The 56,037-nt window shown below is 65.0% G+C and carries 51 protein-coding genes and 1 riboswitch (2 of these 52 cut by a window edge); of the genes, 17 read left to right on the top strand and 34 right to left on the bottom strand.

Translation table 11 applies throughout. The annotated features are described in order from the left end of the window. From malQ to IAE34_RS01015, 5 genes are all read right to left on the bottom strand, one after another. Nucleotides 1-1,981: the 5' portion of a 4-alpha-glucanotransferase gene (gene malQ / locus IAE34_RS01035; protein WP_200137006.1), read on the bottom strand. The gene continues 89 nt to the left of window position 1, outside the view; 1,981 of the gene's 2,070 nt are visible here — the first part of the coding sequence; the start codon lies at nt 1,979-1,981; its stop codon lies off the left edge, out of view. Beyond that, entirely contained in the window at nt 1,978-3,720 is a 1,743-nt protein-coding gene (gene treZ, locus IAE34_RS01030) for a malto-oligosyltrehalose trehalohydrolase (protein ID WP_200137005.1), read from the bottom strand. The genes malQ and treZ overlap by 4 nt, the downstream gene beginning before the upstream one ends. A gap of 15 nt (nt 3,721-3,735) precedes the next feature. Continuing rightward, a complete protein-coding gene (glgA, locus tag IAE34_RS01025; protein ID WP_200137004.1) occupies nt 3,736-5,295 on the bottom strand; it encodes a glycogen synthase GlgA in 1,560 nt (519 codons plus the stop codon). A 529-nt stretch (nt 5,296-5,824) separates the two neighbouring features. Further along, on the bottom strand, nt 5,825-6,280 hold the full coding sequence (locus IAE34_RS01020) for an SgcJ/EcaC family oxidoreductase (protein ID WP_200137003.1): 456 nt from the start codon (nt 6,278-6,280) through the stop codon (nt 5,825-5,827). Nucleotides 6,281-6,370: 90 nt separating this feature from the next. Further along, on the bottom strand, nt 6,371-6,541 hold the full coding sequence (locus tag IAE34_RS01015) for a DUF6026 family protein (RefSeq protein WP_233630897.1): 171 nt from the start codon (nt 6,539-6,541) through the stop codon (nt 6,371-6,373). Between the two features lie 177 nt (nt 6,542-6,718). On the opposite strand from IAE34_RS01015, the gene gnd reads away from it, so the two are divergent. Both gnd and zwf read left to right on the top strand, forming a co-directional pair. Further along, the gene (gene gnd, locus IAE34_RS01010) at nt 6,719-7,726 is read left to right on the top strand and encodes a phosphogluconate dehydrogenase (NAD(+)-dependent, decarboxylating) (RefSeq protein WP_267908819.1); all 1,008 of its coding nucleotides are present in this window, start codon (nt 6,719-6,721) and stop codon (nt 7,724-7,726) included. Continuing rightward, nucleotides 7,723-9,216, top strand: coding sequence for a glucose-6-phosphate dehydrogenase (zwf, locus tag IAE34_RS01005; protein WP_200137001.1), 1,494 nt, complete (start codon nt 7,723-7,725; stop codon nt 9,214-9,216). Before gnd ends, zwf begins: the two co-directional genes overlap by 4 nt. A gap of 42 nt (nt 9,217-9,258) precedes the next feature. Here zwf and yghU read toward each other — a convergent pair whose 3' ends face one another. The 6 genes from yghU to ribBA all read right to left on the bottom strand — a co-directional run bounded on the left by yghU (nt 9,259) and on the right by ribBA (nt 15,511). After that, entirely contained in the window at nt 9,259-10,098 is an 840-nt protein-coding gene (gene yghU, locus IAE34_RS01000) for a glutathione-dependent disulfide-bond oxidoreductase (RefSeq protein WP_200137000.1), read from the bottom strand. Nucleotides 10,099-10,275: 177 nt separating this feature from the next. Beyond that, complete coding sequence (locus tag IAE34_RS00995; RefSeq protein WP_200136999.1) at nt 10,276-11,424, bottom strand: ABC transporter ATP-binding protein; 1,149 nt, start codon at nt 11,422-11,424, stop codon at nt 10,276-10,278. A gap of 18 nt (nt 11,425-11,442) precedes the next feature. Continuing rightward, nucleotides 11,443-12,252 carry an ABC transporter permease gene (locus tag IAE34_RS00990; RefSeq protein ID WP_200136998.1) on the bottom strand — a complete coding sequence of 270 codons (810 nt, stop codon included), beginning with the start codon at nt 12,250-12,252 and terminating at the stop codon, nt 11,443-11,445. A 6-nt stretch (nt 12,253-12,258) separates the two neighbouring features. Then, on the bottom strand, nt 12,259-13,170 hold the full coding sequence (locus IAE34_RS00985) for an ABC transporter permease (protein ID WP_200136997.1): 912 nt from the start codon (nt 13,168-13,170) through the stop codon (nt 12,259-12,261). Next, complete coding sequence (locus IAE34_RS00980; RefSeq protein WP_200136996.1) at nt 13,167-14,192, bottom strand: ABC transporter substrate-binding protein; 1,026 nt, start codon at nt 14,190-14,192, stop codon at nt 13,167-13,169. The genes IAE34_RS00985 and IAE34_RS00980 overlap by 4 nt, the downstream gene beginning before the upstream one ends. 200 nt (nt 14,193-14,392) lie before the next feature. Beyond that, the gene (ribBA, locus tag IAE34_RS00975) at nt 14,393-15,511 is read right to left on the bottom strand and encodes a bifunctional 3,4-dihydroxy-2-butanone-4-phosphate synthase/GTP cyclohydrolase II (RefSeq protein WP_200136995.1); all 1,119 of its coding nucleotides are present in this window, start codon (nt 15,509-15,511) and stop codon (nt 14,393-14,395) included. A gap of 77 nt (nt 15,512-15,588) precedes the next feature. On the opposite strand from ribBA, the gene IAE34_RS00970 reads away from it, so the two are divergent. Continuing rightward, nucleotides 15,589-15,882 (top strand): DUF1330 domain-containing protein, encoded by a 294-nt coding sequence (locus IAE34_RS00970; RefSeq protein WP_200136994.1) that lies wholly within the window; start codon nt 15,589-15,591, stop codon nt 15,880-15,882. On the opposite strand, the gene IAE34_RS00965 is transcribed toward IAE34_RS00970, so the two are convergent. From IAE34_RS00965 to IAE34_RS00955, 3 genes are all read right to left on the bottom strand, one after another. Next, nucleotides 15,857-17,320 carry a purine-cytosine permease family protein gene (locus tag IAE34_RS00965; protein ID WP_200136993.1) on the bottom strand — a complete coding sequence of 488 codons (1,464 nt, stop codon included), beginning with the start codon at nt 17,318-17,320 and terminating at the stop codon, nt 15,857-15,859. The two genes, IAE34_RS00970 and IAE34_RS00965, sit on opposite strands and share 26 nt — an antisense overlap. A gap of 344 nt (nt 17,321-17,664) precedes the next feature. Continuing rightward, nucleotides 17,665-18,822 carry an MFS transporter gene (locus IAE34_RS00960; RefSeq protein WP_200136992.1) on the bottom strand — a complete coding sequence of 386 codons (1,158 nt, stop codon included), beginning with the start codon at nt 18,820-18,822 and terminating at the stop codon, nt 17,665-17,667. Nucleotide 18,823: 1 nt separating this feature from the next. Next, nucleotides 18,824-19,627: an alpha/beta fold hydrolase gene (locus tag IAE34_RS00955; protein ID WP_200136991.1), complete on the bottom strand. Its 804-nt coding sequence runs from the start codon at nt 19,625-19,627 to the stop codon at nt 18,824-18,826. Nucleotides 19,628-19,749: 122 nt separating this feature from the next. Between IAE34_RS00955 and IAE34_RS00950 the strand changes: the two genes are divergently transcribed. The 6 genes from IAE34_RS00950 to IAE34_RS00925 all read left to right on the top strand — a co-directional run bounded on the left by IAE34_RS00950 (nt 19,750) and on the right by IAE34_RS00925 (nt 25,720). Further along, nucleotides 19,750-20,256, top strand: coding sequence for a MarR family winged helix-turn-helix transcriptional regulator (locus IAE34_RS00950; RefSeq protein WP_200136990.1), 507 nt, complete (start codon nt 19,750-19,752; stop codon nt 20,254-20,256). Between the two features lie 25 nt (nt 20,257-20,281). Continuing rightward, nucleotides 20,282-21,220, top strand: coding sequence for a LysR family transcriptional regulator (locus IAE34_RS00945; RefSeq protein ID WP_200136989.1), 939 nt, complete (start codon nt 20,282-20,284; stop codon nt 21,218-21,220). A 240-nt stretch (nt 21,221-21,460) separates the two neighbouring features. Continuing rightward, entirely contained in the window at nt 21,461-22,393 is a 933-nt protein-coding gene (locus IAE34_RS00940; protein ID WP_200136988.1) for a TauD/TfdA family dioxygenase, read from the top strand. Then, nucleotides 22,390-23,874: an AMP-binding protein gene (locus IAE34_RS00935; protein ID WP_200136987.1), complete on the top strand. Its 1,485-nt coding sequence runs from the start codon at nt 22,390-22,392 to the stop codon at nt 23,872-23,874. The genes IAE34_RS00940 and IAE34_RS00935 overlap by 4 nt, the downstream gene beginning before the upstream one ends. 15 nt (nt 23,875-23,889) lie before the next feature. After that, entirely contained in the window at nt 23,890-24,483 is a 594-nt protein-coding gene (locus tag IAE34_RS00930) for a thermostable hemolysin (protein ID WP_200136986.1), read from the top strand. A gap of 46 nt (nt 24,484-24,529) precedes the next feature. Further along, complete coding sequence (locus IAE34_RS00925; RefSeq protein ID WP_200136985.1) at nt 24,530-25,720, top strand: multidrug effflux MFS transporter; 1,191 nt, start codon at nt 24,530-24,532, stop codon at nt 25,718-25,720. 23 nt (nt 25,721-25,743) lie between these two features. Here the strand turns inward: IAE34_RS00925 and IAE34_RS00920 are convergent, their stop codons facing one another. From IAE34_RS00920 to IAE34_RS00870, 11 genes are all read right to left on the bottom strand, one after another. Further along, nucleotides 25,744-26,244, bottom strand: coding sequence for a GNAT family N-acetyltransferase (locus IAE34_RS00920; RefSeq protein WP_200136984.1), 501 nt, complete (start codon nt 26,242-26,244; stop codon nt 25,744-25,746). A 70-nt stretch (nt 26,245-26,314) separates the two neighbouring features. Beyond that, nucleotides 26,315-26,899 (bottom strand): nucleotidyltransferase family protein, encoded by a 585-nt coding sequence (locus tag IAE34_RS00915; RefSeq protein WP_200136983.1) that lies wholly within the window; start codon nt 26,897-26,899, stop codon nt 26,315-26,317. Next, nucleotides 26,896-27,918, bottom strand: coding sequence for an XdhC family protein (locus IAE34_RS00910; protein ID WP_200136982.1), 1,023 nt, complete (start codon nt 27,916-27,918; stop codon nt 26,896-26,898). Before IAE34_RS00910 ends, IAE34_RS00915 begins: the two co-directional genes overlap by 4 nt. Nucleotides 27,919-27,991: 73 nt before the next feature. Further along, entirely contained in the window at nt 27,992-29,332 is a 1,341-nt protein-coding gene (locus tag IAE34_RS00905; RefSeq protein WP_200136981.1) for a c-type cytochrome, read from the bottom strand. A gap of 14 nt (nt 29,333-29,346) precedes the next feature. After that, entirely contained in the window at nt 29,347-31,608 is a 2,262-nt protein-coding gene (locus IAE34_RS00900) for a xanthine dehydrogenase family protein molybdopterin-binding subunit (RefSeq protein ID WP_200136980.1), read from the bottom strand. Further along, nucleotides 31,608-32,075: a (2Fe-2S)-binding protein gene (locus IAE34_RS00895; RefSeq protein ID WP_200136979.1), complete on the bottom strand. Its 468-nt coding sequence runs from the start codon at nt 32,073-32,075 to the stop codon at nt 31,608-31,610. The genes IAE34_RS00900 and IAE34_RS00895 overlap by 1 nt, the downstream gene beginning before the upstream one ends. Nucleotides 32,076-32,296: 221 nt before the next feature. Beyond that, on the bottom strand, nt 32,297-33,016 hold the full coding sequence (locus tag IAE34_RS00890; RefSeq protein ID WP_200136978.1) for a TorF family putative porin: 720 nt from the start codon (nt 33,014-33,016) through the stop codon (nt 32,297-32,299). 131 nt (nt 33,017-33,147) lie between these two features. Then, complete coding sequence (locus IAE34_RS00885) at nt 33,148-33,648, bottom strand: hypothetical protein (RefSeq protein WP_200136977.1); 501 nt, start codon at nt 33,646-33,648, stop codon at nt 33,148-33,150. A gap of 34 nt (nt 33,649-33,682) precedes the next feature. Next, complete coding sequence (gene uvsE, locus IAE34_RS00880; RefSeq protein WP_200136976.1) at nt 33,683-34,756, bottom strand: UV DNA damage repair endonuclease UvsE; 1,074 nt, start codon at nt 34,754-34,756, stop codon at nt 33,683-33,685. A gap of 75 nt (nt 34,757-34,831) precedes the next feature. Continuing rightward, complete coding sequence (locus IAE34_RS00875) at nt 34,832-36,406, bottom strand: sensor domain-containing diguanylate cyclase (protein WP_200136975.1); 1,575 nt, start codon at nt 36,404-36,406, stop codon at nt 34,832-34,834. 100 nt (nt 36,407-36,506) lie between these two features. Then, nucleotides 36,507-36,986: a hypothetical protein gene (locus tag IAE34_RS00870; RefSeq protein WP_200136974.1), complete on the bottom strand. Its 480-nt coding sequence runs from the start codon at nt 36,984-36,986 to the stop codon at nt 36,507-36,509. Nucleotides 36,987-37,158: 172 nt separating this feature from the next. On the opposite strand from IAE34_RS00870, the gene IAE34_RS00865 reads away from it, so the two are divergent. Then, the gene (locus IAE34_RS00865) at nt 37,159-37,497 is read left to right on the top strand and encodes a hypothetical protein (RefSeq protein ID WP_200136973.1); all 339 of its coding nucleotides are present in this window, start codon (nt 37,159-37,161) and stop codon (nt 37,495-37,497) included. Nucleotides 37,498-37,516: 19 nt separating this feature from the next. Here IAE34_RS00865 and IAE34_RS00860 read toward each other — a convergent pair whose 3' ends face one another. The 3 genes from IAE34_RS00860 to IAE34_RS00850 form a co-directional block, all read right to left on the bottom strand. After that, nucleotides 37,517-37,672, bottom strand: a complete 156-nt coding sequence (locus tag IAE34_RS00860) for a hypothetical protein (protein WP_200136972.1) — start codon at nt 37,670-37,672, stop codon at nt 37,517-37,519. 58 nt (nt 37,673-37,730) lie between these two features. Then, a complete protein-coding gene (locus IAE34_RS00855; RefSeq protein WP_200136971.1) occupies nt 37,731-38,888 on the bottom strand; it encodes a DUF1624 domain-containing protein in 1,158 nt (385 codons plus the stop codon). Nucleotides 38,889-38,977: 89 nt separating this feature from the next. After that, a complete protein-coding gene (locus IAE34_RS00850) occupies nt 38,978-41,110 on the bottom strand; it encodes a TonB-dependent receptor (protein WP_200136970.1) in 2,133 nt (710 codons plus the stop codon). Between the two features lie 110 nt (nt 41,111-41,220). Beyond that, a riboswitch (cobalamin riboswitch) is annotated at nt 41,221-41,423 on the bottom strand. A gap of 156 nt (nt 41,424-41,579) precedes the next feature. Between IAE34_RS00850 and IAE34_RS00845 the strand changes: the two genes are divergently transcribed. Further along, the gene (locus IAE34_RS00845) at nt 41,580-42,326 is read left to right on the top strand and encodes an outer membrane beta-barrel protein (RefSeq protein WP_200136969.1); all 747 of its coding nucleotides are present in this window, start codon (nt 41,580-41,582) and stop codon (nt 42,324-42,326) included. A 90-nt stretch (nt 42,327-42,416) separates the two neighbouring features. Here the strand turns inward: IAE34_RS00845 and IAE34_RS00840 are convergent, their stop codons facing one another. From IAE34_RS00840 to IAE34_RS00830, 3 genes are all read right to left on the bottom strand, one after another. After that, on the bottom strand, nt 42,417-42,986 hold the full coding sequence (locus IAE34_RS00840) for a GNAT family N-acetyltransferase (protein ID WP_200136968.1): 570 nt from the start codon (nt 42,984-42,986) through the stop codon (nt 42,417-42,419). Nucleotides 42,987-43,079: 93 nt separating this feature from the next. Further along, nucleotides 43,080-44,468: a sensor histidine kinase gene (locus tag IAE34_RS00835; RefSeq protein WP_200136967.1), complete on the bottom strand. Its 1,389-nt coding sequence runs from the start codon at nt 44,466-44,468 to the stop codon at nt 43,080-43,082. After that, the gene (locus IAE34_RS00830; protein ID WP_200136966.1) at nt 44,446-45,126 is read right to left on the bottom strand and encodes a response regulator transcription factor; all 681 of its coding nucleotides are present in this window, start codon (nt 45,124-45,126) and stop codon (nt 44,446-44,448) included. Before IAE34_RS00830 ends, IAE34_RS00835 begins: the two co-directional genes overlap by 23 nt. A gap of 333 nt (nt 45,127-45,459) precedes the next feature. Between IAE34_RS00830 and IAE34_RS00825 the strand changes: the two genes are divergently transcribed. Together IAE34_RS00825 and IAE34_RS00820 are read left to right on the top strand one after the other, a co-directional pair. Continuing rightward, nucleotides 45,460-46,134: a histidine phosphatase family protein gene (locus IAE34_RS00825; protein ID WP_200136965.1), complete on the top strand. Its 675-nt coding sequence runs from the start codon at nt 45,460-45,462 to the stop codon at nt 46,132-46,134. Between the two features lie 330 nt (nt 46,135-46,464). Next, nucleotides 46,465-47,940, top strand: a complete 1,476-nt coding sequence (locus IAE34_RS00820; protein ID WP_200136964.1) for an ArnT family glycosyltransferase — start codon at nt 46,465-46,467, stop codon at nt 47,938-47,940. A 97-nt stretch (nt 47,941-48,037) separates the two neighbouring features. On the opposite strand, the gene IAE34_RS00815 is transcribed toward IAE34_RS00820, so the two are convergent. Then, nucleotides 48,038-49,450 carry an aminotransferase-like domain-containing protein gene (locus IAE34_RS00815; RefSeq protein WP_200136963.1) on the bottom strand — a complete coding sequence of 471 codons (1,413 nt, stop codon included), beginning with the start codon at nt 49,448-49,450 and terminating at the stop codon, nt 48,038-48,040. Between the two features lie 332 nt (nt 49,451-49,782). Between IAE34_RS00815 and IAE34_RS00810 the strand changes: the two genes are divergently transcribed. Continuing rightward, entirely contained in the window at nt 49,783-51,192 is a 1,410-nt protein-coding gene (locus tag IAE34_RS00810; RefSeq protein ID WP_200136962.1) for an amino acid permease, read from the top strand. Between the two features lie 60 nt (nt 51,193-51,252). Here IAE34_RS00810 and IAE34_RS00805 read toward each other — a convergent pair whose 3' ends face one another. Further along, nucleotides 51,253-51,987: a FecR family protein gene (locus IAE34_RS00805; RefSeq protein WP_200136961.1), complete on the bottom strand. Its 735-nt coding sequence runs from the start codon at nt 51,985-51,987 to the stop codon at nt 51,253-51,255. Nucleotides 51,988-52,152: 165 nt separating this feature from the next. On the opposite strand from IAE34_RS00805, the gene tam reads away from it, so the two are divergent. Further along, on the top strand, nt 52,153-52,929 hold the full coding sequence (gene tam, locus IAE34_RS00800; RefSeq protein WP_200136960.1) for a trans-aconitate 2-methyltransferase: 777 nt from the start codon (nt 52,153-52,155) through the stop codon (nt 52,927-52,929). Nucleotides 52,930-52,943: 14 nt separating this feature from the next. Here tam and IAE34_RS00795 read toward each other — a convergent pair whose 3' ends face one another. Then, nucleotides 52,944-53,813 carry a LysR substrate-binding domain-containing protein gene (locus tag IAE34_RS00795; RefSeq protein ID WP_200136959.1) on the bottom strand — a complete coding sequence of 290 codons (870 nt, stop codon included), beginning with the start codon at nt 53,811-53,813 and terminating at the stop codon, nt 52,944-52,946. A gap of 200 nt (nt 53,814-54,013) precedes the next feature. On the opposite strand from IAE34_RS00795, the gene IAE34_RS00790 reads away from it, so the two are divergent. Beyond that, nucleotides 54,014-55,405 carry an FAD-dependent oxidoreductase gene (locus IAE34_RS00790; protein WP_200136958.1) on the top strand — a complete coding sequence of 464 codons (1,392 nt, stop codon included), beginning with the start codon at nt 54,014-54,016 and terminating at the stop codon, nt 55,403-55,405. 96 nt (nt 55,406-55,501) lie between these two features. Further along, nucleotides 55,502-56,037, top strand: partial view of a YebC/PmpR family DNA-binding transcriptional regulator gene (locus tag IAE34_RS00785; RefSeq protein ID WP_200136957.1) — the 5' portion only. The gene runs 175 nt beyond the window's last position; 536 of the gene's 711 nt are visible here — the first part of the coding sequence; it begins with the start codon at nt 55,502-55,504; its stop codon lies beyond the right edge, outside the window.

The raw sequence follows: 56,037 nt of genomic DNA, 5'->3' as shown, positions 1-56,037 counted from the left end.
CCGGCTGCTCGAAGCGACGTTGCCAGTTGGGATGACCCTGCGTGGTGCCGGGCAAGTTGGGCTGCTCTTCGAGGCCGAGCAGGTCTTCGAGCGGGACCAGTACCAGCGGGGCGCGGGTATGGCCGACATAGCGGATGGCAGCGTCGATCAAGGCGTCGTTATCCTTCAGAGGACCGTAATGGGATTCCAGCGTACGTCGCAAACCATGGATTTCCTGCTCCCGATCCTGCCGCCAGCGCTCCTCGGTGGCGGTATCGATCAGTTTCAGGCGGTGATTCCAGTCGATATCACGGGCTTTGAGCCAGCCGGCCAACGGCGCCAGGTCATGGGTGCCGGTGGTGGCCAGCGCCGTGTCGGGCCAGTCCATCAAGGGTTTGAAATGACCGGTCGAGCTTTGTTCGAACGGCAGCACGCGCATGCCCAGTACGGCCTTGTCCGCCAGGCGCTCGCGCAAGCCTTCGGGCACCGTGCCCAGGTCTTCGCCGAGAATGATCGCCTGGTTGCGCACCGATTCCAGTGCGAGCAAACGCAGCATGTCATCGAACGGGTAGTCGACGTAGGCACCTTCCTTGGGTGAAGCGCCGCGCGGGATCAGCCACAGCCGACGCAGACCCATCACATGGTCGATGCGCAGGCCCCCGGCATGGGCCATGTTGGCACGCAGCATTTCGATGAACGCGCGAAAACCGTTGCGCTTGAGGCCTTCAGGGGAGAAGCCGCTGATTCCCCAGTCCTGCCCGGAACGGTTGAGAATGTCGGGCGGTGCGCCCACGGTCAGTTCGGCGAGCAGTTCGTCCTGACGGCTCCAGGCCTGGCTGCCACCGCCGTCGGCACCCACCGCCAGGTCGGCGATCAGGCCGATGCGCATGCCGCTGCCACGCGCCGCCTCCTGGGCCCGTTGCAGGCTGCGCTCGGTGAGCCACTGGCAGAACGCGTGGAACTCCACGCGCGCCGGATAGGCTGCCGCCATGGCCTGGACTTCGGCAGCGTCAGGGCTGATCCAGGCATCGGGCCACTGCCGCCAGTCGGCGCCGAGCCCTTGCTCGACGGCCTCGGCCTGCAGCACTTCGAAGCGGCAGTGTTGCTCCAGGGTTTCGCCAGCCGTTTCGCGGAAACTGTCGAAATCCTGGCGAAGCGGGTGGTCACCCCGGGTGAAGTCGTCGAACAGGGCGCTGAGCAACTTATGACGAACGTCAGCAGCACGGGGCCAGTCGACCAGCGCTTGCTGTTCGAGGTCGTCAAGGCTTTCGGTCAAGCCCGCGCGCTCGGCCGCCGTGCGCACCTCGCGCTCACCCAGTATCACCGAGGGGCTGGCGTACAGGTGGTTGAGCAGCAGGCGACTGGAGGGCGAGTAGGGGCTGAAATGCTGCTGGTCGAACAGCGACAGGGCATGGATCGGACTGATCGCCAGCGCATCGGCCCCGCGCTCGGCGGCGCTGCGAGCGAATTGCTCCAGTGCGAGGCAGTCACCAAAACCGCCATCCCCTGGGCGCCGCAGGCTGTACAACTGCGTGGCCAGACCCCAGCAGCGGGCCGGCGGTTGAGTGACTACATCGTCGAGGCTGTAGCAACGCAGGGGCGCCACGGCCAGGGTGAAGGAGCGGTTATCGATTTCGAGACGGTGGTAGCCCAGCGGAAGGTCGCCCGGCAAACGAGCCTGGGCATCCAGCGTCGAGGTGCGTACCGAGCCATCTTCCAGCACGCAGCGTACGCGGCTACCGGCCTGGAACCAGCGGTCAAGGCTCAAGGGCGCCTGGACATCCACCGTGAACAGCGGCGGCAGGTGTTCGCTGTCCTCGGCCTGGTCCAGCAAGGCCAGGCTCTGCTCGGTGGTGGCGTCATCTTCGGCGGGCAAACCCAGACCTTGCAACACGCCCCGCAGGGCATCGTCGGACACACGTTGAGGGCGATCGTTGGCATCGGTCCAGTCACGGGCCAGGCCGGCGCGTGCGGCGAGGCGGTACAGCGGCGTATCGCTCATGGCGTCTCCTGGCGGGAGGGGATCAGGCTGACCACGCAGCTGTACGCGGCCAGCAGGGAATCCGGATGAGCCGAGTCACTGCTGTCGTACAAGCGAGACTCGGCACCGGGTAAGGTTATGGCCTGTGCCATCGAGCCAAGGTTCAGATCGATTCGCAGCTCGCTGCCGTCACCCAGCCGCCAACGCGCCGTGAGGGCCTTCTCGGCAACCACCTCGGCACCCAGGGCACGAGTGCCTGGCAAGCGTGGCACAAGAGTGCGTTGGCGAATGTGCAGCAGCTGGTGATACAACCCGTGCCAGCCGGCCAGTACCTGCTGGTCCGCGGGATGGGACGCGGTGAAGGTCTCCAAGGCGTTCGGATCGGGAATGTGCTCACGTTTTTCCGGATCGGCGAAGGCGGCGAAGTGCTCGAATTCGGCGCGGCGGCCCTCACGCACGGCATCGGCCAATTCATCGTGAAAATCGGTGAAGAACAGGAAGGGGCGAGAGCTGCCCTCCTCATCGCCCATGAACAGCAGCGGGATCATCGGTGACAGCAGAAGCAACCCAGTGGCCGCGCGCAAGGCCTGCGGCGGGCAGAGTCGGGTCAGACGTTCGCCCAGGGCGCGGTTGCCGATCTGGTCGTGATTCTGCAGGAACAACACGAAGGCACTGGGAGGCAGATGACCGCTAGGTTCCCCGCGCGGCTCGCCCTTGCGGTTGGGCTGCCCTTGGAACACGAAGCCTTCGCCCAGGCATCGCGCCAACTTGGCGATCGGTTGATCCTTGTAGTCCTCGTAATAGCCTTCGGTTTCATCGGTCAACAGCACGTGCAGGGCGTTGTGGCCGTCGTCGTTCCACTGGGCGTCGAAACCCTGCTCCAGCAGGTCGGCCTGGTTGTGTTCGTTCTCCAGCACCAACCAGATCTGCCGACCTGGCTCCACGGCCGCGCGCACCCGGGCGGCCAGTTCGACGAGAAAGTCCGGTTGGTTGATGGCGTGCACGGCATCCAGGCGCAAGCCGTCGATACGATAGTCGCAGAGCCACATCAACGCATTCTGGATGAAGAACTCGCGCACCTGCGGACGGCGAAAATCGATGGCCGCGCCCCAGGGGGTCTGGCGGTCCTCACGGAAGAACGAGCTGGCATACTGGGGCAGGAAATTACCGTCGGGGCCGAAATGGTTGTAGACCACATCGAGCATGACCATCAGTCCATGGCCATGCGCCTCGTCCACCAGCTCGCACAGCTGCTGAGGGCTGCCGTAGCTATGCTGCGGGGCGAAGGGCAGGGCGCCGTCATAGCCCCAATTGCGTTTGCCTGGAAACTGATTGACCGGCATCAGCTCGATGGCGGTGATACCCAGCTCCGCCAGGCGTGGCAACTGCTCGGCGACGCCGGCATAGCCGCCAAGCACACCGGCATGCAGTTCCTGGATGACGGCCTCGTGCCAAGGGCGTCCTTGCCAGGGGTGACGCCATTGCTGCTGGCCGAGGTCCACCACCTCGCTCGGACCGTGCAGCCCTTCGGGCTGATAGCGAGAGGCGGGGTCGGGCACTGGGGAGGCGTCGTCGATCTTGAAGAGGTAACGATCGCCCACCTTGCAGGGGGCGATACCGGTGAACCAGCCATCTTGCTCGGACTGCAGCTCGAATGCGGACTGTCCCTGAATCTGTACGCTCACGTTCTTCGCGTCTGGCGCCCAGAGGGCGAAGCGCGCCGACGTGGCGTCCAATGAATGTGCGCCATGCCTGTGCATCTTCACACCTCGTTGTCAGTAGGCGCCGGCGTGTGCCTGGCAGACCAGTTCCTCGTACAGGCGGGCATAGGGTTCTACCGCCTGGCACCAGTTGAAGGGTTGCGTCATCGACAGGCAGCGCATGGCGTTGAGCAGGTCTTTCTTGCTGTAGGTATAGAAGGCGCGCTCCAGGGCCGCGCGGTAGCTCTCGACGGTGGACGCTTCGAACAGGAACCCGGTGACGCCATCCTCGATGGTGTCGGCCAGTCCCCCCGTCTTGCGCGCCACCGGCAGCGACCCGAAGCGCTGTGCGTACATCTGGCTGAGGCCACAGGGCTCGTAACGCGAAGGCATCAGCAGGAAGTCGCTGCCGGCGAACATGCGCCGGGCATCGGTCTCGTTGAAGCCGATGCGCACGCCGATTCGTCCAGGATGACGCAGGGCCAGCTCGCGCATGGCTTGCTCTTCCTCGGGCTCGCCGCGGCCGATGATCGCGATCTGTCCACCTTGACGAACGATGTCCTCGGCCACGCCCAGCGTCAGATCAAGGCCCTTCTGGTACACCAGGCGGGAAACCACGGCGAACAACGGACCCTCGGAAGGTTCCAGGCCGAACAGTTCGCGCACCTGATCGGTATTGCGCGCCTTGCCTTCCCAGTCATTGAGGCTGAAGTTGTGTTGCAGGTGACTATCGGTGGCCGAGTCCCAGCTTTCGTCGATGCCGTTGGGGATGCCGCCCAGCAGGCCCTGCTGGGCCTTGCTGGCCAGGAAGCCATCCAGCCCACAGCCGAACTCGGGGGTGGTGATCTCCTGGGCGTAGGTCGCGCTCACGGTAGTGATATGGCTGGAGTAGGCAAGGCCCGCCTTGAGGAAGGACAGCTTGCCATAGAACTCCATACCTTCCTGCTGCATGGCGTGCTCGGGAATAGCCAGCTCAGGGCTGCAGGCACGGCTGAACACGCCCTGGTAGGCGAGATTGTGAATGGTGAACAAGGTGGCCGTATTCAGCCCGCGCCAGTGCATGTAGGCGGGCGCCAGGCCTGCCGGCCAGTCGTGGGCGTGCACCAGGTCGGGGCGCCAGTGGATCATGCCTTCACCTGCGGCGATGTCCGCAGCGGCCAGCCCGAGACGGGCGAAACGAATGTGGTTGTCGCTCCAGTCGCGGCCGTTGTTGTCACCGTAGGGCGTGCCCTCGCGCTCATAGAGCTCGGGGCAGATCAGTACATAGATGACCAGGCCGTCGGGCAGGTCCATCCGTCCGATCTTGCAAGGTGGTAGGGCAGCATGGCCCGCCAGCTCACCGACGATATGGATGGGGCTGTCGCTGTTGACCACCTGCGGATAGCCGGGGATCAGGACACGCACGTCGTGCAGATGCGCCATGGCACGGGGCAGCGCCGCGGAAACGTCCCCCAGCCCGCCGGTCTTGACCAGATCGGCGAATTCGGAGGTGACGAACAGCACCTTACGCTTGTGCGGGTTCTGACCGCGCTGAGAGCCGGGTGTCTTGCCGGTGTTGATGAAGCCCGGTGGCAGGGCTTCGCGATTGTCCAGGTTGAATATTTCTGCATGAGGCTCGACAGCGGCACTGATCATAACGTCCTTCTCTCCGTCCCTTGCGCTGGTGGGTTGAGGCACCCATCGCGTTATCTCGTGTGGTTCTTGCCCTTTCTGCTGCTGGTGTCGGTAATGCGTTCCTTGCCCCTGAGTCGTGCACGCTCGCACAGCGCGCTCGAAGTTCCGATCGAGCGGCGCTTGGACTGAGTGGGGTGGGTGGCCTGACGCGTGGGGAAATCCTTTCGCGTGGCCTACTTATTTCCTGACCTACCCGTGTTTTGGAAAGTTCGACTTATTTTGTCGTTGTCACCGTCGCTGGTTCATCGGATACCCAAAGCGGGGTGCCAGGATGAAGCGCAGCAAAACACGGGCCGAGACAGAAGTGTAGGTGACGAAAGGTCGGGAGGGTGACCCGTCGGTCATTATTTGCCTGACCGTTGGTCTGCGCAAACGTTGGCGGCCCTGTCGCGATGCTCACCTGTGAGGCGCGGCGCTTCGATACGGTGCCGGGCTGGCTCCGTATCGGTGCGCCGAGAAGCGGCTCAGCCCTTGGAGAGGGCAGGAGCGATCAGCCGTTGGGTTGTGCGGAGGAGTGGTGATGACTGATGAGCCAGTCCTTGCCATCGAAGCGGTACACGAAGGTATAGCGGGCTGCCACGGGTGGCTTGTCATCCTTGAACTCGAAGGTGTAGAGGCCAGCCAGCGTGGCCACGTTGCAGGCCGTCTGCAGGACATGGCTGTTCAGCGTACCCGAAGGGCCGTGCTCGAGGAATTTGCGGAAATAGTCGATCCGCGTCTCGGCCGACAGGCGAGGGGTGCTGGATACGGTCGGCAAGAGCACGGCATCATCGCTGTACAGCGCCGCCACCCTGAGCGGGTCGCGGCTCTGCAAACTGCTGTTCCATCGCTCGAACAGCGCCAGCGCAGCCGGCTGGTCCAGCGGCTGGCAATCAGTGGCCGCCGCCTGGGCTTGCACGGCGAACAGGCAGAACACGAGGGGCATAAAAGGCTTTGCGTAGGTCATGCTGATATCCATCAAGGCAGGCGCGAGAGTGGGTCTGCGACATGCTGGACGTTGGAGCGCAAGCCCCTCGCGACCTATCAGGGGAGGCTATCAGGCCTTGTAGGGCGTTTCGCTTTCGACCGAATGTTGCACCAATAACGCATTCAATTGCGCCACCTGTGCGCGCAGTCGATCGCGTTCGTCCTTCAGCTGACGAAGCTCGTCGCGGCGGACCGTGACGTAGAGCGTCTGGGTGGGAGTGGCAGGCATGATGGTACCCAAGCGTGCACCTCGAGGTTGGGCGGCGGACAAGATAAGCGCATAGGCTTCGTAAGCCGTTATTTTGAATTCTTTCACTCATGATGGGAACTTTTTTGTTTATCGTGGTCTTGCCGTTCGTCGGTGAACCCTGGCGCTCGGCGCTGGACTAACCTGCATCATCCAATCGGATTGTCATCTTTGGTAACAAGGGAGCATCGACACATGCAACTGGGAATCGTCGGGCTAGGCCGCATGGGCGGCAATATCGCGAGACGGCTGATGCTTGCCGGGCACCAGACCGTGGTTCACGATCGCAACCGCGACGCCGTGGTGACGCTGGCGGCCGAGGGTGCCCGGGGCGCGGACGACCTGGCCTCGCTGGTGCAGGGCCTGAGCGCGCCGCGCGCCGTTTGGGTGATGTTGCCGGCCGGCCAGCCGACCGAGCAGACCATCGCGCAACTGGCCGACCTGCTCGAGCCGGGCGATGCCATCATCGATGGCGGCAACACCTTCTACAAGGATGACATGCGCCGCGCCAAGGCACTGGCCGGACGCGGTCTGCATTACCTGGACGTCGGCACCTCAGGAGGCGTGTGGGGCCTGGAGCGTGGCTACTGCATGATGATCGGTGGCGAAAAGGCCGTGTTCGAGCGCCTCGAACCCCTGTTCGCCGCCCTGGCGCCGGGTGTCGGCGACATCCCGCGCACCCATGGGCTGAGCGGCGAGCCCCAGCGTGCCGAACACGGATACATCCACGCGGGTCCGCCCGGTGCCGGGCACTACGTGAAGATGATCCACAACGGCATCGAATATGGCCTTATGCAGGCCTATGCCGAGGGCTTCGACCTGCTGCGCAGCAAGGGCGGTGAAGAGTTGCCCGAGGACCAGCGTTTCGATCTGAACGTGGCCGAGATCGCCGAGGTGTGGCGCCGCGGCAGCGTGGTGACCTCCTGGCTGCTCGACCTGACGGCCGACGCACTGGCCGCCGATCCGCAGTTGGCCCAGTTCAGTGGTTCGGTGTCCGACAGCGGCGAAGGGCGCTGGACCGTGGATGCGGCCGTGGAACAGGCAGTGCCGGTGCCGGTGCTGTCCAGCGCCTTGTTCGCCCGCTTCCGGTCGCGTCAGCAGCAAGGTACCTTCGGTGACAAGGTGCTGTCCGCCATGCGCCTGGGCTTCGGTGGCCACGTCGAGATCAAACGCCCATGAGCAAGCGCCAGACACCCGCTGCACCGCCCTGCACCCTGTTTCTGTTCGGTGCCAGCGGCGACCTGGTCAAGCGCCTGCTGATGCCGGCGCTGTACAACCTCAGCCGTGACGGACTGCTGGACCGCAACCTGCGTATCGTCGGGGTGGACCACAACGAAGCGACCGGCGAACAGTTCGCCGAGCGCCTGCACGCGTTCATGGTCGGTCGGGACAAAGGCGGTGAAGGCGCCCCCAACAGCCTGGACCCGGAGCTGTGGGGGCGGCTGGCCAAGCGCATGGACTACCAGACCGGCGACTTTCTCGACCCTGCCACGTACCAGGCCCTGGCCAAGCGCATCGACAAGACCCGTCATGGCAATGCGATCTTCTACCTGGCCACTTCGCCGCGTTTCTTCCCGGAAGTCGCGCAGCGCCTGGGCGAAGCCGGCTTGCTCGACGAGTCCGGTGGCGGCTTTCGTCGCGTGGTGGTGGAAAAACCTTTCGGCACCGACCTGGCCAGCGCCGAGGCGCTCAATGCCTGCCTGTTGAAGGTGATGAACGAACAGCAGATCTATCGCATCGACCATTACCTGGGCAAGGAGACGGTACAGAACATCCTGGTCAGCCGTTTCTCCAACGGCCTGTTCGAGTCGTTCTGGAACAATCACTACATCGACCATGTGCAGATCACCGCCGCCGAAACGGTGGGGGTCGAGACCCGTGGCGCCTTTTACGACAGCACCGGAGCGCTGCGCGACATGGTGCCCAATCATCTGTTCCAGCTGCTGGCGATGGTGGCGATGGAGCCCCCCGCCGCGTTCGGCGCCGACGCCGTCCGCGGCGAGAAGGCCAAGGTGATCGGCGCGATCCGTCCCTGGAACTCGAAAATGGCGCTGAAAAACTCCGTGCGCGGCCAGTACACCGCTGGCAAGCGCCTGCCTGGCTACCGTGATGAAGACAATGTCGACAAGGACAGCCACACCGAAACCTATGTGGCGCTCAAGGTGATGATCGACAACTGGCGCTGGGCGGGGGTGCCGTTCTACCTGCGTACCGGCAAGCGGATGAGCGTGCGTGATACGGAAATCGCGATCTGTTTCAAACCTGCGCCCTATGCGCAGTTTCGCGAATCGGCGTTGGAACGGCCCAAGCCCAACTACCTGAAGATCCAGATCCAGCCGAACGAGGGCATGTGGTTCGACCTCCAGGCCAAGCGTCCGGGCCCTGAGCTGGTAATGGAGAACGTGGAGCTGGGGTTCGCCTACAAGGACTTCTTCAAGATGACCCCGGCCACCGGCTACGAGACCTTGATCTACGACTGCCTGACGGGCGATCAGACGCTGTTTCAGCGCGCCGACAATATCGAGAATGGCTGGCGTGCGGTGCAGCCTTTCCTGGACGCCTGGGCCAAGGGGGGCGAAGTGCACGAGTACGCAGCGGGCGAAGACGGGCCCACGGCGGCCGACGAGTTGCTGGTGCGCGACAAGCGCGAGTGGCACCGGCTGCAGTAACGTCAAGGCGCCAGGGCCGCGAATCCAGCCCTGGCGTGGAGGTCAGTCCAGGTCGGCCGCCGAGTGGCGTTCCGGCACCTGGCTGGCTTCATCGCCCCAGGTGCGGTTGACCCGTGTGCCGCGTTGCACGGCTGGACGCGCGGCGATCTCCTCGGCCCATCGCAGCACGTGCGGGTACTCCTGCACCGAGAGAAATTCCGCTGCACCGTACAGGCTGCCGCGCACCAGTTGTCCATACCAGGGCCATACCGCGATGTCGGCAATGCTGTACTGCTCGCCACCCAGGTAGCGACTCTCGGCCAACCGCCTTTCCAGGACATCCAGCTGACGCTTGGCTTCCATGCTGAAGCGGTTGATGGCGTACTCGATCTTTTCCGGCGCGTACACGTAGAAGTGCCCGAAGCCGCCGCCCAGGTAGGGTGCCGAACCCATCTGCCAGAACAGCCAGTTCAAGGTTTCGGTGCGTGCGGCAGGGTCGCTGGGCAGCAGGGCATCGAAGCGCTGCGCCAGGTGCAGCAGGATCGAGCCGGACTCGAACACGCGAACCGGCGGCTCCACACTGCGGTCCAGCAAGGCCGGGATCTTCGAGTTGGGGTTGACTTCGACGAAGCCGCTGGAGAACTGGTCGCCGTCGCCGATGCGGATCAGCCAGGCATCGTACTCGGCGCCCGCGTGACCCAGGGCCAGCAGCTCTTCCAGCATGATGGTGACCTTGACGCCGTTGGGCGTGGCCAGTGAGTACAACTGCAGCGGATGCTCGCCCACTGGCAGTTGACGCTCGTGGGTGGGGCCGGCGACGGGCCGGTTGGTGCTGGAGAACTGGCCACCAGAGCTGGCGTCGTTCTTCCAGACCTTCGGGGGCACGTAGGGGGTCTTGCTCATCCGATCGAATCTCCTGAGTGTCGTCGTTCCCAAGTGCGATCGCTGGATGCGATCAGGGTTCGATGACCAAGACTAGGGCAGGATGAGCGGTGCTGGGAAGCCCCGGCGCGTCACTCGGGAGCCGTCTGCAGGACGGCTCCCACCCGCGAACGCGGTCATTTAACTTTCCGGTCCACCTCAATGGGCGCCTGCCGCCTTGCTCAAGTCGCTTTCGGCCCACTCGGTGTACACACAGGCATCGGCGACGGCCCAGCGCACCTCGACGCGGTCCCCGGGCTGCATCGGCATGCCCGCGGCCGAAAGCGCCTTGACGGTCATCGCGGTGCCGCCAGCGGTGACCACGTGGCAGGTCTGGCTCTCGCCCAAGAACAGCACTTCGCCAACCGTGGCGCTGACCTGATTCCAGCCGGCCGGCAGCGGTTCGCGCGCTGCCTGCTCGGTGCTCAGCGCCAGGGCCTTCTCCGGTCGCACCATCACCAGCGCTGGCTGGCCAGGATGCAGGCCAGCCGTCAGGCGAAGCGCCAGCGGTGAGCCCTCGAAGGCCGCAGCACCCTCGCCCGAGGCCGTGACCCGCAGGAAGTTGGAGTTGCCCAGGAACGAGGCGACGAAGGCGTTCGGCGGGTTCTGGTACAAGCTGTAGCCGCTGCCCAGGCCGACGATCTTGCCATGGCTGAAGATGGCGATGCGCTGGGACAGGCGCATGGCTTCTTCCTGGTCGTGGGTCACGTAGACGATGGTGATGCCCAGGCGCCGATGCAGTTGGCGCAGTTCGTCCTGAAGGTCTTCACGCAGTTTCTTGTCCAGCGCGCCCAGGGGCTCGTCCATCAGCAGGATACGTGGCTCGTAGACCAGCGCGCGGGCGATGGCCACCCGTTGCTGCTGGCCGCCCGACAACTGCGCCGGGCGCCGGTGGGCGAAACTGTCCAGTTGCACCAGCTTGAGCATGGCGTCGACACGCTTGGCGATCTCGGCGCCGGGGACCTTGCGGATGGTCAGCGGAAACGCGATGTTGTCGCGCACGCTCAGGTGCGGGAACAGCGAATAGCGCTGGAACACCATGCCGATGTCGCGCCGGTGCGGCGGCACGTTCACCAGCGATTGGCCGTCCACCAGGATCTGTCCGCTGCTCGGCGTCTCGAAGCCGGCCAGCATCGACAGGGTGGTCGACTTGCCCGAACCGCTGGAGCCGAGGAAGGTGAGGAACTCGCCGTCGCGGATGTCCAGGCTGATGTCGTCCACTGCGGCGAAATCACCGTAGTGCTTGTTCAGGTTGCGCAGGCTGACCAGGGTCTTGGCGTGCGCGGTGTCTTGCAGGACTGCACTCATCGTTCTTGTCTCCGGCACTCAGGCGTTGATTTCGTTGCGCCGGCGCAGGGCGCTGGCGATGACCATGATCAGGATCGACAGGCCGATCAGCAGCGTCGAGGCCACGGCGATCACCGGGCTGAGGTCCTGGCGCAGGGTGGTCCACATCTTCACGGGCAAGGTCTGCAGCTCGGGGCTGGCCATCATCACGCTGAGCACCACTTCATCCCACGACACCAGGAAGGCGAACAGGCCGCCGGCGATCATGCCGGGGCGGATCGCCGGGAAGGTCACCCTGATCACCGCCTGAAGACGCGAAGCGCCGCAGATCACGGCCGCGTCCTCGATGGACTGGTCGAACAGCTTCAGCGAGTTGATGATCGAAATGATGGTGAAGGGCAGGGCGACGATGACGTGGCTGACCACGAAGGCGAACAGCGTGCCGGTGTAGCCGAGCTTGAGGAACAGCGCATACACGGCCACGGCGATGATCACCAGCGGCACGATCATCGGCATGGTGAACAGGCCGTACAGCAGCTCGCGTCCCGGGAAGCGCCCGCGCACCAGGGCGAAGGCCGTCGGCAGGCCCAGGGCCACGGCGGCCACCGTAGTGAGCAGCGCGACCTTGAGACTGGCCAGGGCCGCATCCATCCACTCGGGATTGGAAAAGAACTGGGCGTACCATTTGACCGTCCAGCCTGGAGGCGGGAACACCAGCCACTGCGACGAGCCGAACGACAGCAGCACGATGAACACTACCGGCAGCAGCAGAAACGCCGCGATCAGGCCGGTGGTCAGGTACAGGCCCATGCGCAACGGGCGACCCATGGCGTTGGGGGATAGCAGCATGACGGATTACCTCGCGTTGCCGACCGGCGATTCCGGTTGCAGCTTCAGGTACAGGTAGAAGAGCACCAGGGTGATCGCCACCAGCAGTGCTGCCGCGGCGCTGGCCAGGCCCCAGTTGAGGAACGACTGCACCTGCTGGATGATGAATTCGGGCAGCATCATGTTCTGCGCACCGCCCAGCAAGGCGGGGGTCACGTAATAGCCCAGAGACATTACGAACACCATCAGTGCCCCGGAGAACAGCCCGGAGCGGCACAGCGGAATGAACACCCGCCAGAAGTTGGTCCATGGTCTGGCGCCACAGATCGAGCCGGCCTGCAGCACCATCGGATCGATGGCCTGCATGGTCGCCTGCAGCGGCAGCACGATGAACGGGATCATGATGTAGCTCATGCCGATCACCACCCCGGTGAGGTTGTGCACCATTTCCAGAGGTGCGTCGATGATGCCCAGGGCCATCAGTGCCTTGTTGATCACGCCCGAGCCCTGCAGCAACACCAGCCAGGAGTAGGTGCGCGCCAGCAGGCTGGTCCACATCGACAGCAGCACGATGTTCAGCAGCCAGCGCCCCCAGCCGCGCGGCACCAGGGTGATGGCCCAGGCCAGGGGGAAGCCCAGCAGCACGCTGATGAAGGTCACCAGGCCGGCCACCGAGAAGGTGTTGAGCAGCACCCGGGCATAGGCCGAGTTGGCGAACAACTGCTGGTAGTTGCCCAGCCCCGGCTCCGGTTCGAGCACGCCGCGCAGCAGCAGGCCGATCAGCGGTGCGAAGAAGAACAGGCCGAGAAACAGCAGCGCCGGCAGCAGGTTGCGGCTGCCACGCCAGCGCTGGGTCAGCGGCGCACGGGGCAGGGCGGCTCGCGGGGTGCCGGGATCGGCCCCGTGGGCGTCGTGCAAGGCATTGATGGCGACTTTCATTTGACCAGCCACTCGTTCCAGCGCGCGGCGATGGCTTCACCGTTCTTGGCCCAGTAGGCGAAGTCCAAGGTGACCTGGTCCTGCACGTGAGCGGTCGGCAGGTTGGGAGCCAGTTGCGAATCGAGGCGCTCGACGCTATCGAGGTTGACCGGGGCGTAGGCGGTGGCGTTGGCGAAGTCGGCCTGGCCCTTGGCGCCGCTGGCGTTGGCCAGGAACTTCATGGCGGCGTCCTTGTTCTTCGCCCCTTTGGGAATGACCAGGAAGTCGGCCATGACCAGATTCTGCTTCCAGCTCACGCCCACGGGTGCGCCATCCTCTTGCAGCGCATAGACCCGCCCGTTCCAGAACTGGCCCAAGGCCGCCTCACCGGAGGCCAGCAGTTGCTGCGACTGCGCGCCGCCGCCCCACCAGACGATGTCTTTCTTGATGGTATCGAGCTTCTTGAAGGCGCGGTCCAGGTCCAGCGGATAGAGTTTGTCGGGCGCTACGCCGTCGGCCAGCAGGGCCAGCTCGAGCACGCCGGGGCTGGGCCATTTGTACAGGGCGCGCTTGCCCGGGTAGGTCTTGGTGTCGAACAGGGCGCTCCAGTCCACAGGCTTGTTGGCGCCCAGCTTGCCCTCGTTGTAGCCGAGCACGAAGGAGAAGAAGAACGAGCCCACGCCATGATCGGAAACGAAACGCGGGTCGATCCGGTCGCGTTGCACCGTGGTGAAATCCAGCGGTTCGAGCAGGCCTTCGCTGGCGGCGCGCAGGGCGAAGTCGGCTTCGACGTCGACCACGTCCCATTGCACGTTGCCGCTCTCGACCATGGCCTTGAGTTTGCCGTAGTCGGTGGGGCCGTCCTGCACGACCTTGATGCCGCTGTTTTTGCTGAAGGGATCGGCCCAGGCCTGCTTCTGGGCATCCTGGGTGGTGCCGCCCCAACTGACGAAACTCAAGCTGTCGGCGGCCTGGGTGACCTGGCAGGCCAGGGACAGCAGGCCAACGGACAGCACTGCGGTGACTCGTTTGCTCAACAGCATGGTTACGCCCTCGTTGCTTTTTTTTATTCGAAGCGAGGCTTTCACAGCGCCCGCCTTGGTGTTGGGGAGCAGCTTATTGCGTTTCACAGCGATGTCGGTGATACGGGTACAGCCGAGAATATCAAGGTCTACGGGATATCATATTATGGTATTCCAAACTTTTGGCAAGGGGCAGGAGGCGACATGCCGCGTCCTGTTCTTCACCCTGGTATCGGCTGGAACGGCACGCTCTCCACCACCTCCAGTTCGTAACCGCTCAAGCCGGCGTACTTCAGTGGTGGGCCCAGGTGGCGCAACTTGCCCACGCCCAGGTCCTGAAGAATCTGCGCGCCGGTGCCGACTTCCGAGTACACCCGGGATTGCCCCCGCTGATAGGGCCGCGGCGCCTGGGTCAGTTGTGGAATGCGTTCGAGCAGCGCCTGGGAAGACTCATGGTTGGCCAACACCACCACCACGCCCGCCCCTTCGGCGGCCACGCGTTCCAGGGCTGCCCACAGTGTCCAGTCGGCGGGCCCGGCATACTCGGCGCCGACCAGGTCGCGCAGCGGATCGATCACATGCACGCGCACCAGGGTCGGCCGCTCGCGGTGGATCTGGCCCATCACCATGGCCATGTGCACACCCCCCTCGATACGATCTTCGTAAGTGACCAGGCGGAAGCTGCCATGCACCGTGGGCAGTTCCCGTTCGCCGATGCGCTTGAGGGTCTGCTCGCTGCTCAGGCGGTAGTGGATGAGATCGGCGATGGTGCCGATCTTGATCCCGTGGCGTTCGGCGAAATGCTCCAGATCCGGGCGTCGGGCCATGCTGCCGTCGTCGTTGAGCACCTCGACGATCACCGAGGCAGGGGCGAATCCGGCCAGGCGCGCCAGATCGCAGCCGGCCTCGGTATGGCCGGCACGGGTCAGCACGCCGCCCTCGCGGGCGCGCAGGGGAAAGATATGACCCGGCTGGACCAGGTCCTCGGGTCGGGCATCGACGGCCATGGCGGCGGCCACCGTACGCGCCCGATCGGCGGCGGAGATGCCGGTGGTGACGCCGCTGGCGGCCTCGATCGAGACGGTGAAGGCGGTACCGAACACGCTGGCATTGCTGGGCACCATCTGCTCCAGCCCCAGGCGCTGGCAGTGCTCGTCGGTCAGGGTCAGGCAGATCAGCCCGCGGGCCTCGCGAGCCATGAAGTTGATGACCTGCGCATCGCAGCGCTCGGCGGCGATCAGCAGGTCGCCTTCGTTCTCCCGGTCTTCGTCATCCACCAGCAGCACCATCTTGCCTTGGCGGTAGTCTTCGAGAAGTTCTTCGATGGAGTGAAAGGCCATGTCGTATGCTCACGGTGATCGGTGAATTATTGTGGTATACCATAATACACAAATCCCCTGACTAGGAGAGCATGACCATGAAGGCCTATTGGATCGCCCATGTGGACGTCACGGAGCCTCAGCAGTATCAGCACTACACCCAGCGCGCGCCTGCAGCGTTCGCAGCGTTCGGCGGGCGTTTCCTGGCTCGGGGCGGCAAGAGCGAGGCGCTGGAGGGGCGGGCTACGCCGCAGCGCAGCGTGGTGATCGAGTTCGACTCGTACGAGCAGGCTGTGGCCTGTTATCGCTCCGAGCTGTATCAGCAGGCGTGGGCGCAGCGTCAGGGGGCGGCGCACGCCGAGGTGATCATCGTCGAGGGCGTTGCACCCTGAACGCGTCGGGGCCGCTGGCGGCCCCTGTGTGTCCGGCGGCCAGCCCGGCGTCGCTCTGACGCCGGCGATAGGCGCTGTCGCGGCTGGCCAGCCACCCATACAGCGGCGTGGTCACGGCCAGCCCGACCAGCCAGGACAGATCGGCGCCGTCGATATGCGTCGAGACCGGCCCGACGTACAGCGGCGTGTTCATGAACGGGATCTGCACCGCAATGCCCACGGCATAGGCGATCAGTGCCTGGGGGTTGTAGCGGCCGTAGATCCCGCCGTCGACCTTGAAGATCGACGGGATGTGGTACTTGCCTTTATGGATGACGTAGAAGTCCATGAGGTTGATTGCGGTCCAGGGCACCAGCACCACCAACAGCACCAGCACCATGTCGACGAAGTGGCCGATGAAGTCCGCCGAGGCGAACACCGCCACCACGCTGCACGCCGCCAGCACCAGCAACGACAGCACAGCCCGCGCGCGCGCGGTAGGAATCCAGCGGTGAGCGAAGGTCTGTACCAGGGTGATCAGCGACAGCACCGCGCCATACAGGTTGAGGGCGTTGTGGCTGATCACGCTGAGCAGGAACAGCACCAGCATCAGCGGGCCCAGGGCGCCGGAGGCCTGTTTGACCGCATCCATGGTATCTGCGCCGGCTGGAATCGCCAGCACCGCGACCGCGCCGAACACGAACGACAGGCTCGAACCGAGCGCCGAGCCGAGGTAGGTGGTCCAGAACGTCGAGGACACCTTCACGTCCGCCGGCAGGTAGCGCGAGTAGTCGGACACGTACGGGGCAAAGGCGATTTGCCACAGCGCTGCCAGCGAGACGGTGGCCAGCCAGCCGGAGAGGTTGAAGCCGCCGCGGGTGAGGAAATCGTCGCTCTGCACGTGAGTGAAGATGTACCCGAAACCCACCACGATACCGACCCCCAGCACCCAGGTACCGATGCGGTTGAGCACGTGGATGAAGCGATAGCCGATGATACCGATCACCCCCGATCCCAGGGCGCCGAGGACGATACCCACCGGCACCGGCACGCTGTCGACCACCCCGTGCAGCGACTTGCCGGCCAGTACGATGTTGGAGGCGAAGAAGCCGATGTACATCACCCCGGCGATGACCACCACCAGCAGCGCACCCAGGCTGCCGAACTGGGCGCGGCTCTGGATCATCTGCGGGATGCCCATCTGCGGGCCCTGGGCCGAGTGCAGCGCCATCAACACGCCGCCGAGCAGATGGCCGACCAGGATGGCGACGATGCCCCAGACCAGGTTCAGGTGAAACAGCTGCACGCCCAGGGCACCGGTGACGATCGGCAGGGGCGCGATATTGCCGCCGAACCACAGGGTGAACAGGTCCTTGACCTTGCCATGACGGTCTTCGGGCGGCACGTAGCCGATGGTGTGTTTTTCGATCAGAGGGGCCGCTGTCGCTGCGTTGGTCATGAGGGACTCCAAGGCAAGGATGGGCACCTCAAGGGTGCCCGAATGCGCACCGGCGAATGGCGGCGCGTTCTTGTTGGGAGGGATCATGGAGCGCGGCTGGAGAAGGGGAAATTAGTAAATTTGTGCTTATGAACGTTAAAAAAACTGTGTTCGCAGATGGGGCGTGAACGACTGCAGATTCACCCTATGCAGCCGTGAAAAATGGCTCAGGCGCCACGCCATGCACCGCGCTGGTGCTACCTGTGACGCCTGTCGGTGCGCGTTCATCGCTAACGCGGGCGCCAGGGGCGATGCCCCGTCCCTGGGCAAAACGGCAGAGGGATCGCGCCGGCGCTCCGGCGCCGCTACGGGGCTGGCGACAGGCGCGCTGGACGTAGCCAGGCGCTGAGCAGCAGTAGCAGCACTGCGCCCATCGCCATCACCGCCCACGCCCAGTGCAGCGAACTGAGCTGGTCACGCACCAGGCCCGCGACCATGGGCATGGTGGCGGCGATGAGGTAGCCGCCGCCTTGCACGAAGGCCAGCAGCGAGCTCGCCTCAGCTGGGGTGCGCGCCCGATCGAGGGTGACGATCAGCGACAGCGGGAACAATGCGCCGATGCCCAGTCCCAGGCAGAGTACCGCCAGCGGGTAGAGCGTCAACGGCGCCGTGAGCAGGCATGTCAAGCCACCGATCAGCAGCAGGATCACCACGCCCAGCGGTCGGCGGCGATCCGGGTAACGGTGGATCAGCGCCGACACCGCCAGCCCCGCGAACACTTCGATGACGGTCAGTGCGCCGAGCAGATACCCGGCACTTCGCGACGGCCAGCCCAACTCGATGAAGAACGGCGGCAGCCACGCCAGCACCAAGGTGTAGGCCCCGGTGCCGACGCCGAAGAACACCAGCAGCAGCCAGGCGCGCCCACGCTGCCAGGGCAGGCCCGCTGGCGTCGACTGGCCATGCACGTGGCCGGCGGCGAGCAACCAGGCGATCAGCGCGATCATCGCCGGCAATGCGGCATAGCCCAGGGTGAGGTTCCAGCCCAGCCTGGCGGCGCTGGGAGCGGCCAGCGCCGCAGCGATCGCCGCGCCCCCCATGATCCCGGTGGTGAACAGCCCCATCAGCATGCCAGCGCTGTGCGGATGATTGCGCTTGATGAACGCCGGCATCAGCGACTGGATCACGGCGATGCCCATTCCGCCAACTGCAGCACTGGCGATCAGCGCCGAGGACGACTCGACATAGCTGCGTACCGCGCAGGCCGCCGCGATCAAGGTCATGCCGATGGCCACCCCCTTGACCTCGCCCACCAGGCGCTGCAGCCAGGGTCCGGCCAGGGCGAACAGGCCCATCATCGCCACCGGCAGGGTGGTCAGCAGGCTGCCCTGGAAGTTGCTCAGGCCCAGGTCGGCCTGCAGCAGGTCCAGCAGCGGGCCGATCGAGGCCATGATCGGTCGCAGGTTGATGCCCACCAGCAAGGCCAGGAGCACGACGCTGGCTTTGGACGGCGTATCGCCCATTTCAGTGCAACGCCTGCAGGCGATCGAGGAGTGCCTGGTTGAACGCCGGGGCAAGGGGAAGGTTGAAGACATGGCTGTCGCCTGCGAAGGTGATGAGGTGTGCACATGGGACGGAGGCGGCGATGAGTCGGGCTTCGTCCAGCGGGCTGATGAGGTCGCCATCCGTGGCCAGAACCAGGGTCGGGGCCTGGATCTGCTGGAGCTGATCGCCCAGGTCGTACGTCTTCATGCCTTCGCACCAGTGGATCTGGCAGCGCGGGCGTTGCTGTGCGGCCTGGGCGTGCCAGGCCTGGTACAGGCGCAGACCGTCGCCGGAAGCGGCGAAGGTGCGGCCGACCAGCGCTGGCCAGCCGGCCTCGAATCGCTTCAGGCAACCGTCGGGCTGGTCGAGTTGAGCGATCCATTCATCGAGCTGCCGCTGTCGGGCGCTGCTGGCCATGCTGGCGAACGTCGCGGCCACGACCAGGACTTCCACCGCTTGGGGACAGGCGATCGCCAATTCCAGGGCGACCATTGCGCCCAGCGACAGGCCGACCACCTGGGCGCTCTCCAGTCCCAGGTGATCCAGCAGCGCGACCAGTGCCTGGGCCTGCTCGGCGGGACTGACCGGTGTCAACGCCGCGCTCGAAGCGCCGTGGCCGAGCAGGTCGGGTACGATGACGCGGCGTCCCAGGTGCAGCAATGCCACGACCTGTTCGCTCCAGGCCCGGCCGCTGTTGCCCAGGCCATGCAGCAGCAGGGCAGGGGCGCCGGACCCGGCGTCGAAGTAATAATAGCGATTTCGACCGTGTTCGAAGAACGCCATGGTCTCTCCGGATTCATAACTCGTGCATATCAAGATAACTTAACGTTAAGATACTTGGAAAGCGCCAGATGATGGCAGGGATATGGCCCATACGGAGTTCAGGGTGAACGGACGGTGACGCAATGAAAGATCATGTCGATTTCGTGGTCGCGCAATGGGCGCAAGCCATGCCTGCGGTGGACGCGACGTCCATGGAGGTGTTCGGGCGCATGGCGCGGCTGCAGAAGCATCTGGAGCGACGCCGGGGCGCAGTGCTCGACCAGTACGGTTTCAAGGAGGGCGAGTTCGATGTCATGGCCACCCTGCGCCGTGCCGGTGCGCCCTATCAGCTGACCCCGACCGAGCTGTACAACTCGCTGCTGATCACCTCCGGGGCGATGACCAACCGCCTCAATCGGCTCAAGGAAGCCGGAATGATCGAGCAGATCCACGATACCGCGGACAAGCGCAGCTACAAGGTGGCCTTGACCGCCGAGGGGCTGCGCAGCATCGAACTGGCGGTCGGCAGCCATACCGACCTGCAGAACCATTTCCTCGCACCCCTGGCGCCGGGCGAGCGCGAGGCGCTGGCGCGCATGCTCAAGGCCATGCTCGCCGCATTGCCTGAAGATGGCGAACCCATACCATGAGCCGATACGCCGAGGAGGCCTGCGCGTGCTGCACAGCAACTACCTGAAGCAGCTCGACCTGCAGGATATCGTGGTGTTCCTCCATCTGCTGGAGCAGCGCAGCGCAAAGCGCACCGCCGAACTGATGAACGTCAGCCAGCCGACCGTCAGCTATTGCCTGAAGCGCCTGCGCGGTTGCTTCGACGACACCTTGTTCGCCTCGTCCCAGGGCCTGTTGCAGCCGACGGCCAAGGCGGAAAAGATCGCGCCTTATCTGCGCGTGGTGATCGAGTCGGTCAACCGCTGCGCCGAGGCCGACGCGGCGAGCGATGGCCTGTCCACGCCCAGGATCTGGCGCCTGTGCGCCCCGGAGTATTTCGAGCTGGCGTTCCTGCCCCATGCGCTGGCGCGTCTGTCGCGCAGCCAGGCCAACACCTCGTTGCATCTGGATCGGCTGAGCCGCGACCTGCCAGTGGACCGGCTCATTTCCGGAGACATCGACCTGGCGATCGGCTTCGGCCCCAGCTACCACCAGTTGCACCCTGAGCTGCAATGGCAGCCGGTGCTCAGCGACGGGTTCGTCTGCCTCACCAGCCAGCGGGGCCTGGCCCAACCTGGCGTGATGAGCCTGGACGAGTTCTGCGAGTCGGCGCACGTGTTTCCCACCCCCTGGATTTCGGAAAAGAACATGGTCGATGGGTGGCTGGAGAAGATCGGCCGCACGCGCAACGTGCTGGTGCGGGCCAACGGTTACCAGGCCTGCGTGAACATCCTCGCCGCCGTGCCGGCGACGGTTTCCTTGCCGGCGCGCTTGCTCGCGCACCTGCGCATTCCCGACGGGGTGATGCAGTGCCAGCCGCCCATGGGCTTTCCGGTGTTCACGGTGGACATGATCTGGTCGCGCCATCGCAGCCTGAGCGGTGACGTGGCCAGCTTGCGTACCCTGATCCAGGATGTGGCGAGCGAGTTGCTCAAGGCTGGCTAGACCCTTTTCCCCCACGGACAGCGGATGCTCAGGATGAGTGCAGACATGACCCCCAGCGGCGCCTTCAAGCGCCCGACAAGTCCCCTGCAGCGGTCGTTCCCGTGTCTGGCGCGAGTTTTAATTTTTGAGCGGGGCTTTCGGTTTGTTGAAACCAGCCCTCCTGGCATTTCCCCTACCTTGGCGTGGCCAGGCAGCAAAACGCTTGCCTGTCTGTAATCCATTTCCCAAGGAAGATGTCAGATGCTGGCCAATACACAGTCCAATTATTCACCGTTCTACCGTCAGCCCGCGCCTGGTTATGGCTTCGAGTGCATCCACGCCGTCGAGCCTGGCCTACGTGTGCTCGATACCATGAGCACGGCGGACCTTTATGAGGATCTGGCCCACAGTGGCGTGGTGATCTATCGCGATTTCGCCGACTCGCTCGAGCACTTCAACGACTTCGTCAGCGCCCACTCTTCGCGCGTGACCTTCGATCCGGCGCGCAAGGCGGCGACGGCCAACACCGCCGAGATCGAGGCCGGTGTGCATGAAATGGGTCTGCATCGCGAAAACGGCAACCTGCCGTTCAACCCGGACCTGCAGTGGTTCTACTGCCTGGCAGCGGCCAGCGTCGGTTCCGAGACCACCTTGTGCGACGGCGAGCGCGTGCTGTTCGAGCTGTCGGCGAGCACCCGCAAGCGCTTCCAGGCCCAGCCGATTCGCTATGCCCGGCGCATCCCCTGGCACAACGTGCGGCGCTTCCTGAGCATCGAGCTGCAACTGCCCCTGGAGCGTGTCACCGATGAGCACCTGGAGCAGGTCAATCAGCAGGTGACCGGGCAAACCTACCGGCGCATCGACCAGAACCTGATCGCCTCCGAACTGATCATCAGCGCGGTCGACATCAGTCGCTTCAGCGGGCGCCTGGCCTTCTGCAATTCAATGCTCGGCCCGAGCGTCAACTACGAGCCGCCGCGCATCACCTGGGCCGACGGCGAGGCGATCGCCCTGGAGATCTGGGACGAGATCAAGGAGGTGACGGCGCGCCTGACCTACCCTCACTTCTGGAACAAAGGCGACATCATGGTCGTCGACAATACCCGCGTCATGCATGGCCGACGCCGCCTGGACGACCTGGGCCGGCGCATCTTCGGTGCCCAGAGCTACCGCCTCGGGGGGGACGGCCAATGATCAGCCTGAAGATGCAGCACTACCTGGCCAGCAGCCCGGACCGCACCGTGATCCGCGAGATGCACGGGCGCAGCTACAGCCTGCATGGCCTGCGCGACGACGTGCAGCGCCTGGCCGACGCCTTGCAAGTGCAGGTCGGCGACTGTCGGCGCAAGGTCTTCGGCATCGCCATGCGCTCGTGCTACGAGTGGGTCTACACCCTGCTGGCGATCCAGAAGGTCGGCGGGGTACTGCTGCCGGTCCCCATCGAGTTCTCCGACGACCAGATCGGCAGCCTGCTGGGCAAGGCCGCGGCGGTGTTCGTCAGCGACCAGGCCACGGCGCAGCGCCTGCAACGCATCCTGCCGGGCAAGCCCAGCTTCGTGCCGCGCCTCCTGATGGAGCAGGCGCAGGCCGAGCCCTGGACTCGAGTTGACGAGCGCATCGCACCCGGCATCGTGTCGGTGATCCACACCTCGGGTACCACCTCGCGGCCCAAGGGCGTGTTGATCCGCGACGAGGCGGTGGGGCTGCTGGTGGACAACGTGTTCAAGCGCCTGCCGGCGCATCCGCTGCATTACTTTTCCATCGTGCCCATGAGCCTGCTGATCGAACAGGTGCTGGGGGTGTTCATCCCCATCCTCTCCGGCGGCACCCTTACGCTAATGCCCGAAGGCGTGACCGAATACGGCGCCGCCAGCGGCAATGCCCGGCAGTACCTGGAGCTCATCGCACCGAACCGGCCCAACTTCCTCTACCTGCCGCCCAAGCTGCTGGAGGAAGCCAACCTGCTGCTGGAGCAGGGCGCCAGCGTCGAGCGCCTGTTCGGGCCAGCGGCGCCGCACATCATCACCGGCGGCGCGAAGATCCCCGCCAGCGTGCTTCAGGCCCTGGACGCACGGGGTGTGCAGGTCTTCGAGGCCTACGGGCTGAGCGAGAACTCCTCGATCATCTCGCTCAACGCGCCAGGCGAGCGGCGCATCGGTTCGGCCGGGCGCTTGCTCGACGGCATCGAGCCCAGGCTGGTGGACGGCGAGCTGCTGGTCACAACCCCGACCTTGTGCGCCGGTTACTACAACGCCGACGACACCGCCTGCGACCTGTCCGACGGCTACCTGCACACCGGTGACATCGCCGAGTTGCGCGAGGGCTTTCTCTACATCACCGGGCGTCGCAAGCACGTGATCATCCTCTCGACGGCGCGCAACATTTCGCCGGAGTGGGTGGAGAACGTCTACAAGGAGAGCCCGGTGATCGACGACATCATCGTCATGGGCGAGGGCCGCGACGAACCCTGCGCGCTGGTGCTGAGCACCGCCGCCGAGGCGGCCGTGCGCGCCGAGATGCTCAGGCTCGAGTCGCGTCTGGCGGAGTTCGCCCGGGTGCGCCGGGTGCAGGTGATCGGCGACATCGGCGGTTTTCGCGAGCGCTTCTACACCGTGACCGGCCGGCCGCGCCGAGCCGAAATCGAAGCGCATTTCATCGACCAACTGTACGAATAGGACAGGACGTCAGCCATGTATATCGTGCGTAATTTCTACAAGGGTCGCCCTGGCTATCGTTGCCTGCAAGAGGCCGTGCGCGCCCACTACCTCAAGCACTACGGCGCCACGCCGCAGCCCCGACCGGATCTGTTCGTCTGCCTGACCGGCGCCAGCGGCGGCGCCCCGGGCTATGCCTGTGCCGGCATCAGCTATGGCGATTCCGGCAAGCTGTTCAGCGAGTACTACCTGGATGCGCCGCTGGATCAGCGCTATGGCCTGGACCGGGCGCGCATCGCCGAGGTCGGTGCCTTCGCCTCGTTCCAGCGTGGCAGCGGCGCCGGCAAGTACCTGCTGGAGAACGTCATCCGCACCCTGGCCCTGCGCAACTTCGGGCTGGTGGTACTGACCGCCACGGCGCAGGTGCGGGACCTGCTCATGCCCCTGGTCGACAACCTCGACGACCTGGGCCTGGCCGATCCGCGACGGGTCAAGGACCCCGCCGTGAACTGGGGCAGCTACTACCAGCAGGCGCCCCGTGTGCTGGTCTCGCGCCTGTCATCGCCCAACGCCTGGCTCAAGGCCCCGACCTTACCCTCACCGCAGTTCGCCCCACAGGCGACTGTCTGACCCTGAGCGCGCCGGGCACTGGATGGCCCGGCGAACCGGAGAGCTTATGCACGACAACAAGCGTTACGAGAATTTCATCGTCTTCCTGGCCCCACTGGTCAACAGCCTCGGTGGCATCGCCATCGACCTGTACGCGCCCAGCCTGCCGTCCATCGGTCGCGAGCTGGGGGCAGGACCTGCGCTGATGCAGAACACCATCACCATCACCTTGCTCTGCTACGCCGTCGGCCAGCTGTTCTTCGGGATCATGGCCGATGCTCGTGGGCGGCGGCCAGCGGTGTTGCTGGGGCTGGGCGTGTTCCTGGCCGGCAGCCTGCTGGCCACGGTCGCCACGTCCATCGAGCAACTGCTGATGGCGCGCGCACTGCAGGGCTTCGCCATCGGCGCTTGCCAGGTGGTGGCGCGGGCGGTGCTGGTGGATATCGTCAAGGGGCCGCGTTTCTACGTGGCGATCATCTACCTGAGCCTGGCCTTCGGCCTGGGACCGGTGATCGCGCCCTATGTCGGCGGCTTGATCGAGGTGCACCTGGGCTGGCGTTACAACTTCGTGCTCTACGCGGCCTACGCGGTGCTGGTGCTGGCATTCGTGGTCGCCGGGCTCAAGGAGTCGCTGCCGGCTGAGGCTCGCCGCACTGCCGCGCAGACCTTCTCGGGCTATCGGCTGATCCTGGCGGACAAGGGCTTTCGTGCGGCGGTGGTGGTGCTGGGCTCCAGCTTCTCGGCCTTCCTGCTGTGGAACGTGTTCGGCCCGCACATCGTCCAGGACCTGCTTGGCCACGACGCGCATTACTTCGGCAGCACGGCGCTGGGGGTGGGCTGCTGTTACCTGGCAGGTACGCTGAGCAATCGCGCGCTGATCCGCAAGCTGTCGCCCGACACCCTGATGTGGAGCGGCCTGGCGCTGTTTCTCGGCGGCGTGCTGTGCATCGCCGCGGCGCCCCAGGCGCTGAGCCTGGGCCAGTTGCTCGGCGGCATCATGCTCATCGCGTTCGGCCAGGGGTTCATCTTTTCCAACGCGATGGCGCGCTCGATGGCGCTGTTTCCCGACCGCGCAGGGGTCGCCGCGAGCTTGCAGGGCTGCCTGATGCTGGTGTTCGGCTCGGTGGCCTCGGCCAGCGTCAGTGGCCTGGGCCTGGAAAGCAACCTGGCGATTGCCGGGGCGTTCGCCGTGCTGATGCTGCTGTCGCTGTCGGGCATGCTCGGGGCGAGAGTGGCGCGTCAGGCGTCGGTAGCCTGAGCGCCTCCTTGGCACTTGCTGCGCTACAGCGGCTCGACCTCTTGCTTGTACAGCTGCATTCCGCGCGCCTGATAGTTGGCGAGCGCAGCGGGGTGGTCCAGGCTGCAGGTATGTAGCCAGACGCGCCGCGTGCCCGGCCAGTTCCAGGCGTCACGCAGTGCCTGGCTGAGCAATGGGCCGCCCAGGCCCTGGTCGAGGAATTGCGGTGCCAGGCCGAAGTAGCGGATCTCGACGTTTTCCCCGTCCGGGCGCTGCAACTCGTAGTAGCCGACGATGGCGCCGCGCAGGTAGGCCACCCAGGTGCGGTGGAAGTCCTGGCTGACCTCGGCCTGCCACTGGGCGTCGGTCCAGTGGTCCAGATCGGTCCAGGCCCAGTCCTTGCCCACCAGTTGATAGAGGAACCGGTTCAACTGGGGCTGCACGATCTCGCACTCGACCACGGTGAGGTCTTCGCGCGCAGGCTTTGCCCGCAATTGGTCGATGGACGTCATTTCCAGGTAGTAGATGGTCTGGGTGGCGGTCACGGGCAAGGTTCCGGAGCGGGGACGGGAGCGCTAGCGTACCTGTGGGCGAGGGCAGCGCAAAGGGGTGGCTTCAGCGCAGGTCGGCAGGGGTGTCGATGTCCCGCAGAATGCCGTCGTCTGGCACTTCGATCATCAGGCACGCCTGTGGATGGGCGTCGATCACCGCGCGGCCACCCTGATCGCCCTCGAGCTGGGCAAGGGCCGGCCAGAAACGACGGCCGAAGATCACCGGATGGCCCCGTTGCCCTTGGTGGCAAGGCACCACGATGGCGTCTTCGTGGGCCAGGCAGGTGAGCCTGGACAGCGTGGCGGGTGCGATCCACGGCATGTCGCCAAGCAGCACCGCGACGGCTCGAGCGTCGGTCGGCACCAGCGCACGAATGCCGGCCGCCAGGCTCGCCCCCATGCCCTGTGCAGCCCGGGTGGCCCGCACCACGCGTAGCTGTGATGCGATGCCCAGGACTTGCACATCGTCGTCGGGACGCAGCACCACGCACAGGCTCGCAAAATGCGCCTGCACGCCATCCAGAGTGGCCTGGAGCACCGATCTGCCATCGCTCAACCGGGCCTGGCGCTTGTCGCTGCCAAAGCGCCTGCCTTGGCCCGCGCCCAGTACCAGGGCTACGCAGCGGGTGTCGTCGGTCGGGTGGGTCATGCGGCTGGCTGGGCCAGGTCCAAGGCTTGCTTGGCCTTGGTCACGCTGACCGCGCCAGGCAGGTCCACGTTGTTCTTGGCGGCGAGGATCTCGGCCATCACGCTCACGGCGATTTCCGCGGGCGTCTTGCTGCCGATGTAGATGCCGATCGGCCCGCGCAGGCGAGCCAGGCTGGCCTGGCTCTGGCCGAAATGCTCGATCAACCGTGCCCGGCGCTGCTGGCTGTTGCGTCGTGAACCAATGGCGCCGATGTAGAAGGCTGGCCCTTGCAGCGCTTCGAGCAGGGCCAGGTCGTCGAGCTTGGGGTCGTGGCTGACGGCGACGATGCAGGTGCGCAGGTCGGCGGCGAAATCGCGCACCACATCATCGGGCATCCCCACCAGGCACTCCACGCCCGTCACGCTCCAGCCGGCGATGTACTCGGGACGGGGATCGCACACCGCCACGCGGAAACCGTTGAACAGGGCCATGGTCGCCAGGTACTCGGCCAGCGCGCCAGCACCGATCAGCAGCAGGCGATAGCCCGGGCCCAGGGTGTTGGTCATCGCCTGTTCGTCGCAGTGGAACTGCTCGGCCTGTGTCGTGGGCAGCAGCGTCGCGGCACCGCTGTGCAGGTCGACCTGGCGGCGCACAAGATGGCCGTCGTCGAGCTGGGCGAGCAGTTGCCTCAAGGCCTCAACGCACGGCGAGAACTCGAGGACCAGCGCCAACGTGCCGCCACAGGGCAGACCGAAGCGGTGCGCTTCGTCGGCCGACACGCCATAGCGCACCTGTTGCGGTGGGCTGTCCGGCAGGCCAGGGCCGCCGTAGGCGCTGGTGTAGCGGTGGATCAGGTCGTCCTCGATGCAGCCCCCTGAGACGCTGCCGACCACCCGGCCGTCGGCACGCAGGGCCATCATCGAGCCGACCGGACGGGGCGATGACCCCCAGGTGTGGGCAACGGTCGCCAGCAGCACCCGATGCCCGGCCTGCAGCCAGTCACGGGCGCTGCGCAGGACCAGCAGGTCGATACTTTCCATCGAGGTTCCTCGGCACGTTCAAAGGTTGTCCAACGCCACGGTGGCGGCGGGGCAGTCCGCCGCCTGGGTGGGTTCAGCGCATGTGCAGGACGATCGGGCTGCTGCTGGCCGGATCGGTGCGCTCGCGCAGCTTGGCTACCTCTTTGGCACTCACCGCACCGCCATCGTTCCCCCAGGTTGTGCGCACGTAGCTGAGCACCTGGGCGATCTCGTCGTCGCTCAGTTGCTGGCGCAGTGCGGGCATGCGATAGGCATCCGGTACACCCGCTGCGACGATGCGCTGGGAGCCGTTGAGGGTGATGTTGATCGCCGAGGCGTTTTCCTTGGCCAGCATCGAGCTGGCACCCGCCAGTGGCGGTATCCATTGAGCCTGTCCCTCGCCCTGAAGGCCATGGCAGGACGCGCATCGTGTGACGTAGGTATGCGCCCCTGGCGGGTCCAGCGCGTTGGCCGCCGACACGGCCTGATACGTCCACGGTGGACCATCGCGTTGCGGATCGCCGGGTAGCGACTTGAGGTAGCGGGCGATGGCAGCCAGGTCCTGGTCCTGCATGAACTGGGTGGAGTTGTTGAACGCTTCGGTCATCGAGCCATAGACCACCGCGTGCCGGTTGCGACCGGTCTTGAGGAACTGCACCATCTCGGTTTCGCTCCACCGGCCAAGGCCCGTGTTGGGATCCTGGCGCAGGCTCGGTGCGTACCAGCCGTCGAGCAGGGCGCCGGCCAAAAATGCCTTGCCCGACTCATCAAGGGCTTTCTCGTTGAACGCCAGGCCCCGAGGCGTGTGGCAACTGCCGCAATGGCCCGGACCCTGGACGAGGTAGGCGCCGCGGTTCCACAGCGCGTCCTGGGTGGGCTTCACGGCATAGGGCGCGTCTGCGGCGAACAGCCCATTCCACAGGGCGATCGGCCAGCGCATGTTCAGGGGCCAGGGAATGCCGCTGGGGATGTTGGCCTGGCTGGCCGGCTGCACGCCTTGCATGAAGAAGGCGTACAGAGCACGCACATCGTCATCGCTGAGCTTGGCGTAGGACGGGTAGGGCATGGCCGGGTACAGCCGGCGTCCGCCCGGTGCTACGCCATGGCGCAGCGCGCGGTCGAAATCGGCCAGGCTGTAGGCACCGATGCCGGTATCGCGATCCGGGGTGATGTTGGTGGCATGGATCGCGCCCAGTGGCGTGGCCATTTCCAGGCCGCCGGCGAACGGCGCCTGCCCGGGCAGGCTGTGGCAGGCGACGCAGTCGCCCAGGCGCGCGACGTATTCGCCGCGGCTGACCAGTGCAGGATCGACTTGCGCGGTTTCACGCTCGAAGGGCGAGGCGATCTCGCGGTTGACGTACCAGGCGACGAAGCCTGCGGCCAGCAAGCACGGCAGCACCAGCCAACCCAAGGTGGTGGACAATCGTTTGTTCATGTCAGCGTTCCGTGTCAGGCGAAGGTATGACGGCTCAGAGGCAGGCTGCGCACGCGCTGGCCGGTCAGTCGTGCCACGGCGTTGGCCACCGCCGGGGCCACCGCGGGCAGCGGTGGTTCGCCGATACCGCCCATCTTCGCGCCGCTTTCGACGATGCGCACATGCACCCGGGCCATGCGCGAAGGCGGCAGGATCGGGTACAGGTCATAATTGCGCGCGCGCGGCATGCCATCGACGTACACCGCTTCCTCCACCAGCGTCTGCGACAGCCCGAGGGCCACCGCCCCGTTGACCTGATGCTCGACGATCGCCGGATTGACTACGCTGCCCGGATCAATCGCCTGCCAGATGTCGTGCACCTTGACCTGGCCATTTTCCACGGACACTTCGGCGATGACCGCCGCTTCGGAGCCGAACGGCGAGGCCATGGCCACTCCGCGTGCCCTTCGTGACCCATCCTCGGCGGTGAACGGACCGGGTTTCCAGCCACCGGACAAGTCGCCGACCGCCTTGAGCAAGGTGGTCAGGCGCGGGTTGTCGCGCAGCAGGTGCAGGCGCAGTTCGAACGGATCCTGGCCGCCCTTGTCGGCCAGTTCGTCGAGGAACGACTCATAGAAGAAGTCATTCAGCGAATTACCCACCGAGCGCCAGTAGCCGAGCATGGCCGGGCCTTTCACGTAGATCTGCGCGATGCGCTTGTGGGCGATGGCGTAGGCTTTACCGGAGAGTCCTTCGAGGGCCGTGGGGTCGATCTTCTCACCCTGCTTGCCGGCGAGGGCTTCGGTAGGTCCTTCGGTGGCGCTCACCGCTTCGATGGCCACCGGCAGGCCCTGGGCGTCCAGGCCGGCGCGGAACTTCACCACCGCCACGGGACGCAGCACGTCGCGCAGGAACTCTTCCTCGCGGGTCCAGATCAACTTCACCGGTCGCCCGACGGCCTTGGCCAGAGCGATGGCCTGCGGGTAGGGATTGGCAGACTCGTACAGAAAGTGCCGACCGAAAAAGCCGCCCAGCAGCGGCGAGTGCAGGGTGATACGGTCCTTGGCCAGACCGGTGCGTCTGGCGATGTCGTCCAGGAACATGTCCGGCGCCTGGTTCGGCAGCCATACCTCCAGCGTGCCGTCGGCATTGAAGCGGGCCAGTGCCGAGGGCGGTTCGAGCTGGGCGTGGTTGAGGTACTGGTTGTGGTAAGTCGCCTCGACCTGGGTCTTGGCGCCTTCGAGTGCCTTGACCACATCGCCTTGCTGCTCGTCGTCGCGGACCGGTCCGGTCTGCGCGGCTAGGTGATCGCGCCAGGCATCGCTGGAGAAGTCGGCGGGCATGGCCCGCAGCGTCGAATCGGCCTTCGCTTCCTGCCAGTCTACCTGTACGGCCTCGGCGCCACGTTTGGCATGCCACCAGCGCTCGGCCACCACGGCCACCGCACCGGGCAGCACATGCACCGAGTGTACGCCCTTCATGGCCTTCACTTGGGCTTCGTTGCGCAGGCTGGCGACGCTCATGCCCAGCCGCGGGGCGTGTTGCACAGCGGCGTGGAGCATGTCGTCCACGCGCAGGTCGATGCAGTATCGGGCCTTGCCAGTGGATTTGTCGTAGGCATCCAGGCGCTGCACCGGTTTGCCGATCCAGCGGAACTGGCCGGGGTCGCGCAAGGTGACGCTGGCGGGGTCTGGTACCGGTAGGTCCATGGCCCGGGCCGCCAGTTCGCCGTAGGCTATGGAGCGCCCGGAAGCCGCATGCAGCACCTTGCCAGGCTCGGTGGTCAGGGTCTGCACCGGCACCCCGAGCTGGCGCGCGCCAGCTTCCAGAAGCATGGCGCGGGCCAGGGCCCCGAGGCGACGCATGGTCGGGTAGCTCATGCGCACCGACATGCTGCCGCCGGTGATGCGCAGGCCGTTCTCCATGACCACATAGGCCTCGCCCGGTGGCGCACTTTCCACCACGAAGCGCGCTGGATCCACGTCCAATTCTTCGCCAACGATCTGCGCCATGGCGGTGTGAGTGCCTTGCCCACCCTCCATGAAGGGGCAGAGCAGGCGCACGCTGCCATCGGGGCGCAGCTCGAGGAAGGCCGGTACCTGGGTGCCACGCTCGGCGGCTTTGACATCCGCGGCCATGACCCGCGCCGAGCCCAGTGGCAGGCCGAAGCCCAGGACCAGCGCGCCAACGGCGCTGCCCGCGAGAAAGCGCCGGCGCGAGAGGTTCAGCGGGCGGTCGGCCGGCAGCTCAGGCAGCAGTTCAGACAGCAGCGCGGGACGTTCGAACAGGCCGTTCATCAGGCGTGCTCCTTGCCGGCAGGTTGCGCAGCGAGGGCATGCACGGCGGCGTGGATGGCGTTATAGGTGCCACAGCGACACAGATTGACCATCGCCGCGCCGATCTGCTCGTCGCTGGGCGTCGGCGTATGCTTGAGCAGCGCCGTGGCGGCCATCACCTGGCCCGACTGGCAGTAGCCGCACTGGGCCACCTGCTGCTCGACCCAGGTGGCGACCACACGCCGGCCCACCGGATCGGCTTCGATCGCTTCGATGGTGGTGACCTCACGGCCGACCACACCGGCGACCGGCGTCACGCAGGCGCGAACCACCTGGCCGTCCACCAGCACCGAGCAGGCGCCGCACTGCGCCAGGCCACAGCCGTACTTGGTGCCGGTCAGACCGAGGTCGTCCCGCAGGACCCACAGCAGGGGGGTATCGTCGTCCGTGTCCACGTCATAGGCGTGCTGATTGATGCTGAGTTGCATGGCGTTCACCCGCTGATCATCGGTTCTTGTGTCGTCGTTATGGGCAGCGCGGCGCAGCGAGGCGCGCAGCTGGCAGGACGCCCGGCTGCAGGGAGCGAGACGGTTTCCTGAATGGATGACTCTAGACCCGGGAACGCAGGATGCCTATCCGAAGCTGGGCAGCTTCAGAGGATCAGGCAAGGATTCAGGTGAATTGCATCATCGACCGGTCAATACAGCGGTCAGAAGAAGCTGCGCTGGGCCTTGAGGGTGACCATGCCATCGCAGTAGGTGTTCATCCCCGAGTAGGCGCCGCAGCCGCCCCCGCTGAGGTCGGAGTTGCTGTAGATCAGGTCCAGGTCGATGCCTTTCCATGGCCGAGAAAGCTGCAGCGACCAGTCGTTGAAACTGTCGACCTGGCTGCCATCACCGATGGTGTAGGGCGTGCCCAGGCGATGGTGGGCGACCTTCACGCGGACGCTGGCGTCGAGCAGAGGCACGCGCCCGAAGTCGGCGAACAGGGTGCCGGTACGGTTGCTCACGTCGTCGTTCAGCGCGCCGCCGAACCGGCTGCCCAGCAGTGAAAGGCCACCGTACAGCGCGTGGGTGTCAGGTCGTGCGAGAGTGGGATAGGTATAGTGGATCAGGCCGGCTTCGTAGCCCAGGCTGTCAGTGAAGCGCTGCTTGTAACCCAGGTAGCTGTCGAGCTTGAAGGCGGACGCCGAAGTCAGGCCCATGCTCGGTGCATACTGACCGGCATACCAGCCGCTGGCATGAGTCACGTCCAGGCCGCCGTGGAAGGTGCCCACTGCGCTCGGCGAGATCAGACCTTGGGCCATGCTGCGTGAGGGTGTGGTGCCAAGCTTGAGGTCGAAATCGCCGAGTTGCCGCTGGATCTGCTGAGCGCAGAGTGAAGTGCTCGTGAGCAGCGCTGCACTCAGCAACAGAAGGGGACGGGTCATGCGCACTGTCCTGGGAAGGCCGTGTCAGAGCCTTCAAGCATACAACCGCAGCGCTTTCGAGAAAACCTCGTGCTGTTTCGTCACACGGTTATCGGACCGACGCGCGGGTCGTCGATCCGATGGGTGGTCGGTCAGCTGCCACCACCTGCGCCGCCCGAACCACCGGAAGCGCCACCCGAGCCTCCTGAGCCGCCCGTTCCTCCGCCCATGCCACCTCCAGCGCCACCCATTCCGGAACCGTTACCCATACTGCCGGAACCGTTACCCATACTGCCGGAACCGTTGCCCATGGTGCCGGAACCGTTGCCCGTGGTGCCGGAGCCATTGCCCATGGTGCCGGAACCACTGCCCGTGGTACCTGAGCCATTACCCATGTTCCCTGAATCACTGCCCATGGTGCCGGAGCCGTTGCCCGTGGTCCCGGAACCATTACCCATGGTGCCCGAGCCACTACCCATGCCAGTGCCGTCGCCACCGGTACCCTGGGTGCCGTTGCCGCCGGTGGTTGTGCTGCCGGGGGTGGCCTGCCCTGGGGCACCGGAGTCGTTCATGCCAGAGGCGGCCATGGCCATGGGTGCGCCTGCTGCCAGGCACAGGACGAAGAGACCTGCGTGAATGCGTTTGCCGATCATGATGGATCTCCAATTCCTTGAAGGATGCCTATGATCAGGCTGCGCCCGCGTCCGGACGTGCACTCGAATCGACCAGAGGTCGCGGTGTTTGGGGCGCTTGCAAATAACGCTCGAAGAACGCCTGGGTGGCCAGGTTCTTGTGCTTGGCTTCGAACATCATGTCGAAGCGGTCGAGAAACTGCAGCGCATAGCGGTTGGTCCAGTCGTTCCACATCATTTCGCTATGCTGGTAGAGGTCGCGCTTGGGCATTTTCTCCAGCAGCGCAGCGATGGTGAGCTTTTCATTGGCCTGGAAGCCCAGGTCCTGCAAGCGCTCCGGCGGCTGGGAGTAGTGCATGGTCGGCCGCACGCCGCGCCAGCTGTCGATGATTCGCGCCACGCGGGGCGACTGGGGGTCGATGTAGTCGTTCTCGTGGATCCAGCAATGGTGAATGTCCAGCACCACCGGGGCGAGGTCGGCCAGCGCCAGGCAGTCGTCGACTCCGTAGGTTTTTTCGTCGTTCTCGAAGGTGATGACGTTGCGCGCCTCGCTGGACAGTCGCGGCCACACGGCGCGTACCCCTTCGCCGCCCAGCCGGCCGGCGATGTGAATGTTGCACTTGAAGTCCTGAAAGCGCTGGCCATAGCCCATCATGCGGATCATGTCAGCGTGGTACTCGAACTCCGCCAGGCTGTTCTCGACCACCTCGGGGCGGTCCGAGCCGAGCACGCAGAACTGGCCAGGGTGAAACGACAGGCGTATATCCTGCGTCCGGGCGAAGTCACCGATCGCGGCGAAGCGCTTGAGCATCAACTGCTGCATGTCGGCATCCTGGTAGAGCCCCGCCACCTGGGGATGGCTGTACAGCGGCAGCAGGTCGCTGGACAGGCGCAACATGTGCAACGGCGATGGCAGCTCGGCGACATGGGCCAGCATGCGCAGCTGCGCATCGAGATTGTGCTCCACCAGCTCTAGCAGTTTGGCCCGCGCAGCGTCCTGGCTGGCGCCTGACAGCCAGCGCAGGGTGGTGGTGCGCGGGTTGAAAGTACGCTCGATGGCTTCCAGCGCCTTGATCGACTGATCGCGGTGGGGGTGGCGGTATTGGCAGGCGAAACCGAGACGCGGCATGGGGATATCCTGGAAAGCATGGGATTCCCTGGCTAGGACAGCGAGGTGGGTCCGGTCGATCCAATGATCTTGCCCTCAGGCCTCGCTGACCTGCACCTGGTTGCGTCCATTCTGCTTGGCCAGGTACAACGCGCGATCGGCGTCGCCCAGGACCATCAGCGGGTCCTGCTCGCCGCCGCTCCAGCGTGCCACCCCCAGCGATACGGTCACCGCACCCACCGGCTCGATGGGCGTTTCCTGCACCACCCGCCGCAGTCGCTCGGCCACGGCGATCGCGACCTCCAGGCTGGCACCTGGCAGCAGCATCAGGAACTCCTCGCCACCGGTACGACACAGCACATCGCCTTCGCGGCAGCAGGTGCGCATCAGCCCGGCGAGCGCGCGCAGTACCTGGTCGCCGACCTCATGGCCATGCTGGTCGTTGACGCGCTTGAAGTGGTCGATGTCCAGCACGATGGCGCAGAAGGCACGGTCGTCGGCTTGCAGCAGCGACAGGCTGAAGTCCAGCCGACGACGGTTGCCCAGGCCGGTCAGGGGATCGGTCTGGGCATCCTGGTGCAGTCGACCGATGCGTTCGTGCAGCAACTTCAGGCCCAGCAGCAGCGCACGCTTGAGTTCGGCGGCTTCGAAGTACCAGGCCCGAACCTTGTGGATACGCTCCTGGGTGTCTGGCAGGTCCAGGGCCCGCGCACCAGCGGCCAATTCCCACAATGGACGGGCGATGGTCAATGCCAGCCACCAGATGGCGATGCCGGCGAGCAGCGCCAGCGGCACCGAGAGTTCCACTACATCCAGGATCAGGCGCTGAGTCGGGGCCAGGGTCTTGGCCAGGGGTTGCTGGGCGACGATGCCCCAGCCGGCGATGGGCACCGTGGCGAAGCCGGCGAGCATCTCCACGCCGAAGCTGTTGACCACCTGCTGCACACCATTGCCGCGACTGTGCAGCTGGTTGATCAGGTCGTTGGTCTCGATCAGCATGCCGATGCGCTTGGGATCGGGGTGGTAGAGCATGCGCCGATGGGCATCGACCACGTAGAGGTAGGAGCCGTCCTGGTAGAAGTGCTCGCCCAGCAGCTTTTCCAGCACGTTGTGCTGGCGCAGGTACAGGCTGCCGCCGATGTAGCCGAGGTAGCGGCCGTCTTCGGCGAAGATCGGCTGCGAGGCTACCACGACCAGGTTGCCTGCCGCCGAGATGAATGGCGCGGACACCATCGGGCGACGCTCCCCCAGCGCCTCCAGCGCCCCAGGGCTGCTCAGTCGTTGGCCGACGAGGCCGCGCAGGGGCGCTGGGGAGATCCCGCGCAACACCCCCTGGCTGTCGACCACGAAGGTGGAGTTGAAGGCGTTGCCCTGCGCCAGTACCCGCTCGGTTTCCTGCGTGAGTGCCGCGCTGTTACCCAGGGTGCCCGGCAGACCGTGGGCGCTGTAGGCCAGTTGCTTGAGGGCGTTCTGCAGAAACAGCTCGGTGATCGAGGCGAGCTTGGCGGCGTAGACCCGGTTGGACTCAAGTGCGTGATCGATCAGCAACTGACGCTGCACCCGGTAGCTGGCGAAGTAGCTGCTCAGCAACATCACTACGGCGGTGAGCGTGGACAGCAGGAGAATCAGCGTGCGCAGATCCATGCGCAGGCCTGGCTTGGCGTATGGCACTCCGAAGCTCACTGGCAAGGTGGTCTGAATAACCTTACTCGGAATGCGCGTCGACAGCTATGGGCGCAGCGCGCCACCTGCGAAATCGCGCTCGCTGCGCTCAGCTTTTCGGCGGCGCCAGCGTCGACAGTTCGTCCTCCACCTGCTGCATGCGCTGCGCTGCCAGCGCTTGGACCTGCTTGTCCTGGGCAGTGGCTCGCATCAGCCCGGTGAGCTTCTCGCTCAGCCGTCGACCTTCCTCGCTCTGCTCCAGTGCCCTGGCCTTGGCCGGATTCTGGGTGGCCGCGACGATGGTGTCGAATTCCGCGTCGCTGAAATGCTGCTCGCTGTACAGCTTGAACAGGTCGTTACGTTGGTCCTCGACGGTCAGGTGCTTGCTCAGTACCTGGCGGATGGTGGCCTGTGGTATCTGCGGGTGAGTCATCGCCAGCAGTTGCGCCATGCGGTCGATGTTGTGGTCGTAGGCCTCCTGCAACGGCAGGTTGGCCAGGATACGCTCTTCGCGGGTGGGCTTCTGGTCGCAGCCGGCCAGTGCGGTAAGCAAGAGCAGGGGCAGTAGCAGGGTGAGTACGCGGGGCATGGGCTGGGCTCGGTCAAGGTGCAGAGAGTGTACCGCAGGAAGGCCGCTGTGCCAGTGTGGGAAGGGTCTTCGGAACCTAGCCTCGAAGGCCTGTGACAGGCTCAACACGGCGTTTTTGACCTCGCTGTGGCGCTGGCCGTTAATGCAGTCCGACCTTCTCGAGGAACCTTCCATGCACATCGATAAACTGATCGCCGCCATCGTCATGCATCTGCCTTTTCAATCCGTCGAGGCCGCCCAGGCATTCCTGTCGGAGCTGGCGCCCAATGACCAGGTTGCGCTGATCTCGGCCCTGTACTTCGGCCGATCGCACCTGGGCAGCGACTGCGTCAATGAGGATACCTGGCCCTACCTGCAGTCCGGGCAGATGAATCGCCTGTGGGAGCAGGACTCGATCCTACCAGCCGATTTCGCCACCATCCTGTATGAAAAGGGTAGCAACCTGGCCGGCTATTACGATGCATTCCTGCGGGCCACAGAGGGTTCTGGCTACGACCGCAGCCGTTACTGAAACGGGCGGCCCGCTGCACTCAGCCTTTCATTGGATTGCGCAGCCGAACCCACACGATCGCCGGCAGCGCCATCAGCAGCCACTTCAGGTATTGATTGACGCCGAAGCGCTCGCACAGCACACCAATGGAGGTGCACAACACCACCACCACCACGAATTGAATCATCCTGTTCATCCAACTGACCTCGGTTGCTCGACGAGCGTGATGGTAACCCCAGGTAACCTTGCCTGGCTCAGAGATATTTGAGCCAGGCAATGTCCCGCCGGCTGCGCTTGAAGCTGGCGAAGCGCCTTACCGGTGCGTACAGCGTAACGGTCAGCAAGGCCGTGAGCAGCCATACGGGTGCGACGCCGTCGAACCCGAAGTACTCGCCGTGATTGCGTCCGAAGATCGCCACGCAAACCAGGTAGAGCGCCTTCAATACATACAGGTGCAGTAGGTAGAAGAACATCGGCGCGCTACCCAGCACGGCCAGTTGGCCGATCCAGCGCGCCTGCCCGGCGCCTTCGAAACGACGCAGCAGAAGCAGCCCGACGCCCAGCGTCAGCAGCAGGAACGCCAGCGAAGGCGGGTACTTGGTGATGTTGAACAGACTCATCAAGGTTCGGCTGACATCGCCATGCACAGCCCAGGCCGCTTCGCCGTAGCCATTGACCGCGCGCAGCACGGCGAACCCCAGCAGCGCCCCAGCACCGGCCAGCAGCAGCCGCCTGGCGCGCACCGGTGCCTGACTGCCACGCGCGAACCACGGCCCCAGCCCGTAACCAAGCGCGATCACGCCGATCCATGGCAGCAGCGGATAGGTCACCCGCACCCGCAGGTCTGCCGACACCGGCAGCCAACTGCGCTCATGCAGGATCGCCCAGAGCGGATGCCAGGGCGAGTCGATCGCCACATGCAGGCCATCGAGCGCATTGTGTCCGGCGATGATCGCCAGGGCCACCGCCAACAGGAGCGGGCGCGGCAGCCAGATCAGCAGCGACAGGGCGAGCATGCTCAGGCCGATGGCCCAGATCACCTGCAGGTAGACCACGCTCGGCGGCAACTGAAGGCTCCACGCCAGGTTGACCAAGGTCAGCTCCAGCACGATCAGGAACACGCCACGCTTGAACAGAAACGCCGAGACCGCGCCCGGGCCCTGGTGTTTCTCGCCATACAGCCAGGCACTGAGCCCGGTGAGCAGCACGAACACCGGCGCGCACAAGTGCGCCAGGGTGCGGCTGACGAACAGCGCAGGTTCGGTGGCGCCGACGTCCATCGGATCGCCGACCTGGCGGTGCAGCAGAAAGGTTTCGCGGACGTGGTCCAGCAGCATGAACAGCATGACCAGCCCGCGCAGCGCGTCGATGCTATGCAGGCGGACAGGGGGAGCGGAGGAAACGGTCGACATGGCAGGCATCGGCAAAAAATGGAGATGTTATCTTATTTCTTTTGCAGGGTGTCACACGTCGCGCTCGGCCAGGCGAGGCGACGCGTGTTTCAGAAGCTGTAGTCCACGGTCGCGAAGTAGGACCGGGGCGCACCCAGCAGCCACTGCTCGCCGCTGTGTGCAGCCACGACATAGTCACGGTTGAACAGGTTGTTCAACTGCAGGCCCAGACGTACATCGGGCAGCAGTTGCCACCCCAGGTTGGCATCGACCACGGTATAGCCCGGCACGCTATAGAGGTTGGCGTTGTCTGCGTAACGCTGGTCGACATAGCGCAAGCCGATGCCGGCATCGACGGTCTTGCCCAGGCCTTTGCTCAACCACAGGTTGGCGGTGCGCCGCGGTACGTTGGCTGGGCGGTTCCCTGCGCGGTCCTGAACCACACCGCCGACGCTTTCATCGAAATCGTCGTACCGCGCCCGCAGCAGCGATGCATTGGCCGACAACTGCCATTGCCGACCCAGGTCCAGTTCCAGGCTGGCCTCCAACCCGTCGGAGCGCTGCTGACCCGCCTGTTGCTTGTCGTGGGTCAGGGGGTCGTCCACCAGCAGCTTTTTCTTGACGATATGATAGGCCGCCAGGGTCCATTCACCGCGTCCCTCCCAGAAGCGCTGCTTGAAGCCCAGTTCGGTCTGCCTGGCTTCGGTCAGGTCGTAGTCCAGCTGGGTGGGGCGAAGCGTGATCAGATCTCCCACCCCATCCTCGCTGGTGGAGTACTGTCCATAGACCGACAGGTCGTCGGTCACCGCGAACACCAGGCCGGCGCGCCAGTTGCCGCCTCGCAGGCTGCGATCGGCATGACTGTCGTTGATGAGGTCGGCGCGCTCGATACGATTCTGGTCGCGGCGAACACCGGTCACCAGCGACAGCCGATCGCTCAGTTGGGTACGGTTCTCGGCGAACAAGGCCACGGTCTGGGTGGTGGACAGCGTTTGCGGACGCGTCGCCGTGGCGCTCTGGAAGCGGCCAGGGCGAGGGTCCCAGGGGTCGATGAAGGTGTTGGGTGTCAGATCCTGGTAGGGCGAGTTGCTGTCGACATTGAAGCGGATACGGTTGTACTCCGCGCCCACCACGGTCTTGCTGGCCAGACCGAACAGGCTGTGGTCGATGCTCAAGCTCTGGCGATCGCCAACTTGCTCCTGATTGTGACGGATCTCCAGAAAACTCTCCCGGGACAGCTGCTCCTGCGTCGGGTCCCAGCGGTAGTCCTCGGCATTGCGCCAATGGCGGCGACTCTTGATGTAGTACAGCTGATTGCTGGCGCTGAGGGTGTCGCTGATGGCCCAGTCGGTGGTCAGCCGCGTCCACTCGTCGTGATAGCGCTGCACGTCATTGCCGATGTTGTAGTTCTTGTCCCGCAGGCTGTGATGGAGTCTGCCGTCGATCAACGGGGTGCCGAAGTAATTGGCCGGCTGATCGTCGCCCCGGTCATGGGCGAGGGTGAAGCTCAGATCGTCACTGGCGTCCCAACGCAGCGCCGCGCTGAGCGCCAGGCTCCGCGAATCGGTGCGATCGACCCAGCCATTGCCCTGTTGCTGGTCGAGAGTCAGGCGGTAGCTCAGGCGCTCGCCCAGGCTGCCGCCGCTGTCCAGGCCCAGTTGCCGACGATCCCAGGAGCCGTAGCCCAGGCGCAACTGGTTGCGGACCTCACCGACCAGGGGCTTCTTCGGGATCACGTTGATCACCGCGCCGGTCGCCCCTTCGCCGTACAGCACCGAGGCGGGGCCGCGGATCACGTCGATGCGCTCGACCATCCAGGGATCCACAGGGAAGCTCTGGGTGCCGGCGCCGGTGTACAGGCGGGCCCCATCGAACAGGGTCATCACTGAGCTGTGGCCGCTGAACCCGCGGGCGGAGAGGGCGGTGTTGCCATTGCCCGGCGTACCGATCGAGGTGATGCCCGGCGACCGGGTCACCGCGTCCTGCACGGTGCGGTTGGCGCGCTGCTGGATCTGCACGGTGTCCAGGCTGGAGGTGCTGGCAGGGGTGTCCAGCGCACTGAGGTTCAGGCGCGAGCCGGCCTGGGTAGGGGTCGCCAAATCGACGTGCTGGGCATCGGTGGTGTCGGTGATGGCCGTCGACGGCAAGCCGAGTGTCGCTCCGGGCCTGGGCTCGGCCTGGCTCGGCAGCGATAAGGCCATGCAGGCCGCGAACGTGTGGAGGGTGAAGAGGTATCGGGACATGTCGTTCCACTGTGCAGGAAGAAATGGATCCCGGTGGAAACAACGCAAAGACGAGGTGCCTGCACGCAGGCGCGCGCGAGCCTCCGGCCTGCGCCCGCCCACCGCGGGTTTGCCAATCGAAGTGTCAGGCCGGTCTCCGGGCTCGCGAGGATCATGACCCCTTCGCCTTCCCATGCCTGCGCACAGTGGCCTTTCGAAGGGGTCGCTCGCCTACCGTTGCGGGGGCAGCGCCGGACTGGTCCCGAAAGACTCACCGGCTTCCCGTTTCACCCTGCGCGCGGCGGCGCAGGGCACCTGAAACTGGCGCGCATATGACCACCTAACCCCAATGGAGTCAATCATCTGGATGGCCAGGGCGAGCTGGACAACGAATTAATGGTTTTTTCTTCGATTTTTTTCGAACTTTTCACATTCCCTTATCTCGAAGCCGACGTTCGCCCTTTTTACTCAGTCATGGAGACTTACGCGAATGGTTACTGCAAAACTGCTGCGTCACGCCTGCGCCCTGGCCCTGGTCGGCGCACCACTGGCAGCGATGGCCGCTCCCAGCACCGATCCGCTCTTCACCTTCGGTCTGCTCGGCTCCTACAACAAATTCAAGTTCGAAGGCGGTGACGAATCCGACAAGAGCCATATGGGCCAAGGCGGGGTGTTCGCCAACTTCGGTAACAAGATGACCGCCGAATCCGGCTTCATCTACCAGATCGGTGCCGAGGCCAAGTACGGCAAGAAGAGCGACGACAAGCTCAAGGAAGCCCAGGCCGACCTCGACCTCGGCTGGCGTGCCGCGCTGGATGCGCGCAACTTCGTCGACGTGATCGTCGGTGGTGGCTACACCTGGACGCGTTTCGAGCCGCAGATCAACGACCTGGACACCAAGCTGACCTACAAATCGCCCTTCGCCAAGGCTGCCCTGGGTTACAACCACCAGTTCGATGCCTCGACCCTGCGCGTCGAAGTGGGCGCTCGCCGCACCATCGACGGCCGCGCGCGTCTGAAGGTCGACGATTTCGGCAGCGACCGTGTCGACCTGAAGGACCGCACCAATCCGTATGCAGAAGTTTCGCTGCTGATGAACCAGCAGGGCGGCATGCCGATCCAGGCGGGCGTGTACTACACCCGTACCGAGTACAAGATCGACGAGGATTCGCCGGTCGCCGACAACAACAAGCTCAAGCGTGACGAGTTTGGCGTGAAGGTCGGCCTGGCGTTCTGATTCTCGTGCCCCGTCTGCGGACGGGGCCACGCGCCCTGCGCGCGTGAAGGATGCCTCTTGGCCCGCGGCCTCTATTGGCCTTGGCGCCCGTTACCGCCCACGGCGCCGTGACACCTTGGCCTCGATGTTCTTGCGCCCGATCAGCAGTGCAGGGGCCTGTGTGACTGGCTCGTCGGCCAGCCACTTGTACATCACCAGGCAATCCACAAGGCCCAGCCGGGCATGTCGATAGGCCTTGGGCAGCCGCCCGACGATCTCGAATCCAAGCTTTTGCCACAGCGCCACCGCCACCTCGTTGCTCGCCACCACCGAGTTGAACTGCAGGGCGAGAAACCCTGCCTGGCGCGCCAGTTTCTGCGAGTGCTCGCACATTGCGCGGGCCACGCCACGCCCACGCGCCTGCTCGGTGACCATGTAGCCACAGTTGCCCACGTGCGCACCGGGTCCGGCGGCATTGGCCTTCAGGTAATAGGCGCCAAGCAGCACACCCTCGGCCTCGGCGACGCAGGTATGCAGGGGCAGCTCCAGCCACAGGTGGCGTGCCTGTTGCTGGGTCAGATCAGGGTCGTAGGCATAGGTTTCGCGGGCCTGAACGACGGCCTGGAAGGTGGGCCAGAAACGTTCGAAGTCCTCGTCGGTCATGGGGCGTATGTCGATCATTGCAGTGCCTGCTGGTGCTGGGCAGACCAGTCTGGAGGGCTGCGCCAGCTGTGGCAAGTGCGCCAGCAAGGTGCCTGTGCAGCGCAGCAGGCTTCAGGCGCTCGTGCCAGCTCGCGGACAGTGCAGCACCAGCCGCGCGCCGCCCAGCGCGCCACTGCCCACTTCCAGACGGTAGCCGTGCAGATCGACGATCGCCGCGACGATCGACAGGCCCAGGCCGAAGCCCGGATGGCGGTGGCCCTCGTCGCTGCGGTAGAAGCGTTTGAGCACCGCGGTGCGTTCCTGCTCGGGAATGCCCGGCCCACTGTCCTCGATGGCGACCTGCACGCCATCGTCCCTTTCGATGGCCTGGATCGACACCTGACCCCCTTCGGGCGTGAACTTGATGGCATTGCCGACCAGGTTGGCCAGGGCTTCGAACAACAGCTCCCGATCGCCATGCAGCGCCGGCAGTTGCGCCGGTTGCTGCAAGGACAGGCGTATGCCGCCGTCCTCTGCCAGGGGCAGGTAGAAATCGTGCAGTTCCACCAGCAGGTTGTGCGGGTCGAGCTCGACGAAGCCGGCACGCCGTTGCCGGTCCTCCAACTCGCTGATGCGCAGCAGGCCGCGAAAGCGCGCCATGAGCGTGTCGGTCTCGCCGATGGCCTGGTCCAGGGCCAGGGCCTGGGCGCTGTCGCTGCTCTGCTGGCGAATCCTGTACAACTGGGCGCGCAAGCGGGTCAGTGGGGTGCGCAGGTCGTGGGCGATGTTGTCGCACACCCCCTTGACCTCGTGCATCAAGCGCTCGATGCGGTCGAGCATGGCATTGACGATGGCCGCCAGCATGTCCAGCTCGTCGCGTCGCGCCGACAGCGGCAGGCGGTGGGTGAGGTCGCCCGCCACGATCAGCTCGGCACTGGCCTGTACGGCGCGAATGCGTTTGAGCGGCCGGCGGCGCAGCAGGTACCAGCCGGCGAACCCGGGAATCAGTGTCAGGGAGATACCCCACAGCAGCGCATGCAGGATGATGCGCGTGACCACGAACAGCGAACCATTGTCGCGCACCAGCACCAGCCAGCGACCATCGGCCACGCGAATGCCCACAGCATCGCAACTGTCTCGGGGCAGGTGCGGGTCGTCGGCGTCAAGGCAGCGCTTGAGCTCGTGCACCTTGCCGTCCAGGCCCAGTTCGCGGGGCACCGAGCGGATGCGTCCACCCAGCGGATTGAGCTGTGCGTCGAACAGGCCGTAGGCGTCGAAACTGCGTTCTTCGAACGCCTGGCTGGCCACCAGGGCATCGTCCAGCTGCTTGCCGGACATGTGCGCGAACAGGTGCTGGCGCTGCAACATGGAGTGGCGGGTGAGCTTGTTCAGGTAATTGGTGACCTCGAAATACAGCACGCCCATGAGGATGCTGCTCCAGGCCACGAACAGGAAACTGTACAGCGCCAGCAGGCGGCTGGTGGAAGAACTCCAGCCCTTAGACGGGTTCGGCAATGGCATAGCCCGAGCCCCGCACCGTGCGTATCAGAGGGGCCTGGCCGGGCGGATCGATCTTCTTGCGCAGGCGCCCGATGTGCACATCGATCAGGTTGGTGCCGGGATCGAAGTGATAACCCCACACTTCTTCGAAGATCATCATGCGGGTGATGACCTGGCCGGAATGACGCATGAGGTACTCGAGCAGCTTGTATTCGGTGGGCAGCAGATTGAGGCTGCTTTCGCCGCGGCGCGCCTCGTGGCTGATCAGGTCCAGCTCCAGGTCGGCGACCTGCAGGCGGGTCTGGGTCATGGGCACGCTGTTGCGCCGCAGCAGCACCTCGACACGGGCGGCCATTTCGTCGGAGGCGAACGGCTTGGTGAGGTAGTCGTCGCCCCCGGCGCGCAGGCCGCGTACGCGTTCGTCGACGTCCGATAACGCGCTGATCATCAGGATGGGCGTGGCGATTTTCAGGCTGCGCAGGGTGGTGACGATGGTCAGGCCGTCGACCTCCGGCAGCATGCGGTCGACGGTGATCAGGTCGTAACCGCCCGCGATGGCCTTGGCCAGGCCTTCGCGGCCGTTGTCCGCCCAGTCGACGTCCAGGCCGTGGCTGGACAGCTCGGCGACGATTTCCTGGGCGGTGACGGCGTCGTCTTCGATGGTCAGTACGCGGGGCATGCTAATACCTGATCGGCGAATGGGTGAATGGCTCGATTGTGCCAAAGAATAGAAAAGCAGGAATTTAAGAAAAATTCATCTAAATGGACGCGAGGGGTAGGAACAGGGTCCTCGGCAGACGCTCGCCGCCCGGTGCGTCGACGGCTGGCGGCGGATCAGGGTTGAAATGCGGATCGCTTGGCGCGCGAACAGCCACGACGCAAATTGACACTTTTTCCTCCGTATTGATCGCGGGATTTTCACCAATCGACGACATTTGCACGCATACCCTGCCGGCCGTCCCGCCACTTGGCACCCACGCCAGTGGCGTTGGTCACCCAAGGGAGTCTGCGCATGAAGCACTGCATCGATCAATCGAGCCTGAGCCAACGAACCACCACCGCCATCCGGCCTTTGCGCTGGCTACTCGCGGGACTGGCGTCGATCGCTCTGACCCTGTGGGTCTACTACAACTATTGGCCGCGCTCGCCGGCGAACCTCGCCGAGGCAGACAACATGATCAGCACGCAAGTGCTCGACTTCTGGACCAGGGGCGAGATGATCGTGCTGGTGCGCCATGGCGAACGCTGCGACAGTTCCAGCAACCCGTGCCTGGGCCCCAGTGACGGCATCACGGTCGTGGGCAGTTCGGTCTCGAAGGCTGTAGGACAGTGGTTCGCACGCCTGGGCCTCGACAGTACCGACGTGCTCGCCAGCCCCACCACCCGCACGGTGCAGACCGCACAGGCAATGTTCGGCCCTGGGACGAACGCTCAACACTGGCTGCACGATTGCGATCAGACGCTGATCGACCAAGCCATCACTCACAAGAAGGACCAGCGTAACCTGGTCCTGGTGACCCACAGCGGCTGCATCAGCCAGATCGAGACGCTGCACGGCTATCCCCGTGCGCCGAAGAGCGAGTACGCCAGCGCGCTGTTCGTCGCGATCGATGGCGATGGCACAGCCACGCTGCGCGGGTTACTCAATCCCGAGGACTGGCCGAAGCTCCCAGCGCTTCTGGATTGAGCTGCCACGCGCGTGCAGTGTCATGGCGGATGCCATCCGCAGCTGTCTGCTCGCGTGTCTCGTTGGGCGTTGCCCTGCCCATTGTGATGCGGGCGGCGAACGCGCGCCCATCCGTGACAGTGGCGTTCATTCAGACATCGAAGTCAGAAAAACGCCACTCAGAGTCCGAGCAAAAGTCCTCATCATCATCCTCTCTGAAGCACATTCCAACGAGCCCCTCGCCAGTGGCCGGACAGTCTGCCGCGCTGTCTTCCCAGGTGCTTCGGCACAGGCGCCTGCGCTCCCTCTCATGAACCCACGGGCTCGTCCCTCGCCACTAGGTCCGCAGTGATGACTTACCGAATATCCTTGCTGCTGTGCCTCGTTGTCTTGCTGCTGTTCGTGGGCCTTGGCAACCACCAATTGCACAATTCCACCGAACCTCGCGTAGCGGGCATCGCGATGGCGATGCACTTGAGCGACAACTGGGTGACGCCGACGTTGAATGGCGAGCCCTTTCTGGAAAAACCGCCCTTGAGCGTCTGGCTTGGCGCGGCGGCGATCAGGATGTGGGGCGCGTCACCCTTGACGGTGCGCCTGGCCTCGGCGTTCGCGGGTCTGTTCTGCGTCCTGCTGCTGTATGCCCTGCTCAGGCGCAGCGGTCGCCCGGTGGCGATAGCCTGGAGCGCTGCTTTCATCCTGGCGACCTGCGCCAGCTTCTGGGCCAACTCGCGGCAAGTGGGGGAGGACGCGTTGTTGACCCTTGGCGTGACCATGGCGCTACTCGCCTACTTCTGCGCCAGCGATCGTGCTCGCACTCACCAGGCCCACCTGGGCCTGTGGTCACTGTTCACCCTGGGAATCGTGATCGCCACCTTGAGCAAAGGGGTGTTGGGGCTGGCGATGCCGGGTGTGGTGATCTTCGCCTGGCTGACGGTCGAAAGCGTGCAGCGCCGACGCTGGGTCATCGCCCACTGGTTGCGCCCGGCACTGTTCACCCTGCTGGGGCTGATCCCACTGTCGATCTGGCTGTATCTGCTCTACAGGCAGGGCGGTGCCCGGGCGCTGGAAGACGTGCTGTGGAGCAACAGCGTCGGCCGCTTCAGTGGTGCATTCGTCGAAGCAGGTCATCATGAGCCGTTTTACTACTATGCGGCGAAGCTGCCTGAAGCGTTCCTGCCCTGGAACCTGCTGGTCTATCTGGGCCTGTGGCATTTTCGCAAGACGCTGTTGGCCCATCGTCACCTGGCGTTCTTCAGCCTCTGGCTGCTCGCGCAGTTCACTTTGCTGTCCTTGGCGTCGAGCAAGCGCATGGTCTACCTGATGTCGCTGACCCCAGCCGCCGCGGTGATCGCAGCCGAATATGCGTTCGTCCTGAGCGCGCGGTGGCGCGAGCGCAATGCCCGCAGCGGCCAGGTACGGCCGTGGGGGGGGCGGGGCAGGGTGTTGATCATGACCGGGGCGGCGCTGATCACGGTCGGGTATCTGGGGGCTGCCCTGTGGCTGGTGCCGCGAGCCGATCGGCAGCTGTCGTTCCTGCCGCTCACCGACCAGATACACGCCCTTGAACGGCAAGGGCGCCAGGTAGCGTTGTTCCAACCCAGTGAGCGGCTGGCCGGGGCCAGCGTGTTCTACAGCCAGAGCCTGCTCGAAACGCTGACGTCGGACGCGCAGTTGATGGCCTTTCTGAAAAGCGCTGCAACGAATGTCGCGCTCATGGAGCGTGCCTCCGCACCCTTGCCGCCGCTTGCGGTCATCGCCAGATACACCGTTGGAAACCACGCTTACTACTTCGTCGCTGACGCCGCTTCGGCGCTCACGCAGTGACCCAGTACCTGCCTCTGCCGCAGCGTCCACGCGCAGGGGCGGCTGTGGGCATCGGCCACCCAGCGGCAGGGGCCCAGGCATTCGAATCCTCGGTCGGCTAAGCCAACCGAGCCTCCACCATCTTCGCCAGAATGTCCCACAGCTTGTCATCCAGGCTGAAAGCCACGTTGAACCTCATCCACCCCGTGACGCCTGCATCGACCATGAACAACTGCCCAGGCCCCAGCATCACGCCGGCTTCGAGCGCCTCGTCCAGCAGCCCTGCGCTGTCGCTGATACCTGGATGCCTGGCCCAGATATACAGGCCTTCATCCGACTCCACGAACAGCTCGAAGCCCAGCCCGCGCAGCCGTCCGCCCACCACCTGGTGGGCCTCGGCCAGCCGCTGGCGCAGGCGTTTGAGGTGCTTGCGCCAACGTCCATCGATGACTGCCGCGTACACCACCCGTTCCATCACTTGCGAGGTCGTCAGCCCGGAGCGCATCTTCAGTTGCAGCAGCCGCTGCATCAGCGCGGGCTCGGCCATCAGGTAACCGACTCGCACATTGGGTGAGATGCTCTTGGAGTAGCTGCCGACGTAGACCACCTGCCGCAGGTGATCGAGGCTGGCCAGGCACGGCTGCGGGTCGGCGATCATGTCTGCATACAGGTTGTTCTCGACCAGGCGCACGCCGTGCTCCGAGGCCAGTTGCAGCAATCGATGCAGTTGGGCCAGCGGTGTGCGCGAGCAGGTCGGGCTGTGCAGGTGCGGCTGGGTGAAGAATACCGTCGGGCGATGCTCGACGAGCACATGCTGCAGCCGGTCGAGGTCGTACCCGGTCGGGGTGCGTGGCACCCCGACCAGGGTGGCTCCCTGAAAGCGCAGGATGCTCATCAGGTTCGGGTATCCCGGATCGTCGACCAGCACCACATCGCCAGGGCGCACCAGCGTGCGCACGGCCAGATCCAGTGCCTGGCTGGCGCCATGGGTGAGCATCAATTGCCCCGGATTGACCACAATCGACAATTCCTGCTGCAGGTTCTGCGCCGTCAGCGCGCGCAGCTCGGGCAGGCCCATGGGATCGCCGTAGCCGGACAGCTCCAGCGCGCTGCCGGCCACCTGACGCATGCCGCGACGCAGCCCCTCTTCGTACATCCAGTCGTTGGGCAGCCAGCCACAACCGGGCTTGAACGGCAGTTGGCGGGTTTCGAAGATCTGCTGCAGATACCATTCGGAGTTGAACGATGGTCGGCTTGCGTCAGTGCTCGGGGTGTGCGGGGCGAGGCGTTCCCCGGCCGTGCGGCTGACGAAGAAGCCGGCGTTGCCGCGGCTGACCAGCAGCCCCAGGGCCACCAACCTATCGTAGGCCTCGACCACCGTGAAGGTGCTCACCGAGTAGGTCGAGGCGAAGGCACGGATCGACGGCACCTTGGCGCCGGGCTTGAGGGTCTGGTCGTCGATCAGGGCGCGCAGCCCGTCGATGATCTGGTTGACCAGCGGGGTAGGGGCGTCGGGATGTAGTTGCAGCATGGGGGACCTTCAGGGGCAGGGCGGCTGGCGCCTGCGCGGGTGTCGCAGGTGTATTGCATCGGCGGCCTGTACAGTGCAGTACGGATTTCATGCCACTGTGCATGGCTCTCTGTGCCGTACATTTTTACATTAGGTGTCAGATATCGCCAGATGTAGCACGTTCAGTTCGCCCGGGCGGTCACGCCCGGGCGCGTCAGCAGGCCGCCATGGAAGGTCTGCGTGTGTCCTTTCACACCTCCTGCCCGCATTAGCGCTGATGTATAGGTGAGGCCGATAACCATCGGGGTTTCACAGTTTTCCTTGGATAAAAAGAAACACGGGGTACACAACTGATGGACGCAACATCCACAACCACCACCGCGAAAGGCGGGCACGAGAGCAAGCTCAGTGCCTCGCTCAAGTCGCGCCACCTGACGATGATGTCGATCGCCGGGGTGATCGGCGGCGCCTTGTTCGTCGGCTCCGGCAGCGTGATCCACAGCGCCGGTCCCGCCGCGGTACTGGCCTATCTGGCCGGCGGCATCCTGGTGGTGCTGATCATGCGCATGCTTGGCGAGATGGCGACCTCGTCGCCGGACACCGGCTCGTTCTCCACCTACGCCGACCGTGCCATCGGGCGCTGGGCCGGCTTCACCATCGGCTGGCTGTACTGGTGGTACTGGGTCATTCTCATGGCCTGGGAAGCGTATGTCGCGGGCAAGATCCTCCATGGCTTCTTCCCAGATGTCAGCGTCAACGTGTTCGTGCTGGCGACCACCCTGCTGCTGATCACCGTGAACTTCTTCAACGTCAAGCACTATGGCGAGTTCGAGTTCTGGTTCGCCTTGATCAAGGTGGTGGCGATCGTCTGCTTCCTGGTGGTGTGTACCGCTGCGGTGCTGAACATCTGGCAGTTCGGTGAGGTGCGCGGCATCACTCACCTCACCGCTGAAGGCTTCATGCCCAATGGCATCACCACGGTGATCGGCGCCCTGCTCGGGGTGATGTTCGCTTTCCTGGGGGCCGAGATCGTCACCATCGCCGCTTCCGAGGCCAAGGACCCGGCCACCCAGATCGTCAAGGCCACCAACTCGGTGGTGTGGCGGGTGTGCCTGTTCTACGTAGGCTCGATCTTCCTGATCGTCTGCCTGGTGCCGTGGAACGACCCGCACCTGGGCGTCTCCGGCTACGGCGCCTACCGTCGGACCCTGGAGCTGCTGGGCGTACCCTACGCTGAGCTGCTGATGAACTTCGTGGTGCTGACCTCGGTGAGCAGCTGCCTGATTTCCGGCCACTACACGGCCTCGCGCATGCTGTTCTCGCTGTCGCAACGAGGCGATGCGCCCTCGTTCTTCAAGATCACCCGCGCCGGTACCGGTGTGCCGGTGTACGCCATCATGGGATCGTGCGTGGTGGCGATCTTCTGCGCCCTGATCAACTTCAGCGATACCCTGCGGCCCAAGGATGTTCTGGACACCTTGATGAACACCACGGGCATGATCGCGCTGCTGGTCTATCTGGTGATCGCCTGCTCGCAGTTGCGCATGCGTCGCAAGCTGGTGGCCGAAGGTCGCGAAGTGCGCCTGAAGATGTGGCTGTTCCCTTGGCTCACCTACCTGGTGATCGCCTTCATCGTCGCGGCGCTGGTGACCATGGCGTTCATGCCCGATTACCAGATCCTGGTGATTTCCACCGGTATCGCCGCGGCCGTGGTGGTGGCCATGGGCGTGGTGCACCAGGTGCGCAGCGCCAAGCGTCACTGACAGGCGAACGATACGGCGCACTCGGTCTGGGGAGGGGCCGAGCGCGGCCGGGGCGCCGCGCTAGCGGCGTCTGACCACCGTTACCCAGGCGGTGTAGTGCTTCAGCGTAATCGGCAAGGTCGCTTCCAGGCTGTTCAGCGCGTCGACGCTGTCATCCAGCGCCAGGTCGTCGTTGACACGCAATTCAGCTAGATCCTTCGCATCGAACAGCAATAGCCCACGATGGTGCCGATTCAGGCGCTCGAGGACTTCAGCGAGCGGCTCACCGTCGCCGGACAAACGCTCCAGATACCACGCTGCCTGAGTATCGCCGCTGTCGACCAGCACCGGCGGCTGATGGCCAGCCGCGTCGAAGCGCAGCCGCTGATGACGATTCAACGAGAGCTTGCCACCTGCGCCGTCGTATTCCACCCGCCCTTCGAGCACCGTCACCTCGCTGGCGTCGTGCAATCTCTCCACCAGCAACTTGGCGTCCAGCGGACGCAGCGTGGCGTACGGCAGAGTCACGAACAGCGGACGAGTATCGCCCCTGGCCACTTCCAGCAGGATCTGCCCTCTGAGCAGGTCGACCCGGCGCTGTGTGCGGTCGAATGTCAGGCTCACCGCCGATCCGTTGTCCAGGCTGAGCAGGCTGCCATCATCGAGCTGGTGAGTCAGACGGCTCTGGCTGTCGGTGGAGAGGTCTGAGCCGTCGAAACCCTGACCCATCCAGGGCATGGCGAGCAGCACCGATGCGCCTATCAGGGCTAGGATGGCGGCTGGCAGGACGAGGCGGGGGTACGGAAAACGTTTCATGGTCGGCACAAGTGTGGGATATGCGGATGACCATGGCTGTCGTCTGTCGGTTCCAGCCTTCGTCTTTGGGATACGTTTCCTACGCACTGGATCGCTCGCCCGAGTGCACCCGGATGCTGGCGAAACGCCTATGCTTGCAGTTCATCACTCACCGAGGAGGTGGCCATGGCCTGGTCTGCCAGCCAGTACGCCCTGTTTGAAAACGAACGCACCCGCGCGGTTCGCGACCTGCTTGGCGCGGTACCGCCGCGCCCGGTGCGCCATGCCACCGATCTGGGCTGTGGCCCGGGCAACTCCACCGAAGTGCTGCTGCAACAGCATGGCGACGCGCTCGTGGTGGCGCTGGACAGCGACCAGGACATGCTCGACAAGGCCCGCGAGCGGCCACGCCTGAAGGTACGACGGGTGCGCTGCGAATTGGGCGACATCGCGCAGTGGACGGCGCCGGAACCCCAGGACCTGATCCTCGCCAATGCCTCGCTGCAATGGCTGCCGGAGCACCGCGTGCTGTATCCGCACCTGCTGCGTCAGCTCTCGCCTGGGGGCAGCCTGGCCGTGCAGACGCCGGACAACCTCGACGAGCCGGCGCATCGACGCATGCGTGAAATCGCCAGTCAAGGACCGTGGAAGGCCAAGTTCAGCGATTTCTCGCTCCCTGAACGGCACACTGCCGCGTTCTACTACGACCTGCTCAGCCCACTGTGCACCCGGGTGGACGTGTGGCGCACCACCTACCACCACCCGCTGGAGGGCGGTGCGCAGGCGGTCGTGGAATGGTTCAAGGGCTCGGGCTTGCGCCCCTACCTGGCGCGCCTGGACGACGCCGAGCGCGTGGCGTTCCTGCAGCTGTACCTGCAGGCCATGGAGCAGGACTATCCGGCGGCCACTGACGGCAAGGTACTTCTGCCGTTCCCGCGGCTGTTCGTGGTCGCCACTCGTTGAGCGCAGGTACGCAATCAGAGGTCGTCTTTGACCCGCTGCACAAATGCCGCGATGACCTTGCGGCTGAGCTGCTCCTTCAGGCAGACCAGGGTTTCGCTGAACTGGCGCTGGCAGTCGAGGATGGGCAAGGCGCATACCCGCGGATCCGCGCCGAACTCGGCTGCCGACACCACGCCCACGCCAATCCCTGCGACCACCGCCTCGCGTGCCGCCTCGCGGCCTTGGACCTCGATGGCCGCGCGGATGCGCAGGCCTGCCCGATGCATTTCCTCCTCCAGCGTCTGGCGGGTCACCGAACCAGGCTCGCGCAGGACCAGCGCCGTATCGTCCAGATCGCTCAGGCGAACGGCCTGGCGATTCGCCCACGGGTGGCTGCGCCCAACGAATGCCACCATTGGATCGCGGCGCACGAGCAGGCAGGACAGCCGTGAGTCCTCGATGTCCCGCCCGAGCAAGGCCAGATCGGCCTGATGGCTGAACAGGCGTGCCAGGCACTCGTCGGTGTTGCCGGTTTCGAGCTTGACCTGTATGCCGGGGAACCGTTGGCAGAACTGGGCGATGTGCGGCAGAAGGTGCATCGGCGCATCCACCGCCAGTGTCAGGCTGCCAGTATGAAGCGCGCGAGACTCCTCGAGCAGCTCGAGCGCTTCGCCCTCACACGCGAACAGCCGCCGGGTGATGCCCTGCAGGCGCTCACCCAGCTCCGTCAGCCGGACCGTGCGCTTGTTACGGTGAAACAGCTGTACGCCGAAGCGCTCTTCGAGCTTGCGTACCTGATCGGATACCGCAGGCTGCGTCAGACACACCGCCTGGGCAGCCCGCGTGAAGCTGGCGTGCTCGGCCACGGCATGAAACGCCTTGAGTTGGGCTTGAGAAACAGACATGGGGCCTCGGAGCGGTTTGGCTAAAAGCTGAGCTTATGAGTGATATACCATAAATCGATTTTATTTATTCTTCGTCGCCTGTTCCCATACCGGTCGCCTGTCGAGCGAGACGGGCAGTGCCCGGAGGCTTTCGCCTTCCAGTCAACGTCTTTGACGGGTAGTGCAATCGGGCCCACAGATGATCGAAGGAGCAATCGAGCATGAGACCGTTCTGGCTGCAGCAGGCCCTGGATGAACGACCCGAGGCCATATGCCCCCCGTTGCAGGGCGACGCCCGTTGCCAGGTGTGTATCATCGGGGGTGGCTATACCGGCTTGTGGACAGCCCTGATGCTCAAGCGAGCGCGACCTGATCTGGACGTGCTGCTGATCGAGGCCGACCTCTGCGGTGCCGGCGCCAGCGGTCGCAATGGCGGGTGCGCGCTGTCCTGGTCGGCCAAGTATTTCACCTTGCAGCAGTTGTTCGGGGCCGTCGAAGCCTCGCGATTGGTCATCGAGTCCGAGCGCAGCATCGGCGCCATCGGAGCGTTCTGCCAGGCCGAGGGCATCGAGTGCGATTTCCGGCTGGACGGCACCTTGTACACCGCGACCAACACGGCGCAGATCGGTAGCACCGACGCCGTGGTCGCGGCGCTCGAGCAACGCGGGCTGAGCAGCTTCCGGCGCCTGCCTTTGCAGCAGGTGCAGCGTCTGGCGGGGTCGCAGCGCCACCTGGAGGGCTGGTTCTCGCCGATCGCTGCCACGGTGCAACCGGGCAAGCTGGTGCGAGGCCTGCGCCGTGCCGCGCTTGCCAAGGGGGTGCGAATTCACGAGGGAACGCCGATGACGCGCCTTGAACACGGGGCGCCTGCCCAGGTGCACACCGCCGGCGGCAGGGTGCGTGCCGACCGGGTGGTGCTGGGGCTCAACGCCTGGATGGCGCGTCAGTTCCCCGCGTTCGAGCGCAGCGTGGCGATCGTCTCCAGCGACATGGTGATCACCGAGCCGTGCCCGCAGGCCTTGGCCGACATCGGCCTGAGCAGCGGGATCAGCGTGCTCGACTCACGCCTGTTCGTGCATTACTACCGCAACACCCCGGACGGTCGACTGATGCTCGGCAAAGGCGGCAACACCTTCGCCTATGGCGGACGGCTACCTGCGGTGTTCGACCAGCCGTCGCCGTACTGCGACCTGTTGCAGCGCACGCTGGCGCAGTTCTTCCCTACGCTGGCCGAGGTGCCCCTGGCGGCGAGCTGGAACGGTCCCTCGGACCGATCGGTCACCGGCCTGCCTTTCTTCGGTCGCCTGGATGGGCAGGCCAATGTGTTCTATGGATTCGGCTACTCCGGCAGCGGGGTGGGGCCTTGCCACATGGGAGGACAGATCCTCTGCTCACTGGCCTTGGGGCTCGACAATCCCTGGACCCGCTCGCCGCTGGTGCGCGGCCCGCTTGGCCGTTTCCCCCCCGAACCCATCCGCTACCTGGGCTCGCTGCTGGTACGCGATGCCATCCGTCGCAAGGAGCGCGCCGAGGACCGTGGGCTGCGGCCGCTTGCGCTGGATGTACGGCTGGCCCGGTTCGCGGCGGCAGCGGGCAAGGCCGACAAGGGGTGATGATTTCTTGTCGAACCCGCTGGCGAGGGCGTATAAACTCTCCCCACTTTTTGGTCGGTCGCTTCCTGAACCGGCCGCGCAGACAAGAGAGTCGACATGGGCGCACAGTGGAAAGCCAAACATAAAGAAGCCGCAGCCAATGCCAAGGGCAAGATCATGGGCAAGCTGGCCAAGGAAATTCAGATCGCCGCCAAGTCCGGCGCCGACCCGGACATGAATCCACGGCTGCGCCTGGCCGTGGAGCAGGCGAAGAAGGCTTCGATGACCCGTGAGACGCTCGAGCGCGCCATTCGCAAGGGCGCGGGGCTCGACGGTGATACCGTGCAGTACACCGCAGTCACCTACGAAGGGTTCGCGCCGCATCAGGTGCCGTTGATCGTCGAATGTCTCACCGACAACGTCAACCGCACCGTCGCGCAAGTCCGCGTGCTGTTCCGCAAGGGTCAGCTGGGCGCCAGTGGCTCGGTGTCCTGGGACTTCGATCATGTCGGCCTGATCGAAGCCACCGCAACGGGTGACGTCGACCCGGAAGAAGCGGCCATCGAAGCGGGCGCGCAGGATTGCGAGGCGGGTGACGAGGAGGGCTCGACCCTGTTCATCACCGACACCACCGACCTGGATGCGGTGCAGAA

Source organism: Pseudomonas sp. S30, assembly GCF_016518545.1.
Lineage (GTDB): Bacteria > Pseudomonadota > Gammaproteobacteria > Pseudomonadales > Pseudomonadaceae > Aquipseudomonas.
This window is presented reverse-complemented; position numbering and strand designations above follow the sequence as displayed.

What these genes read in the sequence shown, in the direction of transcription:
- treZ (WP_200137005.1), bottom strand. Translation starts at nt 3,720, where the DNA reads ATGCACAGGCATGGCGCACATTCATTGGACGCCACGTCGGCGCGCTTC.
- glgA (WP_200137004.1), bottom strand. Translation starts at nt 5,295, where the DNA reads ATGATCAGTGCCGCTGTCGAGCCTCATGCAGAAATATTCAACCTGGAC.
- IAE34_RS01020 (WP_200137003.1), bottom strand. Translation starts at nt 6,280, where the DNA reads ATGACCTACGCAAAGCCTTTTATGCCCCTCGTGTTCTGCCTGTTCGCC.
- zwf (WP_200137001.1), top strand. Translation starts at nt 7,723, where the DNA reads ATGAGCAAGCGCCAGACACCCGCTGCACCGCCCTGCACCCTGTTTCTG.
- yghU (WP_200137000.1), bottom strand. Translation starts at nt 10,098, where the DNA reads ATGAGCAAGACCCCCTACGTGCCCCCGAAGGTCTGGAAGAACGACGCC.
- IAE34_RS00995 (WP_200136999.1), bottom strand. Translation starts at nt 11,424, where the DNA reads ATGAGTGCAGTCCTGCAAGACACCGCGCACGCCAAGACCCTGGTCAGC.
- IAE34_RS00990 (WP_200136998.1), bottom strand. Translation starts at nt 12,252, where the DNA reads ATGCTGCTATCCCCCAACGCCATGGGTCGCCCGTTGCGCATGGGCCTG.
- IAE34_RS00985 (WP_200136997.1), bottom strand. Translation starts at nt 13,170, where the DNA reads ATGAAAGTCGCCATCAATGCCTTGCACGACGCCCACGGGGCCGATCCC.
- IAE34_RS00980 (WP_200136996.1), bottom strand. Translation starts at nt 14,192, where the DNA reads ATGCTGTTGAGCAAACGAGTCACCGCAGTGCTGTCCGTTGGCCTGCTG.
- ribBA (WP_200136995.1), bottom strand. Translation starts at nt 15,511, where the DNA reads ATGGCCTTTCACTCCATCGAAGAACTTCTCGAAGACTACCGCCAAGGC.
- IAE34_RS00970 (WP_200136994.1), top strand. Translation starts at nt 15,589, where the DNA reads ATGAAGGCCTATTGGATCGCCCATGTGGACGTCACGGAGCCTCAGCAG.
- IAE34_RS00965 (WP_200136993.1), bottom strand. Translation starts at nt 17,320, where the DNA reads ATGACCAACGCAGCGACAGCGGCCCCTCTGATCGAAAAACACACCATC.
- IAE34_RS00960 (WP_200136992.1), bottom strand. Translation starts at nt 18,822, where the DNA reads ATGGGCGATACGCCGTCCAAAGCCAGCGTCGTGCTCCTGGCCTTGCTG.
- IAE34_RS00955 (WP_200136991.1), bottom strand. Translation starts at nt 19,627, where the DNA reads ATGGCGTTCTTCGAACACGGTCGAAATCGCTATTATTACTTCGACGCC.
- IAE34_RS00950 (WP_200136990.1), top strand. Translation starts at nt 19,750, where the DNA reads ATGAAAGATCATGTCGATTTCGTGGTCGCGCAATGGGCGCAAGCCATG.
- IAE34_RS00940 (WP_200136988.1), top strand. Translation starts at nt 21,461, where the DNA reads ATGCTGGCCAATACACAGTCCAATTATTCACCGTTCTACCGTCAGCCC.
- IAE34_RS00935 (WP_200136987.1), top strand. Translation starts at nt 22,390, where the DNA reads ATGATCAGCCTGAAGATGCAGCACTACCTGGCCAGCAGCCCGGACCGC.
- IAE34_RS00930 (WP_200136986.1), top strand. Translation starts at nt 23,890, where the DNA reads ATGTATATCGTGCGTAATTTCTACAAGGGTCGCCCTGGCTATCGTTGC.
- IAE34_RS00925 (WP_200136985.1), top strand. Translation starts at nt 24,530, where the DNA reads ATGCACGACAACAAGCGTTACGAGAATTTCATCGTCTTCCTGGCCCCA.
- IAE34_RS00915 (WP_200136983.1), bottom strand. Translation starts at nt 26,899, where the DNA reads ATGACCCACCCGACCGACGACACCCGCTGCGTAGCCCTGGTACTGGGC.
- IAE34_RS00910 (WP_200136982.1), bottom strand. Translation starts at nt 27,918, where the DNA reads ATGGAAAGTATCGACCTGCTGGTCCTGCGCAGCGCCCGTGACTGGCTG.
- IAE34_RS00905 (WP_200136981.1), bottom strand. Translation starts at nt 29,332, where the DNA reads ATGAACAAACGATTGTCCACCACCTTGGGTTGGCTGGTGCTGCCGTGC.
- IAE34_RS00900 (WP_200136980.1), bottom strand. Translation starts at nt 31,608, where the DNA reads ATGAACGGCCTGTTCGAACGTCCCGCGCTGCTGTCTGAACTGCTGCCT.
- IAE34_RS00895 (WP_200136979.1), bottom strand. Translation starts at nt 32,075, where the DNA reads ATGCAACTCAGCATCAATCAGCACGCCTATGACGTGGACACGGACGAC.
- IAE34_RS00890 (WP_200136978.1), bottom strand. Translation starts at nt 33,016, where the DNA reads ATGACCCGTCCCCTTCTGTTGCTGAGTGCAGCGCTGCTCACGAGCACT.
- IAE34_RS00885 (WP_200136977.1), bottom strand. Translation starts at nt 33,648, where the DNA reads ATGATCGGCAAACGCATTCACGCAGGTCTCTTCGTCCTGTGCCTGGCA.
- uvsE (WP_200136976.1), bottom strand. Translation starts at nt 34,756, where the DNA reads ATGCCGCGTCTCGGTTTCGCCTGCCAATACCGCCACCCCCACCGCGAT.
- IAE34_RS00870 (WP_200136974.1), bottom strand. Translation starts at nt 36,986, where the DNA reads ATGCCCCGCGTACTCACCCTGCTACTGCCCCTGCTCTTGCTTACCGCA.
- IAE34_RS00865 (WP_200136973.1), top strand. Translation starts at nt 37,159, where the DNA reads ATGCACATCGATAAACTGATCGCCGCCATCGTCATGCATCTGCCTTTT.
- IAE34_RS00860 (WP_200136972.1), bottom strand. Translation starts at nt 37,672, where the DNA reads ATGAACAGGATGATTCAATTCGTGGTGGTGGTGGTGTTGTGCACCTCC.
- IAE34_RS00855 (WP_200136971.1), bottom strand. Translation starts at nt 38,888, where the DNA reads ATGTCGACCGTTTCCTCCGCTCCCCCTGTCCGCCTGCATAGCATCGAC.
- IAE34_RS00850 (WP_200136970.1), bottom strand. Translation starts at nt 41,110, where the DNA reads ATGTCCCGATACCTCTTCACCCTCCACACGTTCGCGGCCTGCATGGCC.
- IAE34_RS00845 (WP_200136969.1), top strand. Translation starts at nt 41,580, where the DNA reads ATGGTTACTGCAAAACTGCTGCGTCACGCCTGCGCCCTGGCCCTGGTC.
- IAE34_RS00840 (WP_200136968.1), bottom strand. Translation starts at nt 42,986, where the DNA reads ATGATCGACATACGCCCCATGACCGACGAGGACTTCGAACGTTTCTGG.
- IAE34_RS00835 (WP_200136967.1), bottom strand. Translation starts at nt 44,468, where the DNA reads ATGCCATTGCCGAACCCGTCTAAGGGCTGGAGTTCTTCCACCAGCCGC.
- IAE34_RS00830 (WP_200136966.1), bottom strand. Translation starts at nt 45,126, where the DNA reads ATGCCCCGCGTACTGACCATCGAAGACGACGCCGTCACCGCCCAGGAA.
- IAE34_RS00825 (WP_200136965.1), top strand. Translation starts at nt 45,460, where the DNA reads ATGAAGCACTGCATCGATCAATCGAGCCTGAGCCAACGAACCACCACC.
- IAE34_RS00820 (WP_200136964.1), top strand. Translation starts at nt 46,465, where the DNA reads ATGACTTACCGAATATCCTTGCTGCTGTGCCTCGTTGTCTTGCTGCTG.
- IAE34_RS00815 (WP_200136963.1), bottom strand. Translation starts at nt 49,450, where the DNA reads ATGCTGCAACTACATCCCGACGCCCCTACCCCGCTGGTCAACCAGATC.
- IAE34_RS00810 (WP_200136962.1), top strand. Translation starts at nt 49,783, where the DNA reads ATGGACGCAACATCCACAACCACCACCGCGAAAGGCGGGCACGAGAGC.
- IAE34_RS00805 (WP_200136961.1), bottom strand. Translation starts at nt 51,987, where the DNA reads ATGAAACGTTTTCCGTACCCCCGCCTCGTCCTGCCAGCCGCCATCCTA.
- tam (WP_200136960.1), top strand. Translation starts at nt 52,153, where the DNA reads ATGGCCTGGTCTGCCAGCCAGTACGCCCTGTTTGAAAACGAACGCACC.
- IAE34_RS00795 (WP_200136959.1), bottom strand. Translation starts at nt 53,813, where the DNA reads ATGTCTGTTTCTCAAGCCCAACTCAAGGCGTTTCATGCCGTGGCCGAG.
- IAE34_RS00790 (WP_200136958.1), top strand. Translation starts at nt 54,014, where the DNA reads ATGAGACCGTTCTGGCTGCAGCAGGCCCTGGATGAACGACCCGAGGCC.